The organism is Neobacillus sp. B24, assembly GCF_055381825.1.
On record NZ_AP035777.1, the window covers coordinates 2,854,772 to 2,912,442 of the forward strand.

Annotated in this window: 52 protein-coding genes and 3 rRNA genes (2 of these 55 running past the window's edge); 10 read left to right on the plus strand and 45 right to left on the minus strand. The window is 43.6% G+C overall.

Annotated features, from left to right (window positions below; translation table 11 throughout):
• The 3 genes in view from ACZ43M_RS14050 to ACZ43M_RS14060 are tightly spaced (at most 54 nt apart) and all read right to left on the minus strand, a layout consistent with a single transcriptional unit that may run on beyond the window.
• A protein-coding gene (locus ACZ43M_RS14050) for a heavy metal translocating P-type ATPase (RefSeq protein WP_464503187.1) crosses the window boundary here: on the minus strand, nt 1–1,164 show its 5' portion. Its footprint begins 741 nt before the window's first position; the window shows 1,164 of its 1,905 coding nt (coding positions 1–1,164); it begins with the start codon at nt 1,162–1,164; the stop codon falls past the left edge of the window.
• A gap of 29 nt (nt 1,165–1,193) precedes the next feature.
• The gene (locus ACZ43M_RS14055) at nt 1,194–1,415 is read right to left on the minus strand and encodes a heavy-metal-associated domain-containing protein (protein WP_464503188.1); all 222 of its coding nucleotides are present in this window, start codon (nt 1,413–1,415) and stop codon (nt 1,194–1,196) included.
• Nucleotides 1,416–1,469: 54 nt separating this feature from the next.
• The gene (locus tag ACZ43M_RS14060; RefSeq protein WP_464503189.1) at nt 1,470–1,931 is read right to left on the minus strand and encodes a flavodoxin; all 462 of its coding nucleotides are present in this window, start codon (nt 1,929–1,931) and stop codon (nt 1,470–1,472) included.
• A gap of 127 nt (nt 1,932–2,058) precedes the next feature.
• On the opposite strand from ACZ43M_RS14060, the gene ACZ43M_RS14065 reads away from it, so the two are divergent.
• Nucleotides 2,059–3,006 carry an AEC family transporter gene (locus ACZ43M_RS14065; RefSeq protein WP_464503190.1) on the plus strand — a complete coding sequence of 316 codons (948 nt, stop codon included), beginning with the start codon at nt 2,059–2,061 and terminating at the stop codon, nt 3,004–3,006.
• Between the two features lie 223 nt (nt 3,007–3,229).
• On the opposite strand, the gene ACZ43M_RS14070 is transcribed toward ACZ43M_RS14065, so the two are convergent.
• On the minus strand, nt 3,230–4,504 hold the full coding sequence (locus ACZ43M_RS14070; RefSeq protein ID WP_464503191.1) for a S8 family peptidase: 1,275 nt from the start codon (nt 4,502–4,504) through the stop codon (nt 3,230–3,232).
• 201 nt (nt 4,505–4,705) lie between these two features.
• Here ACZ43M_RS14070 and ACZ43M_RS14075 point away from each other — a divergent pair, with 201 nt between their 5' ends.
• Nucleotides 4,706–4,957: a hypothetical protein gene (locus ACZ43M_RS14075; RefSeq protein WP_464503192.1), complete on the plus strand. Its 252-nt coding sequence runs from the start codon at nt 4,706–4,708 to the stop codon at nt 4,955–4,957.
• Nucleotides 4,958–5,010: 53 nt separating this feature from the next.
• Here ACZ43M_RS14075 and ACZ43M_RS14080 read toward each other — a convergent pair whose 3' ends face one another.
• The 4 genes from ACZ43M_RS14080 to ACZ43M_RS14095 form a co-directional block, all read right to left on the minus strand.
• Entirely contained in the window at nt 5,011–6,573 is a 1,563-nt protein-coding gene (locus tag ACZ43M_RS14080) for an acyl-CoA carboxylase subunit beta (protein ID WP_464503193.1), read from the minus strand.
• A complete protein-coding gene (locus tag ACZ43M_RS14085) occupies nt 6,570–6,764 on the minus strand; it encodes an AMP-binding enzyme (protein WP_464508025.1) in 195 nt (64 codons plus the stop codon). Before ACZ43M_RS14085 ends, ACZ43M_RS14080 begins: the two co-directional genes overlap by 4 nt.
• A 209-nt stretch (nt 6,765–6,973) precedes the next feature.
• Entirely contained in the window at nt 6,974–8,212 is a 1,239-nt protein-coding gene (gene sstT / locus ACZ43M_RS14090) for a serine/threonine transporter SstT (protein ID WP_464503194.1), read from the minus strand.
• A gap of 186 nt (nt 8,213–8,398) precedes the next feature.
• Nucleotides 8,399–9,349 carry a ribose-phosphate diphosphokinase gene (locus ACZ43M_RS14095; protein ID WP_464503195.1) on the minus strand — a complete coding sequence of 317 codons (951 nt, stop codon included), beginning with the start codon at nt 9,347–9,349 and terminating at the stop codon, nt 8,399–8,401.
• 139 nt (nt 9,350–9,488) lie between these two features.
• On the opposite strand from ACZ43M_RS14095, the gene ACZ43M_RS14100 reads away from it, so the two are divergent.
• Entirely contained in the window at nt 9,489–10,316 is an 828-nt protein-coding gene (locus ACZ43M_RS14100; RefSeq protein WP_464503196.1) for a GNAT family N-acetyltransferase, read from the plus strand.
• 45 nt (nt 10,317–10,361) lie between these two features.
• Here ACZ43M_RS14100 and ACZ43M_RS14105 read toward each other — a convergent pair whose 3' ends face one another.
• The 9 genes from ACZ43M_RS14105 to ACZ43M_RS14145 form a co-directional block, all read right to left on the minus strand.
• The gene (locus ACZ43M_RS14105) at nt 10,362–10,799 is read right to left on the minus strand and encodes a MaoC/PaaZ C-terminal domain-containing protein (protein ID WP_464503197.1); all 438 of its coding nucleotides are present in this window, start codon (nt 10,797–10,799) and stop codon (nt 10,362–10,364) included.
• The gene (locus ACZ43M_RS14110; RefSeq protein ID WP_464503198.1) at nt 10,789–12,318 is read right to left on the minus strand and encodes an acyl-CoA synthetase; all 1,530 of its coding nucleotides are present in this window, start codon (nt 12,316–12,318) and stop codon (nt 10,789–10,791) included. The genes ACZ43M_RS14105 and ACZ43M_RS14110 overlap by 11 nt, the downstream gene beginning before the upstream one ends.
• 24 nt (nt 12,319–12,342) lie before the next feature.
• Complete coding sequence (locus ACZ43M_RS14115; RefSeq protein WP_464503199.1) at nt 12,343–13,872, minus strand: acyl-CoA carboxylase subunit beta; 1,530 nt, start codon at nt 13,870–13,872, stop codon at nt 12,343–12,345.
• Between the two features lie 25 nt (nt 13,873–13,897).
• Nucleotides 13,898–15,088, minus strand: a complete 1,191-nt coding sequence (locus ACZ43M_RS14120) for an acyl-CoA dehydrogenase family protein (protein ID WP_464503200.1) — start codon at nt 15,086–15,088, stop codon at nt 13,898–13,900.
• A gap of 228 nt (nt 15,089–15,316) precedes the next feature.
• Nucleotides 15,317–16,465 carry an acyl-CoA dehydrogenase family protein gene (locus tag ACZ43M_RS14125; protein ID WP_464503201.1) on the minus strand — a complete coding sequence of 383 codons (1,149 nt, stop codon included), beginning with the start codon at nt 16,463–16,465 and terminating at the stop codon, nt 15,317–15,319.
• A 7-nt stretch (nt 16,466–16,472) separates the two neighbouring features.
• Nucleotides 16,473–16,823: an AtuA-related protein gene (locus tag ACZ43M_RS14130; protein ID WP_464503202.1), complete on the minus strand. Its 351-nt coding sequence runs from the start codon at nt 16,821–16,823 to the stop codon at nt 16,473–16,475.
• Between the two features lie 2 nt (nt 16,824–16,825).
• Nucleotides 16,826–18,190, minus strand: a complete 1,365-nt coding sequence (locus ACZ43M_RS14135; RefSeq protein ID WP_464503203.1) for an acyclic terpene utilization AtuA family protein — start codon at nt 18,188–18,190, stop codon at nt 16,826–16,828.
• An 18-nt stretch (nt 18,191–18,208) separates the two neighbouring features.
• A complete protein-coding gene (locus ACZ43M_RS14140) occupies nt 18,209–18,427 on the minus strand; it encodes an acyl-CoA carboxylase biotin carboxyl carrier protein subunit (protein ID WP_464503204.1) in 219 nt (72 codons plus the stop codon).
• Nucleotides 18,428–18,575: 148 nt separating this feature from the next.
• Complete coding sequence (locus ACZ43M_RS14145; protein WP_464503205.1) at nt 18,576–19,361, minus strand: enoyl-CoA hydratase/isomerase family protein; 786 nt, start codon at nt 19,359–19,361, stop codon at nt 18,576–18,578.
• A 221-nt stretch (nt 19,362–19,582) separates the two neighbouring features.
• On the opposite strand from ACZ43M_RS14145, the gene ACZ43M_RS14150 reads away from it, so the two are divergent.
• On the plus strand, nt 19,583–21,310 hold the full coding sequence (locus tag ACZ43M_RS14150; protein ID WP_464503206.1) for a sigma 54-interacting transcriptional regulator: 1,728 nt from the start codon (nt 19,583–19,585) through the stop codon (nt 21,308–21,310).
• A 46-nt stretch (nt 21,311–21,356) separates the two neighbouring features.
• On the opposite strand, the gene ACZ43M_RS14155 is transcribed toward ACZ43M_RS14150, so the two are convergent.
• From ACZ43M_RS14155 to ACZ43M_RS14170, 4 genes are all read right to left on the minus strand, one after another.
• The gene (locus ACZ43M_RS14155) at nt 21,357–22,928 is read right to left on the minus strand and encodes a class I adenylate-forming enzyme family protein (RefSeq protein WP_464503207.1); all 1,572 of its coding nucleotides are present in this window, start codon (nt 22,926–22,928) and stop codon (nt 21,357–21,359) included.
• Nucleotides 22,929–22,941: 13 nt separating this feature from the next.
• Nucleotides 22,942–24,498, minus strand: a complete 1,557-nt coding sequence (locus tag ACZ43M_RS14160; protein WP_464503208.1) for an AMP-binding protein — start codon at nt 24,496–24,498, stop codon at nt 22,942–22,944.
• Nucleotides 24,499–24,804: 306 nt separating this feature from the next.
• Complete coding sequence (locus tag ACZ43M_RS14165; RefSeq protein WP_464503209.1) at nt 24,805–25,698, minus strand: NAD(P)-dependent oxidoreductase; 894 nt, start codon at nt 25,696–25,698, stop codon at nt 24,805–24,807.
• A gap of 1 nt (nt 25,699) precedes the next feature.
• Nucleotides 25,700–26,470 carry a TIM barrel protein gene (locus ACZ43M_RS14170; protein WP_464503210.1) on the minus strand — a complete coding sequence of 257 codons (771 nt, stop codon included), beginning with the start codon at nt 26,468–26,470 and terminating at the stop codon, nt 25,700–25,702.
• A gap of 282 nt (nt 26,471–26,752) precedes the next feature.
• Here ACZ43M_RS14170 and ACZ43M_RS14175 point away from each other — a divergent pair, with 282 nt between their 5' ends.
• Nucleotides 26,753–27,676, plus strand: a complete 924-nt coding sequence (locus ACZ43M_RS14175) for a cell wall hydrolase (RefSeq protein WP_464503211.1) — start codon at nt 26,753–26,755, stop codon at nt 27,674–27,676.
• A gap of 53 nt (nt 27,677–27,729) precedes the next feature.
• Here the strand turns inward: ACZ43M_RS14175 and ACZ43M_RS14180 are convergent, their stop codons facing one another.
• From ACZ43M_RS14180 to ACZ43M_RS14205, 6 genes are all read right to left on the minus strand, one after another.
• Complete coding sequence (locus tag ACZ43M_RS14180) at nt 27,730–28,557, minus strand: alpha/beta fold hydrolase (protein ID WP_464503212.1); 828 nt, start codon at nt 28,555–28,557, stop codon at nt 27,730–27,732.
• Nucleotides 28,558–28,634: 77 nt separating this feature from the next.
• Nucleotides 28,635–29,174, minus strand: coding sequence for a DUF4352 domain-containing protein (locus ACZ43M_RS14185; RefSeq protein WP_464503213.1), 540 nt, complete (start codon nt 29,172–29,174; stop codon nt 28,635–28,637).
• Between the two features lie 30 nt (nt 29,175–29,204).
• On the minus strand, nt 29,205–29,879 hold the full coding sequence (locus ACZ43M_RS14190) for a hypothetical protein (RefSeq protein WP_464503214.1): 675 nt from the start codon (nt 29,877–29,879) through the stop codon (nt 29,205–29,207).
• Nucleotides 29,869–30,438: a sigma-70 family RNA polymerase sigma factor gene (locus ACZ43M_RS14195; RefSeq protein WP_464503215.1), complete on the minus strand. Its 570-nt coding sequence runs from the start codon at nt 30,436–30,438 to the stop codon at nt 29,869–29,871. The genes ACZ43M_RS14190 and ACZ43M_RS14195 overlap by 11 nt, the downstream gene beginning before the upstream one ends.
• Nucleotides 30,439–30,466: 28 nt before the next feature.
• Nucleotides 30,467–31,480, minus strand: a complete 1,014-nt coding sequence (locus tag ACZ43M_RS14200) for a hypothetical protein (protein WP_464503216.1) — start codon at nt 31,478–31,480, stop codon at nt 30,467–30,469.
• On the minus strand, nt 31,477–32,349 hold the full coding sequence (locus tag ACZ43M_RS14205) for an ABC transporter permease subunit (protein WP_464503217.1): 873 nt from the start codon (nt 32,347–32,349) through the stop codon (nt 31,477–31,479). Before ACZ43M_RS14205 ends, ACZ43M_RS14200 begins: the two co-directional genes overlap by 4 nt.
• Before the next feature lie 261 nt (nt 32,350–32,610).
• On the opposite strand from ACZ43M_RS14205, the gene ACZ43M_RS14210 reads away from it, so the two are divergent.
• Both ACZ43M_RS14210 and ACZ43M_RS14215 read left to right on the plus strand, forming a co-directional pair.
• Entirely contained in the window at nt 32,611–33,972 is a 1,362-nt protein-coding gene (locus ACZ43M_RS14210; RefSeq protein WP_464503218.1) for a cytochrome ubiquinol oxidase subunit I, read from the plus strand.
• Between the two features lie 15 nt (nt 33,973–33,987).
• Nucleotides 33,988–35,025 carry a cytochrome d ubiquinol oxidase subunit II gene (locus ACZ43M_RS14215; protein WP_464503219.1) on the plus strand — a complete coding sequence of 346 codons (1,038 nt, stop codon included), beginning with the start codon at nt 33,988–33,990 and terminating at the stop codon, nt 35,023–35,025.
• A 48-nt stretch (nt 35,026–35,073) separates the two neighbouring features.
• Here ACZ43M_RS14215 and ACZ43M_RS14220 read toward each other — a convergent pair whose 3' ends face one another.
• The 10 genes from ACZ43M_RS14220 to ACZ43M_RS14265 form a co-directional block, all read right to left on the minus strand.
• Nucleotides 35,074–35,685, minus strand: coding sequence for a YitT family protein (locus tag ACZ43M_RS14220; RefSeq protein WP_464503220.1), 612 nt, complete (start codon nt 35,683–35,685; stop codon nt 35,074–35,076).
• An 11-nt stretch (nt 35,686–35,696) separates the two neighbouring features.
• Nucleotides 35,697–35,876 carry a hypothetical protein gene (locus ACZ43M_RS14225; protein ID WP_464503221.1) on the minus strand — a complete coding sequence of 60 codons (180 nt, stop codon included), beginning with the start codon at nt 35,874–35,876 and terminating at the stop codon, nt 35,697–35,699.
• Nucleotides 35,877–36,051: 175 nt separating this feature from the next.
• Nucleotides 36,052–37,902 (minus strand): asparagine synthase (glutamine-hydrolyzing), encoded by a 1,851-nt coding sequence (gene asnB, locus ACZ43M_RS14230; RefSeq protein ID WP_464503222.1) that lies wholly within the window; start codon nt 37,900–37,902, stop codon nt 36,052–36,054.
• Nucleotides 37,903–38,135: 233 nt separating this feature from the next.
• Complete coding sequence (locus tag ACZ43M_RS14235) at nt 38,136–39,182, minus strand: beta-carotene 15,15'-monooxygenase (protein WP_464503223.1); 1,047 nt, start codon at nt 39,180–39,182, stop codon at nt 38,136–38,138.
• Nucleotides 39,183–39,280: 98 nt separating this feature from the next.
• On the minus strand, nt 39,281–40,084 hold the full coding sequence (locus ACZ43M_RS14240; protein ID WP_464503224.1) for a CPBP family glutamic-type intramembrane protease: 804 nt from the start codon (nt 40,082–40,084) through the stop codon (nt 39,281–39,283).
• 344 nt (nt 40,085–40,428) lie between these two features.
• Nucleotides 40,429–40,515: a putative holin-like toxin gene (locus tag ACZ43M_RS14245; RefSeq protein ID WP_464508026.1), complete on the minus strand. Its 87-nt coding sequence runs from the start codon at nt 40,513–40,515 to the stop codon at nt 40,429–40,431.
• A 127-nt stretch (nt 40,516–40,642) separates the two neighbouring features.
• Nucleotides 40,643–41,329, minus strand: coding sequence for a DUF429 domain-containing protein (locus ACZ43M_RS14250; RefSeq protein ID WP_464503225.1), 687 nt, complete (start codon nt 41,327–41,329; stop codon nt 40,643–40,645).
• Nucleotides 41,304–42,080: an NAD-dependent protein deacylase gene (locus ACZ43M_RS14255; RefSeq protein WP_464503226.1), complete on the minus strand. Its 777-nt coding sequence runs from the start codon at nt 42,078–42,080 to the stop codon at nt 41,304–41,306. The genes ACZ43M_RS14250 and ACZ43M_RS14255 overlap by 26 nt, the downstream gene beginning before the upstream one ends.
• Before the next feature lie 101 nt (nt 42,081–42,181).
• Nucleotides 42,182–42,919 (minus strand): 3-oxoacyl-ACP reductase FabG, encoded by a 738-nt coding sequence (gene fabG, locus ACZ43M_RS14260; protein ID WP_464503227.1) that lies wholly within the window; start codon nt 42,917–42,919, stop codon nt 42,182–42,184.
• Between the two features lie 385 nt (nt 42,920–43,304).
• Entirely contained in the window at nt 43,305–44,741 is a 1,437-nt protein-coding gene (locus ACZ43M_RS14265) for an IS6 family transposase (protein WP_464503228.1), read from the minus strand.
• Nucleotides 44,742–44,907: 166 nt separating this feature from the next.
• On the opposite strand from ACZ43M_RS14265, the gene ACZ43M_RS14270 reads away from it, so the two are divergent.
• Nucleotides 44,908–45,609, plus strand: a complete 702-nt coding sequence (locus tag ACZ43M_RS14270) for a hypothetical protein (RefSeq protein ID WP_464503229.1) — start codon at nt 44,908–44,910, stop codon at nt 45,607–45,609.
• A 59-nt stretch (nt 45,610–45,668) separates the two neighbouring features.
• On the plus strand, nt 45,669–45,860 hold the full coding sequence (locus tag ACZ43M_RS14275; protein WP_464503230.1) for a small, acid-soluble spore protein, H family: 192 nt from the start codon (nt 45,669–45,671) through the stop codon (nt 45,858–45,860).
• Nucleotides 45,861–46,333: 473 nt separating this feature from the next.
• Here the strand turns inward: ACZ43M_RS14275 and rrf are convergent.
• The 8 genes from rrf to ftsZ form a co-directional block, all read right to left on the minus strand.
• Nucleotides 46,334–46,450 (minus strand): 5S ribosomal RNA (rrf, locus tag ACZ43M_RS14280).
• Between the two features lie 203 nt (nt 46,451–46,653).
• Nucleotides 46,654–49,591: ribosomal RNA gene (locus tag ACZ43M_RS14285) — 23S ribosomal RNA — on the minus strand.
• Nucleotides 49,592–49,790: 199 nt separating this feature from the next.
• Nucleotides 49,791–51,340, minus strand: a 16S ribosomal RNA gene (locus ACZ43M_RS14290).
• Together the 16S, 23S and 5S rRNA genes form the textbook arrangement of a ribosomal RNA operon.
• A 435-nt stretch (nt 51,341–51,775) precedes the next feature.
• Nucleotides 51,776–52,981, minus strand: a complete 1,206-nt coding sequence (locus tag ACZ43M_RS14295) for an SEC-C metal-binding domain-containing protein (protein WP_464503231.1) — start codon at nt 52,979–52,981, stop codon at nt 51,776–51,778.
• 92 nt (nt 52,982–53,073) lie between these two features.
• Nucleotides 53,074–53,859, minus strand: a complete 786-nt coding sequence (locus ACZ43M_RS14300) for a hypothetical protein (RefSeq protein ID WP_464503232.1) — start codon at nt 53,857–53,859, stop codon at nt 53,074–53,076.
• A gap of 200 nt (nt 53,860–54,059) precedes the next feature.
• A complete protein-coding gene (gene trhA / locus ACZ43M_RS14305) occupies nt 54,060–54,701 on the minus strand; it encodes a PAQR family membrane homeostasis protein TrhA (RefSeq protein WP_464503233.1) in 642 nt (213 codons plus the stop codon).
• 128 nt (nt 54,702–54,829) lie between these two features.
• Nucleotides 54,830–55,609: a TerC family protein gene (locus ACZ43M_RS14310; protein ID WP_464503234.1), complete on the minus strand. Its 780-nt coding sequence runs from the start codon at nt 55,607–55,609 to the stop codon at nt 54,830–54,832.
• A 151-nt stretch (nt 55,610–55,760) separates the two neighbouring features.
• On the minus strand, nt 55,761–56,924 hold the full coding sequence (ftsZ, locus tag ACZ43M_RS14315; protein ID WP_464503235.1) for a cell division protein FtsZ: 1,164 nt from the start codon (nt 56,922–56,924) through the stop codon (nt 55,761–55,763).
• A gap of 323 nt (nt 56,925–57,247) precedes the next feature.
• Between ftsZ and ACZ43M_RS14320 the strand changes: the two genes are divergently transcribed.
• On the plus strand, nt 57,248–57,671 hold the 5' portion of the coding sequence (locus tag ACZ43M_RS14320; protein ID WP_464503236.1) for an alpha/beta fold hydrolase. Its footprint extends 356 nt past the window's final position; only the first 424 of its 780 coding nucleotides appear in the window; it begins with the start codon at nt 57,248–57,250; the stop codon falls past the right edge of the window.

Genomic DNA, 57,671 nt, shown 5'->3' on the forward strand with positions numbered 1-57,671 from the left:
TTGATGCCCTTCAACGTTAGCGGTAATGCCTTTACCTTTCACCACTTTACCTTCTACTGTTCCTACATTTATCTGCAGTCCTCTTGCTTTTGCTTCCCTGACAATCGCTTGGCCCAAAGGATGTTCGGAGACCGTTTCAGCTTTGGCGACCATCCTCAGTAGATCCTTCTGACCCCAATATCCAAATGTCTTAATATCGGTGACCTCTGGTTTCCCTTTTGTCAGGGTCCCAGTCTTATCAAACACGACCGCATTCACTTTGGCCAAGGTGTCCATGACTTCGCCGCCTTTCACAAGGACTCCATTTTTCGCACCATTGCCAATTCCTGCAACACTTGAAACCGGGGCTCCGATGACCAATGCCCCCGGGCAAGCGATAACCAGGAATGTGATTGACAACTGTAAATCCCGGGTTATCGCGTAAACGAGCACTGCTAATAGAACGACTGCAGGCGTATAATTCTGGGCAAACACATCTAAGAATTTTTCTGCCTTCGTTTTGGATTCCTGGGCTTCTTCCACAAGCTCAATTATTTTGGCAAAAGTGGTATCATCCCCAACCTTTTCCGCCACCATTTCGATATAGCCGGTATCAACCATACTGCCGCTATACACCTTATCACTTAACTTCTTTTCGGCAGGTAATGATTCGCCTGTAACCGCCGCCTCATTCAACGAAGCTTGGCCAAAGACAATGACTCCATCAACAGGCACCTTCCCGCCTGAGCGTATGATGACGGTATCTCCCACAACAACATCATCAACTGGAATGGTAATTGCTTCTCCATCGCGAACCACCGTTGCTTCCTGGGGCGCCATGTTAACCAATTCTTTTAAGGATGATCTCGTTTTTTCCAATGTCCGGGCCTCCAAGTAGGCCCCGAACAGAAATAAAAAGGTAACAACCGCTGATTCTGTATATTCTTGCAGGGAAAGTGCACCTAAAACAGCGATACTTACCAACAATTCAATGCTGAATGACTTCATCCTTAGGCCGTGGCCCGCTTTTAGAAAAATCGGCACACTTGCGATAATCGTCGCAAGTAACAAAGCAATATTTTTCAAATCAGGACTTCCTAGAAATCCAGACGAAAATCCAATCACAATCAGAATGAAAGAAACCGCGGTAATACTGTTTCGATATTGGTTCATAAAAGCACCCATTTTCTCCCCTCCTACAGGTATTTACCAGTTTAAGAGACTTTGGAAGACAGGACGTCATAACCTAGTTTCTTAATCTTCTCCTCCAACTGGCTTGCATTAACCTGTGCCTCATCAAATTCTGTTTTCACCTTGCTAGTATTGAATAACACCTTAGCAAACTGGACTCCTTCTGTTTTGGTTAACATATGTTCGATTTTTTTAATGCATGATGGGCAAGTCAACGTTTCTAATTGATACACAGCGTTTCTCATTTTCTTTCCCTCCCTGGAATGATTATGTCTTCATTTTACGTGAGCACTGTTTTTTTAAAATTGACGGGGGTTAAGTTTTATCGTGTTTTTTAAAATTTCATCGCAAAAATGACTGCAAACTATCTCCGTGTCTTCAAAAGCCCAACGGTCCACTTTCAATCCTTCTGTCAAAATCACGGCCCCCTGCTGCTTTAACGCTTCCTCCCAAAGATCAACAGAATGAGCAAAATGATAATAAGTGGAGTCACCTGGGCCAAACACCGCAGCCATCTTGCATGTTAAATCAATTTCCATGACCTCCTCATAAAAGGGGACCATTTCGTCGGGCAGGTCTCCATCGCCCCATGTATAGCTTCCGATTAAGATCAGTTCGTATTTAAGGATTTCTGTTGCGAGTACCTCCAGTGCGTCTTTTATCACCACATTCTCCCCGGACTCCGTCAATTTTTTTCCAATCATTTCGGCCATTGCTTCAGTTGTCCCGGTCATACTTGTATAAACAATGATAGTATCCATGTATCCCACCTCACTTTGAATATATCTCTTACTTAAAAAATTTAACTTGACCGCCATCAAATTTTTCAAAAAAATACATTAAGTACCCGTTACGAATACCTTTCATATTCTTAAATTGGGGGGATAAATGATGAGTTCATTTTGGACATTTATGCAAGAGATGCTAGTCCTGTACGGGATGGCAGGCGTGGGGTTTATTGTGAGGAAGACGGGAATCTTGAATGAGCATGCTAACCAGGTACTGACCCAGCTAATCCTTTTTGTGACCTTGCCTGCACTGATATTGTTTTCACTCGATATCTCCTTTTCTTCTTCTATAGTACCTTCGATGGCCTGGCTAATCCTCATGTCTGTGTTTATTTTAGCGGCGTCATGCCTATTAGCCTTTTTCATGGGCAGATACGCACGACTTCCCACTAAGGAAAAAGCGGTTTATCAATCACTCATCATTTTTGGAAATCAGGGGTTTATTGGATATGCGGTGATTTATATTCTGTTTCAACAAGAAGGAATCATCTATTTAACGCTGTTCAACTTGTGTTATTTGGTGTTGATTTGGACGTACGGTGTTTATCTTTTTACAAGTAATAAACAGGCTATTAACTGGAGAAGTATTTTCTTAAATCCTGGGATTCTATCTACTTTGACTGGGCTCGCTATTTTGCTAACCCCACTTCAGTTTCCAGAACCAGTCCAAAACGGGCTAGAAAGCGTTGGAAAAATGACCATTCCCTTGTCGATGATGGTCATTGGAAGCTTAATCGCCAACGTCAATTTGAGAGGATTTCTACCATCCTTGAAAAATAGCTATCTATGGAAAGCTGCCGTTGTCAGGCTGCTTGTAATCCCACTGTTGCTAGTTTCATTTGCCTTCTTTTCCATGCCGTCCCCACTGTTAAATATTGCTGTCATTGTGTCCGGTATGCCTTCCGCCCCCACCACATCGCTCTATGCGCAAAAATACGGGGCAGATCCCGTATTTGCTTCGTTTGGCGTTTTATTATCAACACTGTTGTGTGTTGTTACGATCCCGTTCCTCTATTTCATTAGTACCTTTTTTGGAATTTTATTTTAAATGTGGGATGCTTTTTGGAGTTCGCGGATATATTGAAAATTTCGCGGATATAATTGATTTTTCGCGGATATAACGCTCAGAATCGCGGATATGTTGTAAAAAATCGCGGATATATTAATTTTACCATTACAACTCCAGCTAAAAAGGCACTATAAATGAGGACTTTCCACCAAAAACAAGGCACTACCCCAAACCGAAGTGGTGCCTTGGCATAATAAACCCTTTATTTTACCCGCGCAAATCCAAATCCTGAGGCGTAGTCATCACCTGTAGCGGCACCATAGCCGCCTTTTATGTCATATAATTTGGCACGGCGTTGCAGCTCGGCACGAAGCTGGGTGTTGCTCCATCCTAAATTGGAAGACCAGATTTTTGCGGCCAAGCCTGCTACGTGGGGAGTAGCCATTGAAGTGCCGCTGATGGTGTTGTAGTTACCATCGTACCAGGTCGATTGAATGCTGCTGCCTGGTGCGGAAAGTTCCACATCTCGTTCCTGTATGACATAATCAGCATCTGTCGCCGAGTTACCACGTGATGAGTAATTCGCAACACGGTAGGTGCCGTTTTGCTGAACATTTTCCAACGCGGCTACGGCTACGGCATTTTTCAACGCACCTGGATAATCAATACTGCCGCTGGCATATCCGTCATTACCAGCTGCTGCCACAACGAGCACACCTTTGCTGTATGCATAATCAACGGCGCTGGCAATCATCGTATCTTTGGAGTTGGAACCAAGCGACATGTTTATGACCACTTTAGAACCAGTTCTTGCCGCTTCATCAGCTACGTGGCGAATCGCCCCGGCAATATCATCGGAATAGCCTGAACCTTGGTCATTTAAAACTTTATATGCCCATAGTTTCGCCTGTGGTGCTACCCCATAGATTCCTAACCCATCAGAAGCGCCGTGAGCCAGAGCCGTCCCGGCCACATGGGTTCCATGTCCGTTTCGGTCTGTACAAGTCCCATTCACCATTGATGATGTTGTTTGGGTAAAATCTTTACATTGTTCGCCGCTGCCGACCAAATCATAGTGATTAATATAAACACCCGTGTCCAAAACTGCTACCTTAATTCCCGCTCCTCCAGATGTACTGGCCACATTCGGATCATTATAAATGGCCTGGATTCCCCAAGGAGTTCGGTCTGATGGAAGCGAGCTAACTGCGGTTGCCCCTGCCTTGCCATTTGACTGATTTTCTCTAGAATCTAAATGAACCTCAGGAACCTTTTCAATCGTTATATTTTTGTTATTCAATAATGCCTGATATTGCTTGGCATTTACGGTGGTGGTGAACCCCTCTGCCCCAAAATCCCAACGCGTCCCAAAGTTTTGCTTGGCTGTTGCTATTTTCGAACTTGGTCCTTGTATGACAACCCGATACGTTTCGTTCGGATTCGCTGTTTGAGTTTGACCGAATGCTCCAGTTGCGAACAACGACACCCCCATAATAAAACCTGTTACTGCTGCCCCAATCCTCTTACCCTTTTTCATTCTCCTGCCCCTCTCATTTCTTTATTTAACGGCAGCTATGCCGCAATATTGAGTTTATTAGGAATTCGTCGATACATGATTCCAATTTTAGGGCAGTGAGTTGGGAAAATTTTTAACAGAGTATTTGCCATCAATTGCCTATACACAACGGGGACAACCTTCATATTCTATAGCAAGTCCAGTTTAAGGGAGGCCTTCTTTATGGAGTTAAATTATCAACGTGCCATTAAGTTAAAGGGGCAAATGATCCAGTATCGCAATGAAGATGGTGAACTTGTCGTTGGCCGGGTGGCAGATGTCAAAAAAGACGGGCTTGAGATTGAAGAATTAACAACTCACAGTCCAAGCAGCGGGTATGGCTTTGGTTTCTTCGGTCCAAGACCATTTTTCAGACCGCCAGTCTTCGTTCCGTTTTTTGCTTTCGGTTTTGCTTCACCGTTTTTCTTTTGGTAAAAAATAGAGATAGCCCTCAATAACTAAATTGAGGGCTTTCTTGAAAAACCTCGTTAAAACCCGGTTGGCCAATTCGCCAACCGACGTTCACTCTTCGATCCGTTTTTCACTACAGCAAACTCTAAGGCTTTACATAAAAATTTCCGAGTATCTCTTGGGTCAATCACATCATCAATAAGGTGCTTAGCTGCCGCTTTGTAAGGCGAGCTGTCGAATGCCCATTTTTCCAGGAGCTCCTTGCGCACCTCTTTTGCATTATCAACTCCTTGCAGCTGGCGCCCGTAAACAACATTAATTCCCACTTCCGGGCCGGTAAAATTAATTTCTGCTGTCGGCCAGGCGACAACGAAATCCGCCCCCATGGTCGGGCCGCACATATTTCCGTAAGCGGCGCCAATGCTTTTCCGGATGACAACTGAAATTTTCGGTACGGTTGATTGCGCCAACGCCTGATTCCACACCATTATTTTAGATGGGATTTTCAACTTTTCAGCCTCATTGCTGATTCGGAATCCAGGCGTATCATGAAGGAAGACCAGTGGAATATGGAACGAATCACAGAGGCAAATGAAATCCGTCGCTTTTTCACATTCTTGCACGCCTGGTGCCCCCGCGTATTTGATCGGCTGATTGGCAACAATCCCGACAACTCTGCCATTTAATCTAGCGAAAACAGTGATAAGTGCCGGGCCGTACCACTCCTTATATTCAAAAAATTGCCTGTCATCCACAATTTCAGTGATGATTTTTTTCATATTATAAGCCCGGTTCGCTTTATTCGGTAAAATATCAAGCACGGAGTCAACCCTGCGATAAGGATCGTCACCTGTTTCCTTAAACGGCGGCTCCTCTGTTGCATTCAACGGCATATAACTGAAATATTCCTTCATTTGAGCGATACACTCTTCCTCAGTTTCTCCGAAAGCATCGGCCTGCCCGGTTTGATGGGCATGGACTTTCCAACCCCCAAGCTCCTCGTTAGAAATCTGCTGCCCTGTGGCCATCTCAATCATTCTTGGCCCAGCGACCGCCATACATGTTCCCTTTAACTGGATGACGAAATCGGATGACACTGCCGTCCAGGTCGGACCGCCAAAACTATCACCAAGAATGCTTGTAATTGAAGGCACCTGCCTGCTGTGCGTTAACATCTCATTGGGAAAAAGTTTATCGCTAATGCCATCGGAACCCATCCCATCCGGCATTCTCAAGCCCCCGCCTTCATGCAGGTAGAACATCGGCAGCCCGCGTTTCAGCGCATATTGATGAATCGAAACGGCCTTGCGCATATGGACCGCACCCTCAGTTCCAGCAAACACCGTTTTGTCACCTGCCTGGACCACAATCGGCCTGCCATCCACCTTGGCAAGTCCAACGATCAAGCCATCGCCGGCACTTTTATCCTCCGAGCCAACCATATCAGAATGATTGAGCATCCCTAGTTCCATAAAGGAATCAGGGTCAACCAAGAGGTCAATCCTTTCCCTTGCTGTATAATATCCAGCATCATGCTGGCGCTTGATTTTTTCTAGACCCCCATTTAACTTGGCGCGTTCTTTTCGTTGCAATAAATCATTTACTGCTTCTTTGACAATGTTCTTGTCTTGATCAATCACTGGTTTACTTCCTTTCCCTGTGGCTCTTTCAACAGCCTTCTCAACACTTTACCAGAGCTTGTTGCTGGCAGCTTGTCAATAAACTCTACAAATCTCGGATACTTGTAGGCAGCCATTTTCCCCTTTGCCCATTGAACCATTTCTTCCTCAGAAATCCTGCCGGTATAATCAGGTTTTAGCTTTTTTGTAATAGTTCCTGCATACTAAAGCCTCCTCTTCTATTCTAAAATTGTCCTAAACTTGTCATGTACAAGATAATTTTATAGAACAAGCCTACAATAAACAAGAAAATAGTCTGAATATTACAAAATCAGACAAGATACGAGTATTTTCTAAAACAAAAAGTGCCAGTCACTCCTCCTCATAAAACGGAAGCATGACTGGCACTTTTCAAATTTCATTATGCAGCTTTCTTAATTTCAATCTTTTTACCGTCCTTGCGCCACTTTTTAAACTCAGCAGCTGCAGTAAATAATACGTCTGTTGATGAGTTAAGCGCAGTTTCAAAGGAATCCTGTAACACGCCAATGATAAACCCTACGCCTACTATTTGCATCGCAACATCATTCGGGATTCCAAAAAGACTTGCGGCAAGTGGGATTAACAGTAACGAACCGCCGGCAACCCCTGAAGCACCGCAAGCACAGACTGCTGACAAAACACTTAGGATGATGGCTGTTGGGATATCGACTTCTATACCAAGTGTATGAACCGCTGCCAGTGTGAGGACAGAAATCGTAACCGCAGCCCCGGCCATATTAATCGTTGCGCCTAATGGAATCGAAACGGAGTAGGAATCTTTATCCAAACGCAATTTTTCACATAATTTCATATTAACCGGAATGTTCGCCGCAGAGCTTCTGGTAAAGAAAGCTGTAATTCCGCTTTCTCTTAAACACATTAATACCAGCGGATAAGGGTTTTGACGGATTTGTGTGTAAACAATAATGGGATTGACGACCAGAGCAACAAACAGCATGCAGCCAATCAACACCACTAATAATTTGCCATAGCTTAGCAGCGACTCTAGTCCATTGGTGGTAATGGATTCAGTTACCAGACCCATAATCCCAAGCGGAGCAAATTTGATCACCCAGGTTACGACTTTAGAAACTGCATCGGAAAAATTGGAGATCAATGTTTTTGTCGTATCAGGAGCATTTCTTAATGCAAATCCAAGGACAATCGCCCACGTTAGAATCCCGATATAGTTGGCATTGTAAATTGCTTTAACAGGATTGTCGACAACGTTAAGCAGTAACGTTTTGAGCACTTCGACAACACCACCAGGTGCTGTTACATCATCTGCGCCTTTTGCCAGTGTTAAACCAACAGGGAACATAAAGCTGACAACAACAGCGATTAAACCTGCTAAAAAGGTACCTAAAAGATATAGGGAAATAATCGATTTCATATTCGTTTGGTGACCGTTCTTATGCTGAGCTATCGCTGACATAACCAGGAAGAGCACTAAAATTGGGGCAACCGCTTTTAATGCGCCAACAAACAAAGAACCGAAAATCACCAATGGTTGGGCTGCTGACGGAACACTCACAGCCAAGATAATCCCGATAATCAAACCAATCGCTATCTGTTTGACTAGGCTAATTTGATTCCATCTTTTCAATAGCATATTCATAGTAGACCTCCCGTTTGATGATAGTAAAATTTCGATCTATAAAACTATAATTGCTTGGTAGTTGTATTATAAAGAATATTTAAATATATCACAATATTATTATTAATATTTAAATATAACAAATATTCTAACACTTCCCCTTTATAATAAAAATCCACCTAACGTCACTAGGTGGATCATCCTATGTTATTCAAATAACGGGCTTACGGCTTTCTCATTATGAACCCTGTCAATGGCTTCAACTAGCAATGGTGCCACTGATAATACCCTAATCTTTCCGCCTGGATATTCTTCCGGCAGTGAAATCGTGTTCGTGACCACTAATTCCTTGAGGACAGATGACTGTATTCTGCTGATAGCTGGACCTGAAAGAACCGGATGCGTACAGCAAGCATATACAGATTTAGCGCCCTTTTCCAATAAGGCGGCAGCACCTGATGTAATAGTACCTGCAGTATCAATCAAATCATCGACAATAATGCAATTTTTCCCTTCGATATTGCCAATAATGTGCATGATCTCGGATTCATCGTGCTCCGGACGGCGACGGTCAATCAGTGCGATTGGCGCATTTAGCACCTTAGCCAATTTTCGTGCCCTTACAACGCCGCCATTATGAGGTGCGACAACGACCACATCCTCCAGCGCTTTCTTCTCAAAATACTCCGCAAGAATCGGAATCCCAGTTAAATGTTCCACAGGTATGTCAAAAAATCCTTGGGTTTGTGGTGCGTGAAAGTCCAGGGTAAGAACTCGATGGGCCCCTGTTGCTTCCAAAAGGTTCGCGATGAGTTTGGCAGTTATCGGCTCGCGCGAACGAGCTTTTCGGTCTTGGCGCGCATAACTAAAGTACGGTATCACAACATTAATCGTTTGTGCTGATGCTCTTTTTAACGCATCAATCATGATCAGAAGTTCCATTATATGTTCATTGTTTGGATGCGAAGTGGATTGTACAAGGAAAACCTCGCTTCCTCGAACACTTTCCTCGATGGATATTTGAACTTCACCATCACTAAATTGTTTGACTGAGCATTTCCCCAGTTCGCAGCCCAACAACTTTGCCATCTCTTTGGCCAGCTCAGGGTTTGAATTTAAAGTAAACATTTTAAAACCATTTTTAAGTTGATAGGACACTGTTTTGCCTCCATGAATATGTATTCGAACACTATTATATCTTATTTGACAAAATTTTTATAATCCTAACGGTATAAAAAGCAGGATTTACCACTATTGGAGTAGAAAATTAATAAAGAATTTTAAATGGGGTGGACAAATGCTGACAAAGAAAGAACTAAATGACATAAAGTCTCTTCAAGAGATTTGTGAGAAACACGGTGGGTTTCAGCTGAAGCTGAATGATGATATGCTGGCAAACAGGTCTGATAACCGAAAAGAAGACTTCTTTCATTATGAAGATGGACAACTTGTTGGATTTCTAGGCTGTTATGGATTCGGCAGCAAGGTAGAAATTTGTGGAATGGTTCATCCGGATTACCGCCGCAAAGGAATTTTTACAAAATTGCTGGAAGCAGGAGTTGAGGAATCAAAGAAACAAGGTGCAGAAAAAATTCTGTTAAATGCACCAACTGGATCAAACTCGGCTAAGGAGTTTTTAAAAAATATTCCTTGTGAGTTTTATGTGGCGGAATATCAAATGAAATGGCAGCCGCATGAGTTAAACGAAGATTCATCTATCATCGTTAGACAGTCTGTTTCTCCTGAAGATTTCGAAGCTGAAATTGAGCTTGAAGTGTTAGCGTTCGGTTTTAAAGAAGAGGATGCACGTGAGTTCGAAAGGGCGCTGAGGGATTCTCGGACTGAAGAAATGCTGATTATTGAAGCAGATGGAAAACTAGCTGGTAAAATGCGGGTTTCGCCGTCAGATGGTGAATCGTGGATTTACGGATTTGCTGTATTTCCTGAACTCCAAGGTAAGGGAATCGGCCGCAAAGCCTTATCGAAAGTAGTCATGATGGAGCACAAAAAAGGCCAGTCGATTTTTCTTGAGGTAGAGGCTAAGAATGCTCATGCGTTAAGACTTTACGAATCGTGCGGGTTTAGAAGCTATCATTCACAGGACTATTATCAGTATAACTTGTAAAAAAACGGGTGGTTCTATGTGAACTACCCGTTTTTTATCGTATCTTTATATTTTCTCTTTTTTTATCAAAGCCTTTGATATCCCCACGATGCAGGCCTCGCCAGTTTGCTTGACGGTGGATTGTTTTACGGTCACAACGCCAGTTCCATTTCCTTTGTCCTCGAGGTCAATCACTTCGAGTTCAACATGTATTGTGTCGTTGATAAACACGGGTTGAATAAACCGCAATTTGTCAATTCCGTAGTTAGCAATCACGATGCCGGGTTCCATTTTTGTCAAACCCACCCCGAACGAAAGAACCAGCATGCCATGGGCGATCCTCTGCCCAAAAAAGGACTTCTTGGCAAATTCGATATCGGTGTGCAGCGGATAATAGTCACCAGTCAATGCCGAAAACATAACGAGGTCGGTCTCGGTAATCGTCCGCCCCCGCGACTGCCATTTCTCACCTTTTTCGAAGTATTCAAAGTACTTATCGTACACTACTATCACCCTTCCTTAGCACCGTTTTTAAAATTTTCCCAGTTGCGTTCCGCGGCAGTGCCTCGACAATATCCACCTGCTTTGGCATTTTAAACCTGGCAATTTTACCATCAAGGTATCCCTGGAGATCCTCAATAGTCAGCGCTTGGCCAGGATCCTTTAACGCGACTACTGCCCTAATGGATTCCCCCCACTTTTCATCCGGATAGCCGATGATCGCAGCCTCCCGAATATTTGGATGGCGGTACAATACCTGCTCGACTTCAATCGGATAAACGTTCTCTCCGCCGGTAATAATCATGTCTTTCTTACGGTCGACAATATAAATGAACCCTTCGTTGTCAAATTTGGCCAAGTCGCCGGTATAGAACCAGCCGTTTTTAATGGCCTCTTTCGTTTCCTCCGGCTTATTCCAATAACCAACCATCACATTCGGACCATTGACAATCAGTTCGCCTACTTCTCCAGGCCTTACGTCACGGTCAAGCGGGTCGACGATCCGGACCGTCGTATGCATTGGTTCTTTCCCAACCGAACCGTTTTTACGGATAGTATTGTCTTTATCCAAAATACTTACAAACGGGGCGGTTTCCGTCAGGCCGAAGCCTTCGTAAAATGGTATGTCTCGCTTTTGGAAAAATTCAATCACTGTTATTGGACACGGGGCTCCACCGGAAACGGCAAATTGGAGTGAAGAAATATCATACGATTCAAAATTTGGAACACTCATTAACGCTTGCCACATCGCCGGAACAAGGAATAATGACGTCACCTGTTCATCATTGATTTTTTGCAGTACCTTTACAGGGTCAAAGGCGTCAATTAAAATATTGGCCCCGCCCTTATAAACCAACGGCAAGGTGAACACGCTCATCCCGCCAATATGGAACATCGGCGCTGCGGCCAAGGTAATGTCGGTATAATCGACACGGGTGTTATGAATAAAGTTAATCGCATTCCATTGAGTATTTCCGTGGCTTAACATTGCACCTTTTGGCCTGCCGGTTGTCCCGGATGTGTACATCATTAAATGAATGTCATCGGGACCAATCTCGAAGCCCGGCTCCTCAGGTGACGCGTTCTCTAGTAAATTTTCATAGGTTAGGTCGTCCTCGTGTGGCTGGTTCCCGACATGAATGTATTGCAGTAATGATGATTCTTTTGTACGCAGCTGATCAACCAGCGGCCTCATCCGAAAATCATAAATGAAATGATAGGCTCTCGAATCATTGACAATATAAAGAACTTCATCCACACTCAAGCGGAAATTGATTGGCACAAAGATGGCGCCAATTTTGGCGCAGGCAAAAACCGCTTCGAGCATTTCATTCGTGTTTAGCAGCAGGGCATTAACGCGGTCTCCCTTTCGGACCCCTAATCCAAGCAGGGCGTGGGACAACCGATTAACCCGTTCATTAAATTGTGCATACGTAAATCGTTTCTCATTATAAACAACCGCCAGCCGGTCTGGCCGCACCTTGCAATGTTTGATCAGCCAACTGCCAATCCCCTGAACCATCCACAACACCCCTATCGAAAAATATTAGCTTAAAATTGTTGAATGTTTTTTTGCCGGAAGTGGGAAATCTTTATTTTCAAACGTTTCATAACGGCGAATCAACTCTTGGCGCAACTCACTTGGTATGACCAAATCATCCACGACTAGCTCCCCTGATAGCTTGATAATGTCATAGCTGGCCCGGTATTCCTCGCGCAGTTTTTGAACGAGGGCTGCTCGTTCTTCAGGGTCTGATACCGCTTTAATTTTGTTATAATACACCGCATTGACCGCTGCCTCCGGTCCCATGATAGCAATTTCCGCTGACGGCAGGGCAATCGTCGTATCAGGTTCATATGCCGGGCCTGCCATCGCATAAATACCGGCACCGTAGGCCTTGCGGACAATCACGCACATTTTTGGTACATTGGCTGTCGAACTGGCGAAAATGAAGTTCCGCCCTTTCCGAAGAATCCCCTCCTGCTCCACCTTCGTCCCGACCATAAATCCTGGCGTATCACATAAATAAAGGAGCGGGATATTATAGGCGTCACAGGTCCAGACAAATTTTGCCCCTTTATCCGACGACTCTGGAAAAATCGCCCCGCCTTTGTAAAGCGGCTGGTTCGCCACTACGCCAACCGTTTTTCCATTTAGCCGTGCAAACCCGGTCACCAACTCCTTCGCATAATTGGCTTTTACCTCTAGGAAACTATCGCCATCAACGACTGATTCTATTAATTTGCGAACATCATAGGCTCGATTTGGCTCAGCGGGAATGATATCGTCAATTCCTGCTGGATCCCGTTTTGGCGGCACCGCTGGATACTCCGGCAGCTTCCCGTCAAAGTGGTCCGGCAGGTAGGTTAATAGTTTTTTGACAATACCGGCCGCTTCCTCTTCCGATTTTGCAACAAAGTCAGCTGATCCGCTTTTAGTGGCGTGCATCACGGCCCCGCCGAGTTCCTCGACATCGACCTGCTGGCCGGTCGCCATTTGCACCATCCTTGGCGAGGCGATCGCCATCCCGGAAATCTTATCGACCATAATGACAAAATCGGAAAACACCGGCATATAAGCTGTTCCCGCGAAACATGGCCCGTAAAGAACGGCGATTTGCGGGACCCGTCCGGAAAGCATGCTGTGGTTGTACCAAATCTTGCCCCCTGAATATTTCTCCACATGATAGCCGCCAGCTTCATCAATCCTCCCGCCCGAGGAATCGATCATGTAGACAATCGGCCGTCTGCCGCGAATCGCCGCCTCTTGAATCCGCAGGATTTTTTCGCCATGGTATTTACCAATGGAACCGGCCTTGACCGTATAATCGCTGGCCATGAAAAACACAAGCCGCTCATTAATTTTTCCGGTCCCGGTAACCACCCCGTCCGCCGGCAGTTTTTCTTTGGTGGCGTTGGCAAACAAGCCAGTTTCATAGTAGGGCTGCTCATCATCAAAATAGAGCCTTAAGCGATCGCGGACAAATAATTTTCCTATTTTTTTAATTTTGTCGTGATCGGGTCCGCCCTGATAAATCATTTCACGCTCTGCTAGAAGTTTTCGTTCACGTTCCATTTTATTGCCCCCTCTTGACTAGTTTTTAAGATTGCGAAGTTTTCTTCTCAGCCGGGGCTTCCATTGGTGTCAGAATTCCCAGCTGTTTGGTGAGGATTTCATTCATAATTTGGGTTGTCCCGCCGCCAATCGTTTGGATCCGGGCATCACGCCAAAGCCGTTGAATTGGATATTCCATCATATAGCCATTGCCGCCATGAATTTGTACGGCCTGGTCGCAAACGCGATTCAGCATTTCGCTGGCGAGTGCCTTCGCCATCGTCGCCTCTGTAATACAGTTCTCGCCTTGGTTATACAGGTAAAGAGCCCTATAGGTCAGGTTCCGTGCTTTTTCAATGTCCACGGCCATATCGACCATCTTATGGCGCAGCACTTGAAACTCCGATAATGGTTTGTTGAACTGGATTCTTTCTTTACTGTATTGTATGGTAAGCTCCAATGCTTTTTCCGCGGCACCGATGCAGCCCAATGCCAATGTGAGGCGCTCATATTGGAAATTTTTCATAATGTACAGAAATCCATCATTCTCCCGGCCAATCAGGTTTTCTTTCGGAACAATGACATTATCGAAAAAGAGTTCTCCTGTATCCGACGACCGCCAGCCTAATTTCTTCAGGCTTTTTCCTACAGAATAGCCCTCTGAATCAGTGTCGATGATAAATAAACTGATGTTGCGATGCTGTGGACCCTCTGCAGTTTTTGCGGCAATGATAACGTAGTCGGCATTAACTCCGTTTGTGATGAACGTCTTCGAGCCGTTCAGGACATAGAAGTCTCCGTCCTTTTTGGCGGTAGTCTTAATGGCCGCAACGTCCGACCCGCCGCCCGGCTCAGTAACGGCCAGTGCGGAGATGGCATCCCCCTTGATACCAGGAACGAGGTACTTAAGCTTTTGCTCATGGTTTCCGTAACGCCATATATTGGTCATGGCGATCGTCGTATGTGAGCCGATGGCCGCACCGACACCGCCTGCGCCGCATCTGGAAAGCTCTTCGGTAAATACCGCTTCCATGATGACGTCGAGGCCGCTCCCGCCATATTCCTCCGGAAATTTAATCCCTAGGAATCCGAGCTCCCCCATCCGTTTATATAGACTCCTTGGTGTCTCGCCGTCTTTTTCCCATTGTTCGATGTTTGGGACGATTTCTTTTTCTACAAACGCGCGTACACTTTTCCTGAACATGTCATGTTCCTCTGTAAAGATCCAGTGCCCCATAAGAACCCTCCTTTTTTGTAATTTTTGTTTTGCTGAGGTAGTGATATTCGCCGAACTTGGACGGTTATTCGCCAAACTCGGGAACTATTTCGCCGAACTTGGACGTTATTTCGCCGAACTTGGACGTTATTTCGCCGAATTCGAGGTCGATTTCGCCAAATCCAGTTCAGTTTTCGCGAAAATTCAAGTTTATTTCGCAAACACCTTTTCAAAGAAAAACGACGATTTTTATAACCCCATCTGCTTAGCGATGATCTCCTTCATAATCTCGTCCGTTCCGCCGCCAATTCTCGCCAGCCGGCTGTCCCGCCAGGCCCGTTCAATTGGATATTCGGCCATGTAACCATTACCGCCGAAAATCTGCAGCGCGCGGTCGGCGACCCAGTGCGCCATTTGCACAGCGGCTAGTTTGGTTATCGAAATTTCCTTGGACGGAACCTCGCCCTTAGAGAACCGATACGCCGTTGCGTAGGTCAATTCCCGGCATGCCTCAATTTGCGTTTTCATTTCCGCCAGCAGGTGGGCAATCACTTGAAAATTGCCGATAGGCTGGTTAAATGCGATTCTAGTTTTGGCATAGTTTAAAGCCAACTCGTAAGAACGCTCGGCACCACCGATTGCTCCTGCAGCACCAATCATCCGCTCGCCCTGCAGCTGCCACATGATTTGATAAAAACCCTTACCCTCTTCACCAAGCAGGTTTTCGTGGGGAACCCGAACATTGTCAAAAATCAACTCAGCCGTATCAGAAGAACGCATGCCGACCTTATCGAGCTTTTTGCCGACAGAAAATCTGGGGCTACTCGTTTCGACAAGGAACAGGGAAATCCCTTTTGGTCCAGGATCATCAGATGTCCTCGTGACCAACGTTACGAAATCGGCTCGAGTCCCATTGGTGATAAAGGTCTTCGTGCCATTAATGACCCACTCGTCGCCCTCACGGCTAGCCCGAGTTTGAATGCCCATCACATCCGAGCCATTGTTTGGTTCGGTAATTCCGATGGCAGCAATTTTTTCACCCCGTAGTGCCGGTTTGAGAAAACGTTCATGCTGGTCCTTCGTGCCAAACTTAAAGATAGGCGGTGTGGCCATATCAGTTTGAACAGCAATCGCCATCGGGACACCGCCGCAGCCGCATCGGTTCATTTCTTCGGCAAGAATCAACCCGGAAAAGTAATCTCCGCCTTGACCGCCGACCTCCCCCGGATAATGCAAACCGAGCAAACCGAGTTCCCCCATTCTAGTGAAAAGGGAGCGCGGGAACTCACCTTCTTCTTCCCATTCATCTACAAACGGGGCAATCTCATTTTCTACGAATTTACGAATCATCTTTCGGAGCTGGTCATGTTCTTCAGTAAAATACGGTTGGTAGGGCATACTTTGTTCACCTCATTTTCTTAGTTTCCGCTATTACAGAATCATCCACTTCGATTTCCAAGCGCATTAAATTGGCCCCAAAGCACTTGCCAAGGTTATCAAGCCTAAGCGAAGCCGAGCCGCCGCCCTCTAATGCTTCCTTGCAAACAAAGTTTAGTGCCAGGATATTGGGCAGTTCGTAGCGAGTTACTTCTCCTTGGACAAGACCCGTGAAATGATCCTTAACGCGTTCCGCCGTTAATTTTTCCAAAAATGTTTGATAGATTTCAGGGTTCAGAGCAAACACACCGATGTTCACCATATTGCCCTTATCCCCTGCTCGTGTTTGTGCGATATCCTTCAGTTTGACAATTGCCATGCTTACACCTCCAGCACTTCTACTTTTACATGACTTTCAACCTCATCCCTCGGGATCAACGTCGACCACATCCCGAGCAGTGCTCTCGGGGAGGAATTCCCAGTAAATCCGCTCATCGTCGGGGGCCCGTTCAAGGCTAGCGGCGGGAAGAGCCGGCTGAAGCGTGCCGCTTCCTGTTTCGTCTTTGCCTTGACCGCCATTCGTAAATACACTTCATTTAAGTCTTGCTGAGGTTCAAACGCTAATGGGCCGCTTAACGAGTTATATCCGATATAATCCGTACGGACCTCCTCATAGTTCCAGCGGTAGCGCTCAAGCTGTTTACGGATAATTTCGTCGACCTTTTTTGCCTTTTGCAGGGCGTCCGGCCAAGAAAACCCGACAACCACCTGAGCAGCATATCCATCCTCATACCCCATAACAACTTTAAGCGAATCAGTTCGCGGTTTTCCCCTTACACCCGTCACTGTGACCTGATTAGGTCCAGTATTTTCTAAATGAACGCCAGTTAAATCGACAATGACATCCGGGGTAATGTAAGCAGAAGGATCATGGATTTCGTAGAGCATTTGCTCTTTAACAATATCAACCGTGACGAGGCCGCCCTGGTCCTCTACTTTGCTAATGGTAAATTCCCCATGTTCCGAAACCTCGGCAATCGGATAGCCCATCCTGTCAAAGCCCTCAATCTCCTGCCAATTGCCGCTAAAATTGCCGCCGGTGGATTGCGCAGAACACTCGAGCAAATGGCCCATAAAAATACCGCTCGCGAGCTTATCCCATTCGTCTTCCTTCCAGTCATATTCATAAATTAATGGTGCTAAAAACTGGGCAGTATCGGTTGTCCTTCCAGTGACAACAATATCTGCACCCGCCCGAAGTGCTTCGACAATCGGCCGTGCGCCAATATAAGCATTGGCAAATTGGAGTCGGTCTTGAACCCCATTTACCCCTTCTCCTGTATCGAGATGGTTGAGGGGGTACCCTTTTTCAAGAAATTCCGGGATTCGGTCCAAGACATTGTCCCCTGTTACAACCGCAACCTTTAAGCCGGTCATGCCCAGTTCGCGGGCAACCCGCAATATCTCCTGCTGAGCGCCAAGGGCATTGATGCCGCCGCCATTGGTTAGCAGTTTAATCCCTTTTTCTTTTACAAACGGAAGGAGGGCCTTCATCTGCAGGTGCAAATCTTTTGTATAGCCTGCCTGCTCATTTTTCCGTTTGTCTTTGACGAGGATGGCCATCGTTAGTTCTGCCAGTGCATCAAAACAGAGATATTGAACATTCCCTTTTGCCGCCGTGGCAACGGCTGCCTCAATACTGTCGCCGTAAAAGCCTTGTGCCGCGCCGATTCGTACCGTTCTCATGACAAGATTCTCCTTCCTTTATTGTGTTTTCAGCTTGATCAGAACGTCACCTTCCTGGACGAACTCGCCTTCTGCCGTGTTAATTTCCACAATCACACCGTCGTGCGTCGATTCAATCGGGATTTCCATCTTCATCGATTCCAAGATAACGAGGACGTCCCCTTCCTTCACGACATCATTCTCTTTAACCTCCACTTTCCACACATTTCCGGACATTACTGACAAAATTTCCGTCATTTACATGAACTCCTTTCGTGACCTTAGTGTAAAGTTACTTTCAATCAGCGGATTTGAATGTTTAATCCGCAAATTTTGGTCTTTAATCCGCGAATTCAACTAATCAATCCGCGAATTTCTCCATTCTATCCGCGAATCAAAATATAGTTTATTTCCCCGTCCAATTCGGCTTCCTTTTTTCAAGGAAAGCTGAGGCACCTTCCTTCAAATCCTCACTCATAAACGAAACAAGTCGTAGGTTCGTTAAGTAGTCAAATGACTTCATCAAGTCCATCCCTTCAGTTGTAAAAAACGCATCCAAACTGAGCTTAACGGCAAGCGGACTAAAGCTTGCAACCAGACGTGCCAGCTTTAACGTTTCACTTTCCAGGTCTTCCGCAGGGACAACCCGATGAACAAGGCCCAATTCTTTCGCCTGCTGTGCCGAATACATCTCTGCCGTCAGCATCATTTCCATCATCTTCCGGCCCCCTACAGCCCGGCGAACCCACGGCATGATCACAAACGGAACAAGTCCCAATCGTAACTCTGTTAAACCGAGCTTCGCTTCTGCAGAAGCAATAGCAAGATGGCACATGGCCACAAGGCCGGTACCGCCGCCCAAGGCAGGCCCGTTCACACTTGCGATCAAAGGTGTACTTACCTCCGCCCCTAACTTAAACAATTCTGTACTCTCGTGTCCTTCAAAATATAACTCAGGTGCTGTTTTTTCGAGATTCTTTTTAAATTCATTTAAATTACCCCCGGCAGAAAAGGCTGTGCCGGCGCCAGTAAGGATGATGGCATGGATACTCTGATTTTCGTCCGCTGCCCTGATCGCCGAAATAAGCTCCTTCGTCGAAGTTTCCGTTAGCGGATTTCTCATTTCCGGAAGGTTCAACGTTATTTTGGCGATTGCATCCATTTCCTCATAGATAATTGATTCATACGTCACATAGCTCACCTCTTTCAATAGCTTTCTAGTTTTGTATAATGCAAAAACCGTGCCAAAGATCCTTCTTTTAAAAATGGTCAATTACACGCGTAAAAATAAACACCCTGAACATAAAAGTGAACAGTTGTTTACAGAAGTTTACAGGTCTGCAGTTGTCATGATTGGAAAAGCCCGCTATAATAAGAATTGTGGAAATATTTAGAAAACTGAGGTGGGGATATTTGAAGGTTCGTAATTTCACTACCGTAAATTTTGTTAATTTATCCGTTGATAGTTCGATTCGCGATGCGATTCAAGCCTTTTTGGAAAATCGGGTCGATATTGGCTGCATTACGAATAACAAAAGGCTTGTTGGAATACTACATAAACATTCAGTCTATCGGGCACTGCTGCAGGACCTGCCACTGAATGCCCCGATTAAGCCGTTAATAAATGAAAGCGTTATCACAATTAATAAGGATCAAACGTTACTAGAAGCTAGAGATATCATGATCAAAGGGAATGTCAGTCAGGCAATTGTCCTTGATAACCAACAAGAAGTTTATGGCATCATGTCAAAGTCCGATTTGGTCAACTCTCATATGACCGCCTTGGAGGATGCTTTGAATCGAATGAACCTTTTGATGGAAAACCTGCAGGATGCAGTCATTTCTGTCGATGACCATTTACGAATTACAACCTTTAATAAAACAGCCTTAAATCTCCTCCAATTAAATGGCAAGCAATTATTATCTGCACCGATTGACTTGTTTCTTCCTCCATTCAGAAGATGGCTGATCCAAGCTATGAATACAGGAGAAACTCAGGAACTGAAGCGTATCAACTTTAATCAACTAACCGTAATAGCCACGTTTATTCCAATTAAGGTTTTACAAAAAATGACGGGTGCTATGGTCGTGCTTCGTGATATTAACGAATATCGCGGAGAACTGTATCGGATTGCCAAGGATGAAAAGCCTTTCTCCCATGTCGTCTCGATTAATTCAAGGATGGAGTCCTTCAAGCATGAGGCCGCAATTGCCGCCAAATCCCTATCAAATGTGCTTATCACCGGCGAAAGCGGAACCGGAAAGGAACTGATCGCCGAAGGAATTCATCTTATATCAGAACGAAAAGGTGCCTTTATAAAAATTAACTGCGGCGCCATCCCTGAAGAACTGTTGGAATCGGAATTTTTCGGTTATGCCGATGGAGCTTTTACCGGTGCGAAAAAGGGCGGCAAGCCTGGCAAATTTGAATTAGCGGACAATGGAACCCTGTTCCTCGATGAAATCGGCGATATGCCGCTTTCCCTTCAAGTCAAGCTATTAAGGGTCCTCCAGGATCAAGAGTTTGAAAGAATTGGGGCTACGAAAACAACGAAAGTCAATGTCCGCATTATCGCAGCAACCAATAAAGACCTGGCAGACCTCGTCCAAAACGGACAATTTCGCGAAGATTTATATTACCGGATTCATGTCATTCACCTGCACATTCCGCCATTACGGGAGCGTTTGGATGATATCCCGTTATTGTGCAATCACTTCATCCACAAATTCAATAAGAAATCGACTAAAAAGGTATCCGGCGTTTCCAAAGATGTCTTGAATTGGTTCCAGCAATACCATTGGCCCGGCAATATCAGGCAACTCGAAAATGTGTTGGAACGAGCCTTCCATTACAGTTCATCCAACTGGATTGAAACGGAGCATTTGCCAGACTCCATGACTCTGCTACACACACCAGAACCTTATTCCATCCCGAAAGAGGAAGAGCCAAGCCCAACCTTAAACCGCAGAAAATCCATTCATCAGACCGAAAAACAAATCATCCTTCAAGCCCTAACCCAAAGTAAAGGAAACCGGACAAAAGCCGCGGAAATTCTTGGCATCAGCCGCACTTCGCTTTATCAAAAATTGAAAAAGTATGAAATTAAAGAGGAGTTACAATTAAAGTTCACCTCTACTTAAAAAAGAATCAGCCTGGCGTCATACATGACTCCGGCTGATTCTTTATTTACCTTTGTAGCTGTTCCAAATATTGCTGCTTGAGGACCGATTTTTGAATTTTCCCGGCAGGGGTCTGCGGCAGCTCCGTGACAAAGGCGATTTGTTTTGGAACCTTATAATCCGCGAGATGCTGGTGACAATAGGAGAGAATTTCTTCCTCCGTCATGGCAGCCCCTTCTCTTAAAATAATGTAATAGCGGCCGACTTCGCCAAGAAATGAATCCGGAACCCCAATGCCGGCAGCATAGGCTACCTTTGGATGGGCCGACAGGACGTTTTCCACCTCAACAGGGTACACATTATAACCACCTTGGATATACATCTCCTTTTTCCTGCCTTTGTAGTAGACATATCCATTGTGGTCCAGATAAGCGATGTCTCCGGTATAAAGCCAGCCGTCCTCATCAAACGTAATTTTTGTCTCCTCCTCTAATCCTAAATACCCTTTTGCATTACAAGAGCCTTTCACTGCCAATTCCCCGATTTCCCCTACCGGCAATTCATTCCGTTCAGCATCAACGACCTTGACCTTGAAATCCCCAATAGCTACGCCAATACTCTGCTGAACTTTTTCAATCGGGTCAGTCAGTTTTGTCAGAATACAGGCGCCTGATGATTCACTTAATCCATATAGATTTATTATGGGTGCATCCGGGATATGGGTGCCAATCATTTCACATAGTTCCGGTTCCACATTGGACCCGCCGACGATGCAGATTTTCAATGAGCTTAAATCATAATTTTTTCTATTGCTATGTCCTAATAGCATTAGATACATCGTTGGAACACCGCCAAAAATAGTCGGCTTCACTTCGTCGATAATCTGCAGGACTTTTTCCGGAATAAATTCAGGAACCAATACAATACTGCCAAAGCTGTAAAGCAGCGCATGCACCGCACAGGTAATTCCGCCGACGTGGTTTAGCGGAAGACTGCCCACCGTACAATCATTCTCTCCAATCGCTAAATGATTTGCCTGAGCCCTCGCCGATTCGAGGATACTCCGATTTGTAATCATCGTTCCCTTTGGCTTACCCGTCGTCCCAGAGGTGTAGATAACAATGGCGGTATCATCCTCTATTACTGCTTTTTTGCAGTCGGAGAGTTTCACAATGTCAATGGGACTTCGCAATAAACTCTCAAATGGTACGCTTCCAGGAAATCCATTCCCGATGAATATATAGGTTTCCACCGTCGGCAGCTTCTCTTGAAACCCCTCGAAAAATTGGGGAAAATCAAAGCCATGATAATTAGAGATGGAAACAATTCCTTTTGCTTTGGAGTTATTAAGCATATACTTCAATTCACTCTCGCGGTAGCGGGCATTCAGAGCTACCACCCCGACACCGATTTTTGTTGCCGCAAAGTAAGTATAGAGCCATTCCAATTGATTCAATGCCAAAATCGCCAGCGTATCCCCCTTGGCAAACCCCTGTTGGAGAAGGCCGGAAGCTAAACAATCCGTAATTTCATCCAGCTCCTTAAAGGTGACACTCTTTCCCTCACAGAGTAAAAATGGCTTGTCGGGATGTTTAGCAGCGGCATGGGCTAATAGTTTATGAACAATCCAGTCCTGCATGGCAGTCACCTTCCTAAACCGGGTTATTGGAATAAAGATGTTGATAATTTTTTCTCAGCACATGCTTTTGTATTTTTCCAGTAGTGGTCATTGGAAGCTCCTCGACAATCACCACTTCCTTCGGTACTTGGAAGGCGCCAAGATGCCCTTTGCAGTGTTGAATGATTTCCTCCTTCGTCGCTTGCTCACCTGGCTTTAACAAGACAAATGCGGTAATTGCCTCAATCCAGCGCTCATGCGGGAGCCCGACAGCTACTGCATTTAAAATTTTTGGATGGGAAAGCAGGGCCTGTTCCACTTGAATGGACGCGACATTTTCTCCACCAGTTTTGATCATATCCTTTTTCCGATCAACAAACAGTAGCAGCCCCTCATCGTCGATATAGCCTAAATCACCGGTATGATGCCAGCCGAACTGTCTAGCCCGCTTTGTTTCTTCGGGGTTATTCAGATAGCCCGCCATCACATTCGGCCCGCGGTGAACGATTTCCCCGACTTCGTTTTTGCCAAGCAGGTTCCCGTTATCATCCATAATTCCGATATCGGTAATTAAAGATGCAGAACCCCAGTATGGCCCGGACTTTCGAAGCTGATCCTCCGGCTTGAACACACAAGTGGCCGGATACATTTCTGTTTGACCGGAACCAAGACTAAATTTACAGCCAAGTTCGTTGATGCCTTTTTCCAGTGTGTTCCGGTCCATCGGGGCCATCGCGTATAAGCAGTAGCTTAAGCTGGATAAATCATACTTGTTAAAATTGGGGTGATAGAGAAACGCGCGGTACATGATCGGCAATCCAAACATCCAAGTGATTTTTTCCTTCTCAACAATTTTCATGAATGACTCTGGTTCAAATCCTGGAATAATGACCAGTGTCGCGCCAAGGTGGAAGAAGGAAGTGACAAGCGTGTGCTGAGCACAGTGAAATACTGGCATCATCAGGGTAGCAATGTCTTCTTTTGCCATCCCAGCCTCGATAATATTGGCAAGACTCGCGATGAATACAGCCTGGTGATTGATCAGTACACCCTTCGGTGTGCCAGTTGTACCGCTGGTGAACATGATTTGCGCAATGTCCCGGTCTGCGACATCCACCTCAGGTTCGTCAGTCTCCCGGTGCAGCAGCGTATTCTCGAATTTTTCTGCTTCAGATGCCCCTTCACCAATGATCAATAACTCAGGACAAATACTGGAGAACTCTTCTTTTTTGCCTTGTAAAAATACTTCATCACATAGAAGAACTTTTGCTTGGACCTCCGACAAAATGTAAGCCTTTTCATTAAAAGACACACCTGGATTCATTGGCACCCAAATGAGTCCGGCTTTGGCAATGCCGAATATCGCGGTCAAGAATTGCCACGAATTCCCGCAGATGGTCGCAACGGTGTCACCTTTTTGAAGACCCAGGTCCAGCAGGTAATGAGCAAAGCGGTTGCAATCCTCGTTAAATTCCTTGTAACTGATTCGTTTTTCTCCGGAGACAACTGCGGTTTTATTCGGCAGCTTTGCCGCCGTCCTCCGAATAATATCGCCAACGGCAACTCGATTTAAGGCTGTAATTTCGTTCACTGATTCAATTCCTCCTTTATAGATTGTGTAGCTCGGGATTGGGAAGTCTCCCCGTTTAGAGCTCTACCCTATCGGATGCAAGATTTGTACCATCCATGAGGAAATTGTCATTATGCTGTTTGGGTATTTAGTGTGTTGATTATTGTACGGTACAGTTGTTAATAAATGGAGACAACTGTACCGGTTTCTTGACAATAAAAAAAAGCTGGAGAATCCAAACATCGGATAGCTCCAGCACTTATTAATCCGGTCCATATAAATGGACAATAGGTCCTCTTTTTGAGAATTAAAGCAAGCTTACACATTTCATAATTTTTTCTTCACAACAACCCCGCATTGCTCTTCCAATGGCTGAATCACGGCTGACATATCTAAATCATTAAGCCCCTTTGTAGCTGCATCAGAAAAAGCCTGTTCAGCAAGTTGCCCGGTAAATGTGTCTATCCCTGCTCCTTGTAAAAGCTGATTGGCCAAACGAACATCTTTCAAGACATATTTCACCGCCCCGCCAGGCTGAAAGTTGCGGTCGAAAACGTATTGCTCCATGTGCCTTCTTAAAATTCGACTGTCCCCGTAACTGACTTTTAAGATGTTGAACAACTGTTGGGATTCCAACCCATAGGCTGCTCCCGCAACCATGGCTTCAGAAGCAGCCAGCGAATGAACAGCAACAAGATATTGATTGATGAGCTTGGCAATGCTTCCTGCTCCAGATGAACCAAGATATTCAACATTCTCGCCTAGAACGCTTAATATAGAGGAAACTGTTTCGAATACTTCCTTCTCACCACCGACCATAATCGTTAAGGTCCCTGTTTCTGCCCCTTCCGGTCCGCCGCTCACAGGAGCATCAAGATACGATATCCCTTTTTCAGCCGCTTTTTTAAAAATTGTTTTGCTTGTATCTGCTCCAACCGTTGTCAAATCAATGCAAATAGTCCCAGGGCGGGCATTCCCCATAATCCCATTTTCTCCCTCGTATACCTCTAAAACATCCTCTGGCATTGATAGACAAGTACAAATCACATCACAGTTTTGGGCCAGGGATGCAATACATTCTTCAGAAAATGCGCCATATTCCCTGAGTATTTTGACCTTTGCTGCAGTCCGATTGTAAACATGAACTTGATATCCATGATCAAGAAGCCGTTTAACCATTCTAGAGCCCATCACACCTGTGCCAATAAATCCGATGTTCACTTTATTTCTCCCCTCTCAGCCAGCCAAAACTATCTTCGCTTTTTCCCTTTGGTGTATATTCCAATCCAATATAACCTTCATATGTATCATTTAAATATTGAAAAATTGCCCCATAATCCATTTTGCCAATGCCAGGCTGGTGCCGGCCGGGGACATCCACTATTTGAACATGTCCGATTACATCAGCATATTGTTTGAAAATATCAAGCGAATTTCCATGGATTCGTTCCATATGGTAAAAATCAAATTGCAGCTTCACATTGTGCAATCCTACTTTTTCCAGAATGGCTTTTGCCTGAAGAATATTATGTAGAAAGTATCCTGGCATGTCGTATGGGTTAATTGGCTCAATCAAAAGTGTTATTCCGTGTTTAGCCATTTCGGTACCAGCAAAATGAAGGTTTTTTACGTAAATTTCCCTTGCACCTTTAGAATCTGCTTCAGATATAATACCCGCCATGCAATGGATTCTCTGTACTTTCAATGCTGTGGCATATTTTATCCCTTCAAAGACCGACTTTCTAAACTCTTCCACCCGATTAGGATCAACTGCTAACCCGCGATCTCCTCCTTCCCAATTTCCCGCAGGCAAATTTAATAACACCATTGATAGATGATTCTGCATTAGTTCCAACTGTATTTCTTCTATTGAATGATTATAAGGCAATTGACATTCCACGAAGGAAAATCCACATTCCCCCGCCTTCCTGAACCGTTCCAAAAATGGAACTTCTGTAAATATAGTAGAAAGATTCACAGCGAATTTATTCATATCATCCTCCATTAAAAGAGTGCTGAATTTTCAAACTTTAATTTTATTCTACTAAAATATACAGAATCATCAAAGGCAAAATAGCAAATTTCAGCCAAAATTATCCACTGTTTCACATGATTACCTAGATTATGACAATTCTCTAGGAATACTGTCATATTTATTCTTTTTCTGTCATTTTGTTCATCTATTTTAAATGAAATGTAACCTTGGTGTTCTGTATTTAGATGAAATAAACATGTTAGGGTATATACATGAGATTTTTTATAGGAGGTAGCGCACATGAACATCATCATGAAATCCTTCGTTGTAGCTTGTGCAGCTACAATGTCAATCAGTATGCAAAATCATGCCGAAGCTATCACGCAAAAGGCGATTCAACATAAAGAAACCCTACAGTTGCTCAATCAACCAAAAGGTTTAACTTTTAACAATCAAGATGGACAAGCGGATAATGTCATAAACACGACAATCCAGTCCGTTAGTAATATCGTAGCGCCGCAAGAGAATACGATTGTACCGTCGAAACCAGTGATAAAAGCCGCTGTTACAGTTGTTGGATTATTGGCGGATAACTCAAAAACTGTAACAGCAGCCAATGTTGCAACGGAAACTGCGGCTAAAACAAATGCTCCGACAGAATCTGATGAGACTGTTGTAGATATGGCCAAAACAGAAGAAACTGCTTCACAGCCAACCGAAGCAACAGAGGTAGGAGCAAGTCAGGAGATCGAACCTGTTGAAACTGCTGCGCAGCGAGCAGCTGAAACTGATGTTCAACCAGTTGAACCAAAAGCTGAAGTTCCAACACAACAACCTGCAGCACCTGCAGTTTCGATTTCACAATCTGAAAAGGATCTATTTGCCAGATTAGTGGAAGCAGAGGCAAAAGGTGAGCCATATGAAGGCAAAGTGGCGGTGGCAACCGTCGTTTTAAATCGTGTAGACTCTCCTGAATTCCCTGATAGTGTTACCGAGGTAATTAAAGAAAAAGTCGGAAAGGCGTATGCTTTTTCACCGGTACAGAACGGGGAAATTAATAAACCGGCATCTGAAGAATCAAAGAAAGCAGTTGAAGAAGCTTTAAAAAGAGAAGATACGTTGGACAATTCCATTTATTTCTATAACCCAGAAATTGCAACCGATAACTGGATTCGCACTCGTGATGCAGTAGAAACAATTGGGAATCACGTTTTTGCGAAATAAATGCGATGAAAAAAAGCGTACCAGACGATGAAAACAGTCTAGGTACGCTTTTTTTATTTTTTTAAAATTACTGCAAAATGCTCTTTCACATAAGGTATGACCTTTTCAGGCGCTTCAACATGAATAAAATGACCTGTATCAGGAATGATTCCAACCTTTGCATGCGGAAACTGTACCTCACGAGTTTTATAAGCAAACTCTGTTGAAATGTATGGGTCATTTTCGCCCCACAATATTGTAACTGGATTCTTGATTTCCGCCAGCTTTTGATATGGTTCGATTAATTGTCGATTAGCAGAACGGTACAGTTCCAGAATTACCTTCCTTGTTTCGTCCGTTTCAAAAATGGAATAAAAATCTTCCAAAATTACAACCTCAACCGAAGGAATCTCCTGTTTCATATTCGCCATCCATGCTTCCTTATTCGCCATCGCTTCGACCACTTTTTCCCCTAAGTCTGGCGTACGCCATTTTTGGGCAAGCGGATGCCACTTATACCCAGGTAGCAACTGTGTATCACTTATGATTAGGCTTTCTACTTTGGCAGTATGATCGCAAGCCCAGCGTAACCCAATCAAACCGCCCCAGTCATGAACCACAAGATGGATTTTTTTCAGTTCTAAGGTTGCTAAAAAGTCATCAATAAAAGTTAAATAATTCTCCCATGTGGATTCATAAGGAAAACGATCACTTTGGCCAAACCCAGGAAGGTCAGGTGCAATTGCTCGAAATCCTAATGACACAATTTCAGGGATTAAATGCTTCCATAGCATACTCGATTCTGGAACCCCGTGAATCAATAGAACTGGCGGGGCATCTTTAGGACCTTCGTCCAGATAGGATACAGTTTGATTATTTAAACTAAATGTTTTTTTCAGCATTGAGAGTCTCCTCTTAATAAAATGGATTATTTTAAAATTCGACAAGTCCTAAAATGGGGCGGTGAATGGCACTTTTATCATGGTAAATCAATCTTGGCAGTTGGCAAATCAGCATAGCCCGATTGAAAAAATACTTGGAGGCCCGTTTCACTGATTGGCCGCTGGAAGGTAATAGTCCCGGTAACATTTTCGCCTTTTTTCAAATCTCCCTGACCTAAATAGGTGTCCAAGTCGATGGTAGCTGCTACATCTTCATCAAAAGTCTGTCCTTTGTTATTAACTAAAGCGAAGGAATAGGGATTATATCGAAAGTCATGATCCCCGATATTTTCTATTTTAACTGAAACGATAATATATTCACTGCCGCCTCTAGGCTTAGACTTTTCATCGCCCCTTGATTTTTCAACATTTGTTACCGTTAGCAGAATCCAATTTTGCAAATTAATTTCCTCACCAATGGCATGCCCTTTAGGTTTTGTCTTTGGCGGATCGGATGTTTCTTCTTTACTCGCAGGAACTGTATCTGGTTTTTCGGCAGACTTCTCTTGCGTACATCCCACTGACAATATAGTTGCTATTAATACAACGAAAAACAATCCCCAATACTTTTTGATCATTTACGTACCCCGCTTCCTCACTCGTTAGGTTTACTCCATCACAAAAAATAAAAGCATTTGGAAGGTTGGCCGCAGCAAGCCAATGTCCTCGTACACTTTTCCAATACTTTCTTCAAACTGAACAAATGGCTCGATTGGCAGATAATACATAGAAATACTTGGAGCAGTTGTTAAATCCAATTCTTTATAGTAGGTATTTTTCTGTTGATAAGCCTTTGCCAATGAAAGTAGACTTTGATTCAACTCACTTTGATAGGAAGACAATTCGCTAGGTATATGGATTTTTCCAAGCCCCTCTATGATGGTTTCACCATCCTCTATTACTTGGCTTCTCTGCGATTCTAATTGCTCTAATGGTTTATTAGCCCTAACTGACGATAAAAAGGCACTTTCGGAAAGCTGCTGATTCTTTGCTAGCCGTACGATATCATTCTGAAAGTGAATAATAGCAACCTGCTGCTCCCGAATACTTGGCTCGCTCCCACGACTAGTGTCCTTTGGGATGAAACTCACACCTAAAATGAGCAGGAGGCTCGCCGCCAGTACAAGGCTGGTTACATAAGCAAATTTTGGCCGGTACCGTGAAAATCGTGAAGGAGCAGTTGCTTTCTTGACGATTTTCTTTTTCAGTGATTTCGATAATTCCATATCCTTAAAAACTGTATCATCAAGACTTTCCTTTAGGAATCGAAGATCATCGTTCACGTTCATCCCTCGTTTCTTTTCCCAACTTTTTATATAATAGTTCCCTTCCTCTTTTTAATCGGGTCCGAATCGTGTTTACATTTTCTTTTATAAATGCGGAGATTTCCTCTACTCTGTAATTTTCATAATAAAAGAGAATTATAACCTCTCGATATTTTACTGGCAGTGAGAGAACGGCAGCTGCTAATTCTTTTTTCTGAGAGCGTTCCAAAACATTTTCCAATACATGATCCTTCAAGTCTTTTTGCTTCGGGGTAAAATCATGAAATAGCAGATTACGAAACGACCAGCTTTTTAAGTAGTCTTTACACGTATTAATCGTGATTGAGTATAGCCACGTTTTAACAGATGCGTCTCCGCGAAATTCCCCCCAATTTTGAAAGCATTTGATAAACACCTCTTGGGTAATATCTTCTGCGACCTTTTGATCTTTCACATAGGTATAGGCAAGCTTCAAAACCTTATTTCCATAGGTTTCAATAAGCTCCTCTAAGAGGGTCTCTTTATTAATGCCTGAGATGTCCACGTGTTGAGGGTCTTTTGGTTTATTTAGCTTCATCCTGCTCCCCTTTTCTATTTATCTATTTTTAATAGCCCCCGGTATGATTCTTGTTAACCAATTCAAATCCACCTTGAACATTTACAATACTTTCTTTTGTCGCTGCCTGTTTCTCCTTGCGGGATTTTCTCCATTGCAGCTCACCCTGCATATTCTCTTCAAGCTCTTTTTTTATCATATTTACGATAAAAATGACGATGAAAAATCCAAAAATCGGCACAAAAATGGTCCAAGGAGCAACGCTAAAGTCGAACAAATTCTGCGCAATCAAGCCCGCCCATTCATTTGATAAAGAGGCCGCTTTCGGAGGCTCAAGAAAGCCAAAAATCGTCCCTTCCGCCTGGCCGCCAAGGAATACGCTAAAAATCCCCAGATGCATCGTAATCTGCAAGGTGCTTAATAGCTGCTGAACAAATAATAAAATCCCGTAAGAACGAATATAAGGCATCAATTGTTTTCTTATAATATGAAATTTACTTGCCCCCATTAAATACGAACATTGCACAAATGATTGTGCTAATAATTGATTGGCTATATCAGTTGTAAAAATCGTAACCGTTGGAATGCCAATAAACACCAACATTAAAACTTGAAAAGAAACGATAGAAGAGATGGGTAACTCATGTACAACGCCTATGACTGGCCACATTAAGACAATCCCTAAAAATATCGTTGGAATATATCTTATCGTCATAAAAAAATCCTTAAAGTAGTTTATTATGTATGGTGCCCATAAGGACAGGAACAGACCAAAAACTCCGCCAATCAAGACTCTTAGGAGTGAGACAACAAACGCTATAATCAGCGTAAACTTGGCGCCGTACAAGAATAAAAGATGCATATCCTGCCCATTTCGGTCAGTACCGAGGATATGTTTCTCCGATGGTGGAAAAGGAGCTTTTTCGATGATATTCCCCATTTCATCCTTCACAAAGATTTGTTCATTAAAATCAGCCGGCCCATAGACGGGGTACAAGAAACTTGCAACTAATAAAAGCAGCAGAACAGCAGACCCGATGATGGTTTTCTTATATCCTATCATATCGTGAACTTCTCCTTTCCGGCGATTTTCTTCGACAGTACAAATCCCAATGCTTCAATCAATAGCAAGGGCAATGTAAATAACAACAAACATAGGACAAGTGCAGCAATATTTCCACCTCGAAAAAGCAGAAAATCAAAAGCTTTTGTAAACCCTGGGATATTAAACATATATTCGATTAAATAAATATTCGATAGAATAATCCAGATACTCGTTCGCAGTTGAAAAACCATTAGCGGGAGAATATTCGGAACAAGATGAAAGAAAAGTAGTTTGATCCTGCCTACCCCTTTGGCCCTTCCAAATAACACATAAATTTTACTCTCTTCCTCCTCGAGGACTTTTGTTAGAAACTGGACAAATAAAAGTGTCGGAAGAAATGAAATGGTAAACGTCGGAACGAAATATGGCCGATGACCAAACACCCCATAAAGCTGCAAAAACTTCAACCCCGTCTTTTGATATAGCGTAATGACAAAAAACATAAACAGAAAAATGACGAGTAAATCAGGGATTCCCTCAATCAAATTGAACCCTTTTTTGATGACGTTTCTAATTTTTCTTGGAGCAATCAACACGCAAAATGCTGCCAGGAGCCCTGCAAAAATGACAACCAGGAGACAAAGTGTCAGCACAGTCATAGAATAGCGATAACCTTCGACCAGATTTAGCTGTTGTAGCACTTCAAAGTTGTTACTATCTCCAATATGGAGCAAGTATTGAAAGTCTTTAAGTACAGCCTCCCAAAAGAACTGGAAATTGAAATTAACAATTTTTGTTCCGAACGTTAAAATCGGCAGATTCATCATTAAAATGAATCCGGCTAACATCAGAACAAGCCGAACTGGCAGCTTTAATAACTGTTTCATATGTCATCACCTCTGTTGTTTCACAATTTTGGTATTTATGGAATTAGACGACAGCCAACAAAATTTTTGTTCACTTTTTTCACAAAATATACAAAAAAGCTTTTTAGAACACTTCCCTGCAAAGCTTTTTATTACCGACATAACTCACTTATGAATTTACACTTACTTTATGGAGAATATTTCAAGAGATGGAAGGGAAAAACTAATTCGATTCTAGTTAATGTACGATCAATGGATTTCCTCGAAAGGACAGGTTATGTAATGGATGATATCCTTATTGCCCGTTCCCTCTTTGGGACTACGATGGCATTTCACATCATATTTGCCACAATCGGTGTGGGATTGCCTTTCATGATTTTAACGGCAGAACTGATGTACCAAAGAACCAAAGATCAGGATTATGTTGTCATGGCCAAGCGATGGACGAAGACCTTTGCCGTGCTGCTTGGTGTTGGAATTCCTACTGGGACGATTGCCGGGGTGCAATTATCCCTTCTATGGCCAGGTTTTATGGAAGTAATTGGCATGGTCATGCCGCTGCCATTCCAGATTGAAATTTATGCTTTTTTTGTGGAAGCACTGTTTATGTCCATCTATGTATATGCAGCTGAGAGAATTCCACCCTGGCTGCGAATCGTGAGTTTGGTGCTGGTTGCACTCGGTGCCCTTGCATCGGCTGTGTTGATTACCAATGTCCATGCCTTTCAAGGGACGCCAGCAGGGTTCCGTTATGAGAATGGGAAATTCTATGATATTAATCCATGGGATGCCTTTTTTAATCCCAGCTTCTATGTTTCTGCTTGGCATGTCGGCGTCTCGGCCTACGTGGTCGGGGCATTTGTCGTCACCTCAGTGGCTTCTTTTAGGATGTTGAAAAATACTGTTGGCTCGAGGATTTATCTTTTTCACCAGAAAGCTTTAACACTCGGACTTATTGTTGGTTGTATCTTTGCGTTCCTTACTGCCATCAGCGGGCATACATCCGCTCAATATTTGCATCGATATCAGCCGGAAAAACTGGCGGCGGCAGAAGGCTTGTTTGAGACCCAATCCCACGCTCCACTGGCAATTGGCGGGTTTACCGACCGGGAAACGGAAGAAGTAAAATGGGCCATTGAAATTCCTTGGGCATTAAGCTTTTTAGCAGATAACAGTTTTGACACAGTCGTAAAAGGGCTGCACGACTTTCCGGAAGAGGAATGGCCGCCTTTATTTATCCACACACTCTTTAATGGGATGGTGGCGATCGGCTCCCTGCTGATCTTAATCCCACTTTTTGTATTAGCATGGAAACGGATTTTGAAAAAACGCCATAATCCGAAGTGGCTGATGTGGATCCTGATTTTGACAGGACCGCTTGCGGTTTTGGCAATTGAATTTGGCTGGATATTCGCTTGTACCGGCCGGCAGCCATGGGTGATTTACCAAATTTTAAAGACAGCGGAAGCCGCTACCACATCAAAGGGCTTGGGTACCCTGTTCATTTTATTTAGTGGTGTCTATCTTATTTTGGCAGCTGCAGTTGTCTTCGTCCTTCTCTATTTCTTCAGGAAAAATACGGTTGTGGATGATCTGAAGCGGGCGGAACAAAAAAATGGTGAACTATATAGTTCCAATACGTAGGGGGAGGAAAGCAAGATGCCTGATGCACTGATTGCAATTACTGTCCTTTGGGGCTTTGTATTTATTTATGCGGTCATGGCTACGATGGATTTTGGTGCAGGATTTTGGTCGATGTTTTACATTAATCATGAAAAGACGCGCGCGACAAACATTGCGAACCGGTACCTGTCTCCAACATGGGAGGTAACCAACACCTTTATCGTAGCACTCGTGATCGCCTTAGTCAGCCTTTTTCCAAAAGCCACCTTTATGCTTGGCACCATTTTGCTCATCCCTGGAAGCATGATTTTGCTGCTTTTGGCTCTTAGAAGTGCCTTTCTCGTCTTTTCTAATGCAATACCGGAATACAAAAAACCGTTAACCTATATATCCGGGATTACTGGAATTATCATTCCGGGCCTATTAATTAGTGTCTTGCCGATTACACACGGACATTATGTTGATTATACAGATGGAACCGCCACGCTAAATTTAGCCAAGTTGTTTACTAGTCCAAATGAATATGCGTTTATTGGTTTTGCGATCACCAGCAGCCTATTCCTCTCGTCTTTGCTGCTGGCCGATTACTCTAAAGTTTCTGATGAGATGGAAGCCTATAACGTGTACTTGCGTGACGGCCGAATCCTTGGTCCGATTTCGCTGCTGATGGCATTCCTCATCATGCTGACATTAAAAAATGAGGCTGCTTGGTTATACAATCGAATGATGGATAACCTGTCACTTTTATTGGTATCACTGGGATTTTTTCTTATAGTTGGGATCGGTCTTTATACTCCCAACCCGTTTGCGAAAGGAGTCAAAGGGATGCCGCGGCTGACAGTAATTGCCGCGACAGCACAGTATTTGGTAGCTAGCTATGTATATGGCAAAGCACATTTGCCGTACATTATCTACCCGAATGTCACGATACATTCCGCGTTTACTGACCCGAATACTTTCCATGCGGTGTTTATTACGTATATTGTCGGCTTCGCCATCCTATTCCCTGGGTTCTTCTATTTTTGGAGCCTGTTTATGCACGATAAACATTACTTAAAAACAAAAAAGCAATAAAAATTTAGCATTAAAAAAATAATTCACCCGAATAATTTCAAGGGTGAATTATTTTTTTTGAAAGTGGAAGGATTGTCCTTCTATTAGAAAGGTTGTTAGCCCAACAGTTGTAATTGCTAGACATGAATAAACGAAGCTGTCCCATTCAAGAAAAGCCAAACCCGCTAAAACAATAAGCCCATCAATGAAAATAATAACCAGCGCCAAATTCAAAGAAAATCTTGTTGAGATGATTTTGGCGAGTAAGTCAGTCCCACCGGTACTGGACTTATAGCGAAGCATTAATCCGACGCCGATTCCAATCGTGACGCCGCCGATTATGGCACTGCCAAGGTCAGAAACAAAAAATTCATTTCGAAGCGGCGCCAGCAAATCAATAAACAAGGAAGAAAACAGCAGCCCTTGTAAACTGCTGAAGAAGAATCCCTTTTCATACAATGATGCAAAGACACAAATGGGAACACTTAAAGCCACCATGGTCATTCCAGTCTGAAACTCAAAATAATAATGGAGGATGAGAGCAATTCCAAGGATGCCGCCATCAATCAAGTGATGCGGAACAAGAAACCCGTTTACCCCAATACCCAACAACAAACTGCCAATTATAGTAGCAATGATTCTCCGATAAATAATAATCACCTTGTCCAATTTTTCAGTCATATAAACCTAAATTAACCGTGATAATACAGCAATATAATCAAAAAAATGATCAGCCCGATGACGAAAATGGGACCAACACCAGAACTGTAAACTATGTAAATTCTGACGTGGAGAATCACATTAATCAATAGGACTAACAGTAAACAGGCAAGGAGAAATAGGATAATCTGAACATTTTTATTTCTATTCAAATGATCGCCCCTTTCTAGATGCTTGAGCAGGGACAGTAGATGTTATGTTACCTATTTAATATTTCTATTTTTTCTATGGTTGAATTATTCCATTGTGAATCAGGATGATTGTCCTATTAAAAAAAGCGAGCCGCCCTTGCAATGCTTCCGGCGGTTCACTTTTTTAATAAAAAATTTAATCTTCAAGAATATTAATCTGATATTGCTCTAACCAGCTATTCAGTTGAATAAAATACGCAAGCAGCTGCGGACCAGTCATAAGCTGCCCAAACCATGGCGTTTTGAACGAGGCGCAGTTTGAATCGATAATTTCTTTAACCTTCTGTTTGGAGAATAGTTGAAGGATCGGCGATGACTGTTGTTCCAGAATGGTATTCAACCTGTTCTTAACGAGATTCGTATATTCTGGGTTATGTGTCTTTGGATACGGGCTCTTTTTCCGGTAAAGCACATCATCAGGAAGCACGCCCTCGAGTGCCTTCCGCAGTATCCCCTTCTCCCGGCCATTCAGCATTTTCATATCCCACGGGATATTCCAGGCATATTCTACGAGACGATGATCCGCAAACGGCACGCGCACCTCCAAACTTGCCCCCATACTCATGCGATCCTTTCGCTCTAACAACGACGTCATAAACCAAACCATATTAAGGTAAAACATTTCACGACGACGTGATTCCAATGGCGCTTCACCATCAAGCTTCGGAACCTCTTGAAGGGTCGCTTGATATTGGTCCATCGCATAATCCTTCAGGTTCAGTTTGTTTTGCCATTTAGTGGTGAGCAGCTGCTGCCGTGCTTCTAAGGATTGCATCCATGGAAATCCTTCTCTTTGCAGGAGCTCTTCACGGTAAAACCACGGGTACCCGCCGAAAATTTCATCGGCACATTCACCAGATAGCGAGACCGTATAATCTCGTTTAATTCGCTCACAGAACCACAACAAGGAGGAATCTACATCTGCCATTCCTGGTAAATCCCTGACAAGAACAGCCTCCTCTAATCGATCAATGAGAACTTTGTTTTCGATCACCTCTGAATGATGAATCGACCCCAAATACTGCTGCATTTTTTCAATCCATGGAGTATCTCGATCAGGCTGAAACGAATTGGCTTGGAAGTACTCATCGTTGCGTTCATAATCAATCGAATACGTATGAAGTGTGCCTCGCCCTTCCTTTTTGAAATATTCGCTGGCAATTGCGCTAATGGCACTGGAATCGACGCCGCCTGATAGGAAGGTACAAACCGGGACATCAGCAACCAGTTGCCGTTCGACAGCGTCCTTGACTAGGTATCTCACCTGTTCAACCGTCTCCTTGAGGGAATGAACATGCTCTCTGCTTTCGACATTCCAATACCGTCTAATTTTTAAGCCATTTTTATCATAAATGAGGACGTGGGCTGGGCGAAGTTCGTTGATTCCGCGGAACACGCCATTCCCTGGTGTTCGTGATGGTCCCAATCCGAGAATTTCCTGGAGTCCTTCTCGATTCACCTCCGCTTTGACAGAGTGATGGGCAAGGATGGCCTTTAATTCCGACCCAAACAACAGCGACCCATTTCCTTCTTTATAAAATAGTGGTTTAACACCGAGACGGTCCCTTGCCATATACAGCTTTTGTTTTTGGTGCTCCCAAATCGCAAAAGCATAAATGCCATTTAAGTGGTCTACGCATTGGTCACCCCACTCCATATAAGCCGTTAACAAGACTTCTGTATCGGAGTGTGACTGAAAGACATGACCGCTCTTTAGTAACTCCTTACGCAGGTCCTCCGTATTATAAAGTTCCCCGTTATAAACCATCGTGAAACTTTGCCCATTACGTGATTTAGTCATCGGCTGGATTCCTCCGGCTGGATCCACGACAATTAACCGTTTGTGGCCGAAAGATACTTGCGGGGCGCACCAGATATTAGATTGATCCGGCCCCCGCCTGCTTAATGTTTCTGCCATCTTTTTTATGATAGACTCTTGTTTCGTCAAATCCTGCTTCCAGTCCACCCATCCTGTTATACCGCACATGATGCATCCCTCTTTCTTTGTGATGATTGTAACTTTTGATCGGACTAGTGTAAATAACCTTACTGGTTACCATAACGTTAGATGATTTCCATCATATGTATGAACCCAGAATCTAACCAATATGTGTTTTGAATAAAATCAATCTCGAATTGAGATTGATTAGATGGAAGCCGCCGATACTGAATACAAAAAAGCTGCCAAAGACTTGAGCCATGGCAGCTTCATAAACATCATTATATATTTGCTATTTTTTCTCGTAAAACCTGTTTAAATCTAACCGGATCATCGACCTTAAGTGCTACTTGTGAGTATTCCCTTTTCATCCCCATAATTAAAGTGGCCTCAACTGGCCTCTTTAATTTTACAATGACATCAGGATGGACTTCTTCCATATCCCTTGCCATGAATTCAATAGTATCCTTACCACGCTTTTGTTTTAATTGTTCTGGTTCATCTACAAGTTCTTCTATATCAGCCATATTGATTTTCATTCGCTTCATCAACCCGAGTGAAACGTAAATACTCTCTTCCGTCACCAACAACGGATTATCGCGGACCACTTGAATATCGCCCAAGAAGAAAATGACCGTATACACATTGAGGACCAGCATAATAATGGATAACACCACGGACTTGTCGTGGAACAGCCAATGGAGGCCGACCATTTCAAGGACAGTCGCGTGAATCAGCATGATTTGAAACGCGATTAAACTTGATTTATGATGCAAAGTAAACTGGTTGGGACCGATTGGCGGTTTCTTTCTCCAAGACGCAAACGCATAGTAAAACGTAAGCATCTCTGAGCAAATTACCCCAATAATCGGATAAGATTTCACGTGCTGTTCCACTGAATTTGAAAAAGAGAATATTACCGGCAATGAGCTTTCCTTTACCGAACGAACGATTTGCGGCAAATAGATAAATAACGAAACCAAAATCGAAACTTCCAGCAGCAACAAGCAGCCTTCGATTGCAAACCCAACCCAGGTTATTGCTTCAAATGGAGCCAAATACTCCATCGGGATCAGGAAACGCACTAAGATTAGGCCGCCCGCGATCCCTAAAATCAGGTTCTTCAAGGTCAATTTTCGTTTCCAAGCCAAAAATAACACTGGAGCAATCAAAGCTAAATCAAGCATGGAAGCAACAACCATTATGTTTGTATTTTCGGGTAATGCCGTATTTCCGAACGAGGTATGGTACAAAGAATAATTTGCTCCCAGCACAAACAGAAACAATAGGAGGAAAATATTTCGGTTAAGAGTTCTTTTTAAGACCATTCAACTCACCCTTACCTTTTTTCTTTAATTATACCATATATTACCTATTAAAATAGTAAAAACTACCCACCTCGGTGAAGTCTAACTATTTAAAAGATTCATTTAGTTTTCCTTATTTTATTGATAATATAGACAGCTATCGCTCCATACAGAATAAACTGAATGATTCCGGTGTCACCAGCCAAAATTTCCGCATACGTCGATTTACTTTCAGTAAATAAAGTCAACCGAGCCCAGACTACGTTGTGCACTGCATGAATTAACGCTGCCGGCCAAACACTATTTGTGACGATTCGCACGTATCCAATCAAGATCCCAACAAGTGTTAATGATACGATAAATAGCGGTATTACCAGCCAGCGGCTTCCTTCGGCATGGTATAGGTCGGTTAACAGGATGAGCGGTAAATGCCAGCACCCATGAATGAACCCAGTGATTAGAAGCGCGCGAACATTCCCCAAGCGCTGCAGATGCGGAAGAAGATAGCCGCGCCAGCCAACTTCCTCAAACATTGAAAAGGTAACCGTATAGATTAATAATGCTGGAATCGCAGCCAAAATCACTACAACCGGGCTTGCACCTTGCAGATTAGCAGTTGTGATCGTCCCCAAACCAGAAATCCACAGAATACAGTATCCTATCAAATGGACAACAAAAGGAACAACAAACGCGAACCCCCATTTTTTCACCCCAAGCCTATGAAGTCCAAGCGAGGCCCATCCTGTTTTTCTGTATCCATCACGGGTTACAATTAGCATCATGATCAACACCGTAATCACTGGTGATAACATATACATTTCGCCGCTGATTCCTGGCAGCTGAGCAAACAGGCCAGCCAAAGCGATGACAATAATCGTGAAAATTCCACTCTTCGCTATATAACTTAAATTTTTGAACATCATTTCCATCTCCTTTTCCTTGATAGTTTGATAATAAGGAAAAAAAGTCACAGAGATGGAGTGCAGTTTGGCAGGTGAAAGTCATATGGAAGTCATAAAAAAAGACACAACTCTATTTTTTCCACACTACCGATGCTTTCCTTGCTGACATTATGACAAAATGCCTCTGGTTAGAGGCAGAAATTTAGTTTCTTTTTCATGATCATCGGTTATAATAAACAGTAGAATGCATATAGTAAAAAAGTCCGAACATGCTGGTAACATGTCCGGTCTTGCAATAGATGATTCCCTTTAGGGGGTCGGTCATGGGAGATAATCCACCTGAGCGCGCTTAACTCATGGGTGGATTATTTTTTATGGTTATGAAATGACAGAATCGCAATAATCAAACTAGCAAAAGATAATGCAAGCATTAAAGCTTGAAAGACTGTCACTAAGGCATCACCCCCTTTCTGATGGGAGTGTACCAACCACCTTCGAGAATTCCAATTCTATTGCAGTTTAAGTATACCATTTCATAGGATAAATAAGAACATATGTTTTGTTTAAAAAGAAATATTTTTAACAACAAAGGTCATAAGGGTGAAGAGGTGTAACAGCTGGAAAAATCCACTTTGCGTTTAACTCTTTCCAATGCCAGGCCCCCAATGCCGCAGCGCAAGCATCAATATAATGACTCTCTTCCTCGATAAAACTAGGAAGCTGCTTCAAATTTTGCTGCCCTAACCAATTCCTCATAAAAGCTCTCGCAGACAAATCTTGCTTGTAGCTCAATACAAGCTTAAAATGCTCCTCGGAAAGCCTTGATCCAATGACTGCACCAGGATGCACTTCCACTATTGAAATAGGATTTACGGCCTTCAGATTTTCAATTTCTCTGCTAATCCTTATGCCTCGTAAAGTTAGATAAACCATTTTCGTCATAGTCGGAGTCATGATGGAACCGGACTTCATTCCTAGTGAAACAATATACTTCCGCAGTTCTTTATCACTGGTCCTGTCTCCGCCCCCATCCTGATAGGATAACGGGGCATCAATTCCAACCGCGACTTCATCCAGATTACTTTGAGCTGAAATTTCATTTAAAATATCACTGTCACTGATGTTGCTTAAAAGCTTAATAAATAGTAATTGCCCTTCTAGTTTTTCAAATACAGACATCACCGTATCTTTGTGATTACTTGGTCCTGATAAATCAATGCCAATTACTCTCATGAAAAAATCAACTCTTTCTATAAATTCGCTCATTCATTTGCCACAATGTCTTACCAATAGAATCTTGGATAACATAGGTTCCTTCCTGATGATCGTACGGTGTATCCCCCTTATTAATGATAATCATCGGAACGCCTTGCTCCCTATATTGCGGAAAGGTGGAAAAAGGGGTGACTTTAAGACTCGTACCCAGGACCAATAGGCAATCAGCTTCCGCAATATGGTGAAGAATCGTATTGAATCCCTGGACTGAAAACCACTCGCCTGCATCCCCAAATAAAACAACATCCGGCTTGATATACCGGTCCTTCTCCCGTTTTGTTTTGCAATGGTTGCAAACATAGTAATCCTCAATTGTTTTCATTCGTGAAGCCATTTCCTCAGCCGTGTATGTTCTCCCGCAATGCAAACAAGAAGCGGTTTTCATGGTCCCATGGAACTCAATGACATGCTGGCAGCCTGCCTTTTGGTGGAGGCCATCGATGTTTTGCGTAATAATTTGCTTTAGCTTTCCCTCGGCTTCCCATTTTGCCAGAATTTCATGCCCGCGATTTGGAAGGGAATCCGGATGATACAGATTTTCCATGGCAAATTGGTAAAACTCTTTAGGGTGCCGATAAAAATAATCAAGAGAAAGAAGATATTCGGGCGCCAGTTGATAAATCCCAGATTTGGAACGGAAATCTTTAATCCCTGATTCAGTACTAATCCCAGCACCCGAAAGGACGACAATGTTATTGGCTTTCGCAAGTAAGCTTGTGCACGTTTCAATGTTGCTAAGCATAGTGAAACACTCCCAGTTTTCCTTTTTACTCTCAGTATATATTGTTATCTCTTAAATAAAAAACCTACAGAACTGATTCATTCTGCAGGTTTGCTGTATTTTTATAATACAAGACCACCATCGACATTTAAGACTGTCCCATTGATATATCTTGCATCATCAGAAGCAAGGAACAAATAGGCATTGGCGATATCTTCCGGCTGGCCAAGCTGTCGTAACGGCGTTTTCGACTCCATCAAATCGAGGATCTTTTGAGGCACCTTCGCTGTCATGTCCGTGACGATAAATCCTGGTGCCACTGCATTCACACGGATTCCCTTTGGCCCCATTTCCTTTGCCCAGCTTTTTGTAAGTCCAATCACACCTGCTTTCGTAGCTGCATAATTGGTTTGGCCGATGTTTCCATATACACCTACTACAGAAGAAGCGTTAAGGATTACACCTGCCCCTTGCTCGATCATGAAGGGAACAACTTCTTTTGTGCATTTAAACACGCCAGTCAGATTCACCGAGATAACCTTTTCCCATGATTCTTCATCCATCTTTGTCAACAAGCCATCAATGGTAATCCCTGCGTTGTTTACCAACACATCGATTTTTCCATAGGTTTCAATCGTTTTTTGTACTAGTTCTTGAACCTGGTTTGTTTCGGCGACATTAGATTGGATAAAAGTGATGGAACCTAGAGCTTCCAGTTGTTGTACCGCAGCGTTGCCAGCCTCAGCATTTAAATCACTAATAACCACCTTTGCCCCTTCCTGCAAAAATCTCTTGGCCGTCATTTTTCCAATTCCATTGGCCCCGCCGGTAATAATCGCTACTTTTCCTTCAAGTTTCATAAGTATCCCCTTTATGTATTGAATTTTCTTATTTTTCAATGCTATTATACTGTAAAATAAAGTTTAATAGTATAAATTTCCAACAGAGATTTGGTTTCTGAATCAAAAAGGCTCATCATCCGTCTATCATAGGTAGTGTCAAAAGTTCTATGAAAACTCCTTAAGGGGTTAGGTTCCTTTCCACATATTGGGTGCGTCGGCCCCGCAACCGCTCTTGACAAACACGCCAATGGTTTGAGATTCCTTTATCAAGGGCGACGGGGACAAAAAGAAGGCATGCCAAATAGCCCTTGGTATTTCCATTTTAAACCATTGGCAAGTTCGGTTTGTCAAGAGTTCGCTTCGCCGGTTGCTAGTGGGTTCAAGGGCTCTGCTAAACAAAAAGTTAGACTGTTTGTTCAATGATCCAATCTTGAGCTAAACCTATTAATTTAGTCCAGCGTGCAGGCATATTCGGTCGCAGTAAGAGCTCTGGATTAACCACTGGCACATTACCTTCTAACGCTGAGTGAGGCCGTAAAAAGTTAAAGTAAGCCACAAAAAGCGTCACAAACGAAACAGACCCATGTTCGGACCCAAACCCGTGTGTTGAGCGATAATTGCCCTTAAATGTGCGATTGAGTCTTTCAATCACTTGTTTGAGAGGCCTATACTCCTTTGATACAGGATCTTCATTGGTAAGCCCAATGACCTGAGTAATGTCAAAGTGAATATCATGCTGGGCGTAAAAGTGTTGGGCTAAGAGATATATCGGATTGCCGTCCACCACAAATGTAAGATCTTCCGGAATCTCTTTAAATTTCATTAGGACATCATCAATGGCACGGATTGCTGTCGCTGTATCTCGATTTGCTGACACTGGATAAGACAGAATGATCTTTTTTACCGCATCAAAGAAGAAGAACAAGTAATGCCAACGACCTTGAACCCTAATATAGGTTTCGTCCCCACAGAACTGATCAGAAAGCTCGTAGGGATAGTGGTCTACGTAAGGTTTAAGGATTAATGCAACTGCGTTCTCGTAATTTAAAATGCTTTGATGCGATATAGAAACACCATGGATATCTTTCATGAGTGCAGCTGTCTTCCGGGCCGAAAGGCCATAGTTAACGTGATAGGTTAAAATAAGCCCCAATGTATGTGGCGACACATAAAGCCTGGCCAAGTCAACCTTTGGTTTCTTAGGAGAAGCCTTTGACAATGGCTGAAAATCAATGTGGAACTGCCGGAAGATATATCTTAATTTAAAGGCTTGTGGATCCTTTTTAAACTGTTTCTTCTCTTTCGCAGACATGCCATTCAGTTTCTGCTGGTAGTAGGAACAGTCATTATTTTTACACTTGTACACGTCAAAGTCTTTTCGCTCTTTGACTTTCTCAAGGGTCCTAGAACAATGAGGACACTTCAAAATAGCCTCCTTCGAATAGCGATTTTTATCATTGAAAAGACAGGCACACACCTTACATTGAAACTGTCCTTTGCCTCCATTATTGGCATAAAGATAATCCGCTGGAGCACCACACTGCGGACATTTCATTGACTTGGGCACACATGCCTTTGTATTCGAACGCCTTTGAACAGGTTTTAGTTGTTTACCGTTCTTCTCCAGGTATTCGGTTAGGAGGGTTCGGTAATCAAGTTTCTGAATGGTTTCGATGATCGGAAGATCATCCACCTGGAGTTTACGATAAGGTTTATTTACAGGTTTTTCCTCAGGCTTTTCAAACATCCCCTTCCCAATAAGAAGGGTAAGTAATGTTCGAATTATTTGTTCTTGGTACTTAATAAAAGTTAATAAATAGGTTATAATTTGAGGGTACAACTTGTCACTTCCTTAATCTAGGTTGTTGGGTGTGTGGTAACCTCAATTATCCTTAGATTTCAGGGGGTGGCAATTTTTTTGCTTATAAAGCCCTCTATCTAGGTATTTTATAGCCTATTTCTTATAAAAGTTTTTACAATACGCTATCATATAAAGGGGTGCTTTCATGAAAAATATGGCTTTCTTATTGGTGCTTGTATTGTTATTAACAGGCTGTCGCTCCTCACCATTTGGCGCTCAATCCGTCATTGATTGGGTTGATTTTATTAAATGGGATGGCGTGACATACGATGGGATATATTCGGGAGCTTTGGCTGATAAAAAGTACATTGGGGAGAAGATTGGCGAAGTAAAATTCAGAGTGGCTGACAATGTGACGAACCCCAATTATAAAATTCGTAATGGCGACGCTGCTTTCCATGAAAAAGGAACAGAGATTTTCGCGATAGCCGGCAATCCTCAGTATATTGCTGTAAAATCTCCACGAGATATTAACGGGTATCGCGTTTATTTTTCAAGAGATAACATTGAGTACAAATGGCACTATAAGGATATGCCAATTCAAAAAGTGAAAACAATTGAGATTTATCTTGCTTATACACAAGAGGGTGCTAAAAAAATGGCTGCTCTCACTTTGCCCGAGGATGTAAACAAGTTTCTCGAAATCATAACGAATAGTAAGGACAGCCCGGGTTTCCAGCCCAGCACAGAGCATGGCGACCCCACCTATTATGAAATGGTCTTCTACACGGATGAACCAATTGCCTATAAATTTGATCTTCAATTTGACGGAACAACTTATTATTGGCATCCCTGGGATACATCAATTATTTCCGATGAAATCGGCGAGCTTATACCAACAAACTAGTTTTTAAACCTCTTATAATTTTATAAATCTTTGGAATAATATCGTTGAGGTGAATTTAAATGGATCTTAGCAGGGTAAAAGAAGTATTAGCATCAGAGGATGAAATTTTGGTAAATTATCATGGCATTCCCGTGTGGATTGAAAGTATCGAGGATACATCCAGCATGGCATTGGTTTCTCAAAGAGGGGCCCATGATGAAAGACGCTTGGTTTCCATCGATGGGTTGGTGGAAAATAATAAAGTTCACTAGATAAAATGGGATTTTTCATTTATTATGTTGGGACGTTACGGGGCAGATAGTGAATTTCAGCGTTTAGCCAAACAAATTTGGTTGATTGACGTAGTGTAACGGGGAAAAACTGGGGTTCACTGCTCCAATAAGCGTGATTGGCGTAGTTGAAGCGTAAAAATTTATGGTTTACTACTCCAATAAGCTCTATTGGCGTAATTTGGAAGGGGAAATTGGCGATTTACTGCTCCAATGAGGCCCATTAGGGTAATTTAAGGGGGAAGATTAGGTATTTTATTCACCAAAAATAGACTTAAAAAATTATATCCGCGGTTTTTCTGCGGATATCCGCGAAAAACAAAATATATCCGCGTTAATTTGATTTTATCCGCGAAAAAACAAAATATATCCGCGATACTCCATTTTTCAAAGCCAATTACCCTTTTAAAATAAACACAAAAAAGACAACCATTTTTTCAGGTTGTCTTTTGTTTGCCCGGCAGCGTCCTACTCTCACAGGGGCGCTTGCCCCAACTACCATCGGCGCTGAGAAGCTTAACTTCCGTGTTCGGTATGGGAACGGGTGTGACCTTCTCGCCATAGCTACCAGACTTTTTGAGATTGAGGTTTCATTCCCTCAAAACTAGATAATGCAGAAGAAGTAATTGTAAACCGAATAATCAATATGACTTGTCTAGCTTCGGCTCCTAACTTCTCGGCCGTTTCGGTCCGTCCCAACAAATCCAAAACCGGGATTTGCTGCGCCGACCCTCCAACGTCTGTCAAAGTTGGACAGTCGCCTCCGCTTTTCTATTTGGTTAAGTCCTCGATCGATTAGTATCAGTCAGCTCCACATGTCACCATGCTTCCACCTCTGACCTATCAACCTGATCATCTTTCAGGGATCTTACTAGCTTGACGCTATGGGAAATCTCATCTTGAGGGGGGCTTCATGCTTAGATGCTTTCAGCACTTATCCCGTCCGCACATAGCTACCCAGCGATGCCTTTGGCAAGACAACTGGTACACCAGCGGTGCGTCCATCCCGGTCCTCTCGTACTAAGGACAGCTCCTCTCAAATTTCCTGCGCCCACGACGGATAGGGACCGAACTGTCTCACGACGTTCTGAACCCAGCTCGCGTACCGCTTTAATGGGCGAACAGCCCAACCCTTGGGACCGACTACAGCCCCAGGATGCGATGAGCCGACATCGAGGTGCCAAACCTCCCCGTCGATGTGGACTCTTGGGGGAGATAAGCCTGTTATCCCCGGGGTAGCTTTTATCCGTTGAGCGATGGCCCTTCCATGCGGAACCACCGGATCACTAAGCCCGACTTTCGTCCCTGCTCGACTTGTAGGTCTCGCAGTCAAGCTCCCTTGTGCCTTTACACTCTACGAATGATTTCCAACCATTCTGAGGGAACCTTTGGGCGCCTCCGTTACTCTTTGGGAGGCGACCGCCCCAGTCAAACTGCCCACCTGACACTGTCTCCCACCCCGATCAGGGGTGCGGGTTAGAATTTCAATACAGCCAGGGTAGTATCCCACCGACGCCTCCACCGAAGCTGGCGCTCCGGCTTCTCAGGCTCCTACCTATCCTGTACAAGCTGTACCAAAATTCAATATCAGGCTACAGTAAAGCTCCACGGGGTCTTTCCGTCCTGTCGCGGGTAACCTGCATCTTCACAGGTACTATAATTTCACCGAGTCTCTCGTTGAGACAGTGCCCAGATCGTTACGCCTTTCGTGCGGGTCGGAACTTACCCGACAAGGAATTTCGCTACCTTAGGACCGTTATAGTTACGGCCGCCGTTTACTGGGGCTTCGATTCAGAGCTTCGCTTGCGCTAACCCCTCCTCTTAACCTTCCAGCACCGGGCAGGCGTCAGCCCCTATACTTCGCCTTGCGGCTTCGCAGAGACCTGTGTTTTTGCTAAACAGTCGCCTGGGCCTATTCACTGCGGCTCATCACAGCTATTCACCGTAATGAGCACCCCTTCTCCCGAAGTTACGGGGTCATTTTGCCGAGTTCCTTAACGAGAGTTCTCTCTCTCACCTTAGGATTCTCTCCTCGCCTACCTGTGTCGGTTTGCGGTACGGGCACCTAATATCATCGCTAGAGGCTTTTCTTGGCAGTGTGGAATCAGGAACTTCGGTACTATATTTCCCTCGGCATCACAGCTCAGCCTTATGTGAGAAGCGGATTTTCCTACTTCTCAGCCTAACTGCTTACACGCGCATAACCAGCAGCGCGCTTACCCTATCCTCCTGCGTCCCCCCATCACTCAAACGATAAAGAGGTGGTACAGGAATATCAACCTGTTGTCCATCGCCTACGCCTTTCGGCCTCGGCTTAGGTCCCGACTAACCCTGAGCGGACGAGCCTTCCTCAGGAAACCTTAGGCATACGGTGGACGGGATTCTCACCCGTCTTTCGCTACTCATACCGGCATTCTCACTTCTAAGCGCTCCACCAGTCCTTACGGTCTAGCTTCAACGCCCTTAGAACGCTCTCCTACCGCGGACACCAGACGGTGTCCACCCACAGCTTCGGTGATACGTTTAGCCCCGGTACATTTTCGGCGCAGAGTCACTCGACCAGTGAGCTATTACGCACTCTTTAAATGGTGGCTGCTTCTAAGCCAACATCCTGGTTGTCTAAGCAACTCCACATCCTTTTCCACTTAACGTATACTTTGGGACCTTAGCTGGTGGTCTGGGCTGTTTCCCTTTTGACTACGGATCTTATCACTCGCAGTCTGACTCCCACGGATAAGTCATTGGCATTCGGAGTTTGTCTGAATTCGGTAACCCGATGAGGGCCCCTAGTCCAAACAGTGCTCTACCTCCAAGACTCTTACTACGTGAGGCTAGCCCTAAAGCTATTTCGGAGAGAACCAGCTATCTCCAAGTTCGATTGGAATTTCTCCGCTACCCACACCTCATCCCCGCACTTTTCAACGTGCGTGGGTTCGGGCCTCCATCCAGTGTTACCTGGACTTCACCCTGGACATGGGTAGATCACCTGGTTTCGGGTCTACGACTACATACTATGACGCCCTATTCAGACTCGCTTTCGCTGCGGCTCCGTCTTTTCAACTTAACCTCGCATGTAATCGTAACTCGCCGGTTCATTCTACAAAAGGCACGCCATTACCCATGAATGGGCTTTGACTACTTGTAGGCACACGGTTTCAGGTACTATTTCACTCCCCTTCCGGGGTGCTTTTCACCTTTCCCTCACGGTACTGGTTCACTATCGGTCACTAGGGAGTATTTAGCCTTGGGAGATGGTCCTCCCTGCTTCCGACCGGATTTCACGTGTCCGGCCGTACTCAGGATCCACTCAGGAGGGAACGAAGTTTCAACTACAGGGCTTTTACCTTCTACGGCTGGCCTTTCCAGGCCGCTTCATTTACCCCGTTCCTTTGTAACTCCATGTTGAGTGTCCTACAACCCCGAAAGGCAAGCCTTTCGGTTTGGGCTGTTCCCGTTTCGCTCGCCGCTACTCAGGGAATCGCGTTTGCTTTCTCTTCCTCCGGGTACTTAGATGTTTCAGTTCCCCGGGTCTGCCTTCCATACCCTATGTATTCAGGTAAAGATACTGCTCCATTACGAGCAGTGGGTTCCCCCATTCGGAAATCTCCGGATCAAAGCTTACTTACAGCTCCCCGAAGCATATCGGTGTTAGTCCCGTCCTTCATCGGCTCCTAGTGCCAAGGCATCCACCGTGCGCCCTTTCTAACTTAACCTAAAAGGTTTTACTCTAACATTCATTAGAGAGAAAAACTAAAATGGCGATCACTCGGTTTTTACTTGGTTACTTCTTCTTACGATTATCTAGTTTTCAAAGAACGAATAAAAAAGCTTTGAGAGAATAATTCCCTCAAAACTAAACAAACAGAAAACAATCAACGTTTTATTAGTCCGTAAGGACTAACGATTCCTTAGAAAGGAGGTGATCCAGCCGCACCTTCCGATACGGCTACCTTGTTACGACTTCACCCCAATCATCTGTCCCACCTTAGGCGGCTGGCTCCTTACGGTTACCCCACCGACTTCGGGTGTTACAAACTCTCGTGGTGTGACGGGCGGTGTGTACAAGGCCCGGGAACGTATTCACCGCGGCATGCTGATCCGCGATTACTAGCGATTCCGGCTTCATGCAGGCGAGTTGCAGCCTGCAATCCGAACTGAGAATGGTTTTATGGGATTGGCTCAACCTCGCGGTTTTGCAGCCCTTTGTACCATCCATTGTAGCACGTGTGTAGCCCAGGTCATAAGGGGCATGATGATTTGACGTCATCCCCACCTTCCTCCGGTTTGTCACCGGCAGTCACCTTAGAGTGCCCAACTAAATGCTGGCAACTAAGATCAAGGGTTGCGCTCGTTGCGGGACTTAACCCAACATCTCACGACACGAGCTGACGACAACCATGCACCACCTGTCACTCTGTCCCCCGAAGGGGAAAGTCCTATCTCTAGGAGTGTCAGAGGATGTCAAGACCTGGTAAGGTTCTTCGCGTTGCTTCGAATTAAACCACATGCTCCACCGCTTGTGCGGGCCCCCGTCAATTCCTTTGAGTTTCAGCCTTGCGGCCGTACTCCCCAGGCGGAGTGCTTAATGCGTTAGCTGCAGCACTAAGGGGCGGAAACCCCCTAACACTTAGCACTCATCGTTTACGGCGTGGACTACCAGGGTATCTAATCCTGTTTGCTCCCCACGCTTTCGCGCCTCAGCGTCAGTTACAGACCAGAAAGCCGCCTTCGCCACTGGTGTTCCTCCACATCTCTACGCATTTCACCGCTACACGTGGAATTCCGCTTTCCTCTTCTGCACTCAAGTCCCCCAGTTTCCAATGACCCTCCACGGTTGAGCCGTGGGCTTTCACATCAGACTTAAAGGACCGCCTGCGCGCGCTTTACGCCCAATAATTCCGGACAACGCTTGCCACCTACGTATTACCGCGGCTGCTGGCACGTAGTTAGCCGTGGCTTTCTGGTCAGGTACCGTCAAGGTACCGGCAGTTACTCCGGTACTTGTTCTTCCCTGACAACAGAGCTTTACGACCCGAAGGCCTTCTTCGCTCACGCGGCGTTGCTCCATCAGACTTTCGTCCATTGTGGAAGATTCCCTACTGCTGCCTCCCGTAGGAGTCTGGGCCGTGTCTCAGTCCCAGTGTGGCCGATCACCCTCTCAGGTCGGCTACGCATCGTCGCCTTGGTGAGCCGTTACCTCACCAACTAGCTAATGCGCCGCGGGCCCATCTGTAAGTGTCAGCGTAAACCGACTTTCAGCTTACCAACATGTGTTGATAAGAATTATCCGGTATTAGCACCGGTTTCCCGGTGTTATCCCAGTCTTACAGGCAGGTTGCCCACGTGTTACTCACCCGTCCGCCGCTAACCAACAGGAGCAAGCTCCCATTGATTCGCTCGACTTGCATGTATTAGGCACGCCGCCAGCGTTCGTCCTGAGCCAGGATCAAACTCTCCAAAAAAATGAGTTGATTAGCTCAAAAAAGTTACGTTGGCTTCATTCCGTTAGGAATGAATAATTTATTGTTGACGTTTTTGTTTGTTTAGTTTTCAAAGAACTATCAAAGCCACCCTTTTCAGAAGCGACAGAAACTAGTATATCAATTTGTCACAAATATATCAACTATTAATTTTTACCAATCACAATTGATAGTTAATTAATGTTCGACATGTTTTAAAACAACTTTTATATCTTACCACCTAGAAAGTTAATATGCAAGTGGTAATTTTCAAATGAGTAAGATTAAATTACTTCGTCGCTCAGTGGCGACTGGATTAATAATATATCGCATTTTTGCAGTCGTTCAATCGGTAGTTTTTTCCAAAAAGAGGATTCTTAAAGGAGTTTACAATAATCCATCAAAACTAAATACGAGGTGGATTAATTGAATGATTATTTATCTCCCACAACAGTTTTTATATTTTTTGCCACTTCCGCAAGGACAAGGGTCATTTCGGCCAATTTTCTTATTAGAATTTAAATCTAGTATATTATTTTTCTCGTTTGTTAATGCCCGTGATGCTTTTTGCTGAACTTGCGATACCTCATTTGGTGTATATCCTTTAAGGAACCATTGCCGGGTGTTATTCATCAGGTTAACCGCTTGATCCATACACTTCCTTACGGCATCGATATTTTTAAATTCCAGTCGGCTTGATAGAAATTGCAGAATTTTATTAGGATGCTCGCCTAAGTGTGTACTATGTACACATTCCTTTACAAGTCCATCCGCATCTTTCTTGGTGACTTCGTAGTTCTGCATTAAAAAGCGTACGAATTGTATGTAACTTTCTGTTATGTCAATGTATCCAGGTTCACCAGCTTTCAGCAGCTCTTCTTTGGAAAATGGGAAAAACGGCAAGTCCTTTCGCATCTGGTGTTCTTGTTTTACTTTTTTCGGATCAATCACTTGATCATTAGAATATCCTGTTTCATCAATTTTAATATTTCTATAGTAGGACTTTGCCAGATAGATTATGTCCAGATACTCTCTAACCCTAATTGAAGAATCCGTGTATGCTTCCAGGAAATCAAAAAGTTCATTGGTGGTTAGGCTTCCATAATAATGGAGAAGTCCATTTGTGAGCTTTATCCATTCTGTATTTCGGCTGCAAATGTCCCTAAATTCCTTGTCACCATCCTGAAAAAAACAATGCTTGACAAGCTCCTCTGGCATGCCGAGTATCCTTTTTCCCTCATATGTTCCGGTAAAAAAGATACCGCTATTACGCAAATAATTGAATTGATGTGACTTTAATTTAGGCGCTAGGATTGATCCCCCATTTCTGATAATATCCTTTACCAGCTGGTAACGGTCCAAATCCATTTCCTTGCAAACCTCTTCAAGCATTAGTGGGATTTGAGAACAAAGCAAATCAATTAATTCCGCTTTTTTCAACTGGCTGACACCTTTTAGGTTCAAACGTTTTCTAATCTCACCTAATTCATGCATGGAAAGCATGGTAAGAACATCTTTTAAGGTGAGCGGAAGAGAGATATCACCCCAGGTTTTCAATTCTTGGCTGTGTTCCATTCTCTCTTGCGTTTGTTTTATACCTTTTAACATGTTAAGCGTCGCTTTTTCCAATTGTTTATTAGTCAAACCTGTTCACCTCTATAATTATAAATAAGTTCTGTAAACGTACTTTTGACTAAAGTATAGCAATAAATAGGGTAATCTCTAAAAAACATTGTCTATTTATCCCTTAAACTAGTTTTAAACTGATCATAGTCCGTTTTAATATAATGAAACGCTGCAGGATTTCCTCCGTGATCGGGGTGTGTTAGTTTTAACAATTTTTTAAACCGGACTAATACTTCTTTTTCGCCAGCTTTTTTTGAGAGACCTAATTTTTGATGATAATTCGATACGTGGGAAATAGTTGAATCCTGAGTTGTTTCTTCTACTCTTTTGCCCTTCCTAGTAAGTTCCTCTCTTAATTTGATCAGTTCCTTGCGCAATTCAACATTTTCTTTCAGTATTTTTTCAGATTCAACTTGCCATTCCGTTTTTTCTTTCATTAGAACTGCGAGCTCTCTTTTCAATTTATTTCTTTGTTCAATCAGGGCTCGGACCGAGTTTTTATGAAGTTCTTCCAATCCCTGAAGCTGCTTATCCTGAGCTTTTATTTTTTCTTTTATATCTAAAAGTTTGTGATCTTGTTTTATAGGTTTATTTTCCAAACGGCGTTGGTTAGAAAGGTACTCCGACAGCTTGTACCCTTCTCCCACCTTTCTAATCTTACCTTCGTGATACCAGCGTTTCACTAGTGGAATGCCTGCACCTGCTGAAACACCTGCATCCTTCAACAATTCTATTGCTTGGTCTGTATCTTCAAATATGTAGCCGGACTCCCGTTGCCCAGTCTTTCCTTCATAGCTTATTTTACGTTCACGCATCCAGCGTCTCACGGTTTGAATGCTTTTATCCTCCGAAACGCCTGCATTCTTTAAAAAGTCAAAAGCTTGATCCGTATTCACGATAAGCCCTCCCCTCTCCTAACTTCTGAGGCTGCAAATTATGTAGATATTTCTCATTTTTTCACTTTCATATCTATCTTAATGTAGTCAAAAAAGAAAAGGAATGGTTAATTGGACTATTAATATTGGACCAAAAATCTGAGGAAATGTAACTATTTCTCACTTTCACCCTACGCAAAAAAGCCCTGCTAATGAGGGCCTTAGTTTAGTAATGTCATCACACTAAAGAAATGCATGATACTTCCTGCAATCACAAACAGATGCCACAGGGCATGATGGTATTTAAATCCTCGCCATATATAAAAGATGGAACCAACTGTATATAAAAGTCCTCCAATGACTAGATAATGAAGGCCCAAAGGTTCCAAATAATGTGAAAGTGGTTTCCAGGCAAACACAATTAACCAGCCCATAAATACATACAAGGCGGTCGAGGTAAACAGGAACTTTTTGACGAAAAACGATTTAAAAACCGTTCCGCCAATGGCAACACCCCAAACTATCCCAAAAATGGTCCAGCCCAGCCACCCCTTCACGGCAACAAACATAAATGGCGTGTATGTACCGGCAATGAAAAAATAAATAGAAGAGTGATCAAAAATTTCAAAAATATCTTTGACCTTGCTGCCTTCCGGAAATGCATGCAGGAGTGTAGAAGACATATACATTAAAACCATGGTTGAACCGAAAAGAGTGAAACTAACGATATGCCAGACTGTTCCATAAATAGATGAAGATACAACAAGAATAACCAACGCTGCAATACTGAGAAGAGCGCCAATTCCATGAGTAACAGAATTGGCGATTTCTTCACCTTTGCTGAATATGTGTGTATTTGCCAATCGATTTCCCCTCTTAACCATATAATCAATACAAAGCAAAATGACTTACTAGTCACTTGCCAGTGAGTTTAAGATATCATGTCATCGTTCCTTCCTGCAAAACGTTTGAATTGGCCCCAGTTTATTTTTTAACCCTCCGGATTTAACCTTTTAACAGACTTGCTCCCAGGAGCAAACCAACCAATTAGGGCAATCGCTACCAAAACACCATAGAAAATCAGAGTCCATATAGTACTGTGGGGAAAGTCATGATTTATAACACCTATATCCTCATGGGCAAGGGTAATAACGGCAAGTTTAACACCGACCCACGCCACAATGGCATAGGCTGTTGTTTCCAAGGCAGGACGTTTTTCAAGAAGTTTTACAAACCAGGTTGCGGCAAACTTAATCAGAATCAGGCCAGCTATTCCTCCTAGTAAGACGACGGTAAACTGCCCTCCATCCATTCCGCCGAATTCACCAAGCGGTGAATCTGGAAGACCAAGGGCGAGCGCAACCGCAGCCAGAATTGAATCTACGGCAAATGCCAAGTCTGCCAGACCAATCTTCCCCACTGTCGGCCAAAACCCTTTGCCTATGGCTTCCTTTTCATCATCATTATGAATGTTCTTATTTTCTTTTCCGAACTTTGCTTGTAGGACATGCTTTAATCCAAGGTATAGAAGATAGGCTGCTCCAATTGCCTGGATTTGCCAAACATTCGCAATAAAAGAAATGACAAAAAGGGCAGCAAAGCGGAATACAAATGCCATCATGATTCCATAATTGATGGCTCTTTTTTTCTGATCCTCAGGTAAATGCTTGGCAATAACGGCAAGTACCAGAGCATTGTCAGCTGACAATAACCCTTCCAATCCAATTAGTATTAATAATGCCCAAGCATACTCCAACCATATTGACTCCATCCATTACACTCCTTTCTGGGAGAAGAACTAGGTATATGTTTTCTACCGTATAATTTCCCAAAAAGGCGAGGTCGATTCCATTTCTAAGGTTCCTCATTTAAATAAAAAAATCTGTAGACATTCGCTCCTTGTCTATAGATTTTCCTAAACCCTATCTTGATCGATTTCTTCGATTTCGTAAGAATGATGGAACATCTAAAGATTCACCTTGGTCATATTTGTCACGCTCGAAACCACGTTCCGGTTCTTCCTGTTTTATATGATGACTTTGCAGTGAACGTTCTCTTTGAATTTGATCTCTTTGGCTTGGAATGGACATGTCAGTCGACGGCTGTGAAATCGGTTTTACTACCCGTTCCTCTTCTTCGTTGAATCCTGTGGCAATAACGGTTACGATGATTTCGTCTTTTAAGTTTTCGTTTATCACCGAACCAAATATCATGTTTAATTCTTCATGAGAAGCAGAGGAAACAATTTCTGCTGCCTCCTGTACTTCAAAAAGACTTAAATTACTGCCGCCGGTTATGTTCATAATAACCCCTTGAGCACCATTAATAGAAGTTTCCAGCAATGGGCTATTTAAGGCTGACTTTGCGGCTTCGGATGCACGATTACTCCCTTTTGCAACGCCAATTCCCATTAAGGCGGTTCCTTTATGAGACATAACGGTTTTTACATCTGCAAAATCAAGATTGATTAGGCCTGGAACAGCAATGAGATCCGAAATCCCTTGAACACCTTGCCGCAGGACATTATCTGCTTCTCGGAATGCTTCCAGCATCGGTGTTTTTTTGTCGATAATCTCCAATAAGCGGTCATTGGGAATAATAATTAACGTGTCAACAGCGTCTCTCATTTCTTTAATTCCGTGCTCAGCATTGACAGCACGCTTTCGGCCTTCAAATTTGAATGGACGGGTAACGACCCCAACGGTTAAGGCGCCAATCTTCTTGGCAATGTTAGCAACTTCAGGAGCCGCACCTGTTCCTGTACCGCCACCCATACCGGCAGTAACGAAAACCATATCTGCCCCTTTTAGCACTTCCTCAAGCTGCTTCTTACTTTCTTCCGCTGCTTTTTTTCCTATTTCCGGATTTGCCCCTGCTCCTAGCCCCCTTGTCAGGGAAGCGCCAATTTGCATTCTGATTTCTGCTTTTGATTGATTCAGTGCTTGTCCATCGGTATTGACCGCAATAAATTCGACACCCTCAATTCCTGCCTCGATCATTCGGTTCACGGCATTGTTTCCGCCGCCGCCGACACCTACAACCTTGATCGAAGCGAATTGGTCAACATTTATATCATAATTAAACATGGTGATCCCTCTTTCTTAATCCAACTAGTTTCAAGTATAAAGAATGTTTATATATTATTCGAATCTTCCGTCTCTTTTTTATAGGTAAGTAGAGTAAAAGGCTGAATAAAATCTTTCTTTAAAAACTAGTATACACAACAATAGCATTACTTTTATTAACGGAAGTTAACATTCTAGTTACAAACAAGTTTTTTTGAGCTGAAAAATAAAAAAACGCTACAACCCCACACGGGAGTATAGCGTTTGGCATAACTAAAAATAGAGTGAATGTTCTATAATAGTATAATAATAGTAAATTTTCTGGAAAAATAGGAGGGATTATCTTGTATCAAGCGTCAGTTAACGGAGTCAGCCTCCACTATGATCGGTTGGGAACTGGCGAGCCGCTAGTGCTTATTCATGGCTTGGGCGAACGAAAGGAAGGCTGGAAGTTTCAGTATATGCTCGCTGAACATTTTGAGTTAATTATTCCCGATTTGCGGGGATTTGGACAAACCCGGTGTTCTGAGGGTCAGGAAATAACGATCAAAGAGTTTGCCAAAGATATTGTAGAGTTATTGGATGTATTAGGCATAGGCCAAGCCCATTTTCTTGGCTTTTCAATGGGCGGGATGACAGCCCAAGAAATCTGTAAGAACTATCCAGAAAGAGTAAAGTCCCTGATTTTGGCAAACACGCTTTTTTATGTGCCGAAGTGGCTTAAGAAATTTTTATTGTGGAGCAACAGGAAATATATCGCCAATTTGA

Coding starts and splice junctions, on each gene's coding strand:
- ACZ43M_RS14195 (WP_464503215.1), bottom strand. CDS start 30,438: ATGAAGCTAAATAAACCAAAAGACCCTCAACACGTGGACATCTCAGGC.
- ACZ43M_RS14205 (WP_464503217.1), bottom strand. CDS start 32,349: ATGAAACAGTTATTAAAGCTGCCAGTTCGGCTTGTTCTGATGTTAGCC.
- ACZ43M_RS14140 (WP_464503204.1), bottom strand. CDS start 18,427: ATGACGGAAATTTTGTCAGTAATGTCCGGAAATGTGTGGAAAGTGGAG.
- ACZ43M_RS14110 (WP_464503198.1), bottom strand. CDS start 12,318: ATGGTTCAGGGGATTGGCAGTTGGCTGATCAAACATTGCAAGGTGCGG.
- ACZ43M_RS14175 (WP_464503211.1), top strand. CDS start 26,753: ATGAACATCATCATGAAATCCTTCGTTGTAGCTTGTGCAGCTACAATG.
- ACZ43M_RS14255 (WP_464503226.1), bottom strand. CDS start 42,080: ATGCTTAGCAACATTGAAACGTGCACAAGCTTACTTGCGAAAGCCAAT.
- asnB (WP_464503222.1), bottom strand. CDS start 37,902: ATGTGCGGTATAACAGGATGGGTGGACTGGAAGCAGGATTTGACGAAA.
- ACZ43M_RS14310 (WP_464503234.1), bottom strand. CDS start 55,609: ATGGAGTCAATATGGTTGGAGTATGCTTGGGCATTATTAATACTAATT.
- ACZ43M_RS14270 (WP_464503229.1), top strand. CDS start 44,908: ATGAAAAATATGGCTTTCTTATTGGTGCTTGTATTGTTATTAACAGGC.
- ACZ43M_RS14275 (WP_464503230.1), top strand. CDS start 45,669: ATGGATCTTAGCAGGGTAAAAGAAGTATTAGCATCAGAGGATGAAATT.
- ACZ43M_RS14215 (WP_464503219.1), top strand. CDS start 33,988: ATGCCTGATGCACTGATTGCAATTACTGTCCTTTGGGGCTTTGTATTT.
- ACZ43M_RS14120 (WP_464503200.1), bottom strand. CDS start 15,088: ATGGGGCACTGGATCTTTACAGAGGAACATGACATGTTCAGGAAAAGT.
- ACZ43M_RS14100 (WP_464503196.1), top strand. CDS start 9,489: ATGCTGACAAAGAAAGAACTAAATGACATAAAGTCTCTTCAAGAGATT.
- ACZ43M_RS14220 (WP_464503220.1), bottom strand. CDS start 35,685: ATGACTGAAAAATTGGACAAGGTGATTATTATTTATCGGAGAATCATT.
- ftsZ (WP_464503235.1), bottom strand. CDS start 56,924: ATGTTTAATTATGATATAAATGTTGACCAATTCGCTTCGATCAAGGTT.
- sstT (WP_464503194.1), bottom strand. CDS start 8,212: ATGAATATGCTATTGAAAAGATGGAATCAAATTAGCCTAGTCAAACAG.
- ACZ43M_RS14135 (WP_464503203.1), bottom strand. CDS start 18,190: ATGAGAACGGTACGAATCGGCGCGGCACAAGGCTTTTACGGCGACAGT.
- ACZ43M_RS14210 (WP_464503218.1), top strand. CDS start 32,611: ATGGATGATATCCTTATTGCCCGTTCCCTCTTTGGGACTACGATGGCA.
- ACZ43M_RS14065 (WP_464503190.1), top strand. CDS start 2,059: ATGATGAGTTCATTTTGGACATTTATGCAAGAGATGCTAGTCCTGTAC.
- ACZ43M_RS14125 (WP_464503201.1), bottom strand. CDS start 16,465: ATGCCCTACCAACCGTATTTTACTGAAGAACATGACCAGCTCCGAAAG.
- ACZ43M_RS14075 (WP_464503192.1), top strand. CDS start 4,706: ATGGAGTTAAATTATCAACGTGCCATTAAGTTAAAGGGGCAAATGATC.
- ACZ43M_RS14115 (WP_464503199.1), bottom strand. CDS start 13,872: ATGGAACGTGAACGAAAACTTCTAGCAGAGCGTGAAATGATTTATCAG.
- ACZ43M_RS14055 (WP_464503188.1), bottom strand. CDS start 1,415: ATGAGAAACGCTGTGTATCAATTAGAAACGTTGACTTGCCCATCATGC.
- ACZ43M_RS14200 (WP_464503216.1), bottom strand. CDS start 31,480: ATGATAGGATATAAGAAAACCATCATCGGGTCTGCTGTTCTGCTGCTT.
- ACZ43M_RS14155 (WP_464503207.1), bottom strand. CDS start 22,928: ATGCAGGACTGGATTGTTCATAAACTATTAGCCCATGCCGCTGCTAAA.
- ACZ43M_RS14180 (WP_464503212.1), bottom strand. CDS start 28,557: ATGCTGAAAAAAACATTTAGTTTAAATAATCAAACTGTATCCTATCTG.
- ACZ43M_RS14235 (WP_464503223.1), bottom strand. CDS start 39,182: ATGGTCTTAAAAAGAACTCTTAACCGAAATATTTTCCTCCTATTGTTT.
- fabG (WP_464503227.1), bottom strand. CDS start 42,919: ATGAAACTTGAAGGAAAAGTAGCGATTATTACCGGCGGGGCCAATGGA.
- ACZ43M_RS14240 (WP_464503224.1), bottom strand. CDS start 40,084: ATGATGTTCAAAAATTTAAGTTATATAGCGAAGAGTGGAATTTTCACG.
- ACZ43M_RS14060 (WP_464503189.1), bottom strand. CDS start 1,931: ATGGATACTATCATTGTTTATACAAGTATGACCGGGACAACTGAAGCA.
- ACZ43M_RS14250 (WP_464503225.1), bottom strand. CDS start 41,329: ATGAGCGAATTTATAGAAAGAGTTGATTTTTTCATGAGAGTAATTGGC.
- ACZ43M_RS14130 (WP_464503202.1), bottom strand. CDS start 16,823: ATGGCAATTGTCAAACTGAAGGATATCGCACAAACACGAGCAGGGGAT.
- ACZ43M_RS14070 (WP_464503191.1), bottom strand. CDS start 4,504: ATGAAAAAGGGTAAGAGGATTGGGGCAGCAGTAACAGGTTTTATTATG.
- ACZ43M_RS14185 (WP_464503213.1), bottom strand. CDS start 29,174: ATGATCAAAAAGTATTGGGGATTGTTTTTCGTTGTATTAATAGCAACT.
- ACZ43M_RS14170 (WP_464503210.1), bottom strand. CDS start 26,470: ATGAATAAATTCGCTGTGAATCTTTCTACTATATTTACAGAAGTTCCA.